The following is a 57,671-nucleotide window of genomic DNA, read 5'->3' as shown; positions in this document are numbered from 1 at the left end:
CATTCGCCTGCGCGGTCGAGGCGTTGTTGCCGTTCGTCTTGTGGTCCCATGAAGCGGGGTCGGGCTCCTCCTCGTAGGCGCGGTCGGCGCGGCGCTTCAGGGTGGCGAGGATCGAGGCGTAGGGCTCGCGATCGACGCGCGAGCGCAGGAGGTCGCGGTGCTCCGGGCGCGCGAGGAGCCGCGGATGGACGCCGGTGTCCCGCGGCTCGCTCGGCCCGGGGGCGTCCGTGCCGCATCCCGCGGCCGCGAGCGCGGCGCACGCGAGCGCCGGAGCGAGAGTGGGAAGGGAGAGAGGAAAGCCGTGAGACCGTGATTTCATGGAAGGGATGGGGCTAGGGCTCAGAGGGACGAGCTGGTGCGTGAGGCGCAGCGTATCAGCTCGCCCGGGCCTGGAGCCGCCCGAGTTCTCGCTGCCGTGGGGCCGATCACCACGTGTCCACGATGGGCAGTCTCGGCAGCCACCGACACGCCGGAAGATCCGACCAGAGCGGAGAGAACAACACTGGCGACATGCGGTCGCGAGCGGAATGCGGGAGAGGAGGAACCTTCTGTGAGCCCGCCAGGATCAGCCCGGCAGGCGCCTCTGAGGAGCGTGTCCTGCGAGCTGAGCCGTGCCTGTTGCGATGGCCTGGCGCGGGCTGCGTCGAGCGCGCTCGCGGCCTTCTCGGCGTGAGGGGGCGCGATCGCGCAGGGTGGTGCGATCCTGCGCGGGCGTCTGCCTGCTCTTAAAGCACGCGACGAGCGGGGTGGAGCGACCGCACCGCTCGCGCGGCCCCCTCGACACAGGGGCTCTCGCTGCGCGGTCTCCCGCTTGCATTGCCCGGCCCCGGTGGGGGGAGTCGAGGAGGTTTGATATGGCGACCGAGCAGAAGCAGGGAATGGGCGCGCAGGGGCAGCAGGGCGCTGGCCTACAGGAGGGCCGCAGCGAGAGCAGCGTGATCCCCGACAAGGACTACAACCTGGTCAGCGTGCTCTACCATACGCTCAAGGGCGCGCAGACCCACTCCCAGTACATCCAGGACGCGAAGCAGCAGGGTGATCAAGAGCTCGCCTCCTTCTTCAGCGAGGTCCGGCAGGAGGAGCTGCAGCGCGCGGAGCGCGCGAAGCAGCTCCTCGGACAGCGGCTGAGCGGAGGGCGCCCGGGCCAGGGAGGGGCCCGAGGGAGCGCGTAGAGCCCACGGGGCTCCGGGCCGCCCTGACGGGCCCTCAATCGGCGATATACTGATTTCGGCCAACGAAATCGAGATACGGATACAACGCCGAGCGCAGGTTATCCACCTGAACACTCGAGTTGACACCGCCGACCTCCCACCCGTTCCACTTGGACGGGTTCCGGGTCGTCGCGTTCAGGAACAGCGGCACCTCCAGCAATGACTCCACGACGCCGGTCGTGGACATCTTGTCGAAATCGACGAGGACCGGAGCGGTATTGTCCGTCAGGTTCTTCACCCAGACGCGCGCGGCGCCGAAGTCACCGCCCGCGATGCCGTCGATGTCGCGGTTCGGGTCGACCTGCACCTGAATTTCGTACCACTTGCCCGAAGCCGGCGCGAAGTTGGTCGCCTTGTACAGCTCGCCGCTGTCCCGCGACCCCCGGAGGCGCAGCTGCCCCTGCTCGAACTGGACAAGGAACCCGACGTAGTTGTTCGGGGTGAGGCCATTGCTCGCGCTGGTGGCCGTGTTGACAGGAGCAAAGTAAACGCCTGTGGTGCCGTACAGCTGGCCGGAATAAACCGTCAGGTCGCTCGCGTCGTGTTCGGTCAGCTCGGTCTCCCACCAGGCGCTGGCCGCGCTTGCCCCCGTCGGACGAACAGCGAGCGTCGAGGTGTTGCCGGTACCGTACGGCGCAGAAGCCGTGAGCTGCCCTGGCCCGCCGGAGGCCGGACCCTTCCACACCAGCTGCGGAACGACCTGGCTGTCCATGGCGACGCCAGACTGATAATGGTCGAAATTGTCATTCATCTGCGGCACGTAGTACCCCATCGAGAGGTCATCCACGGCGTTGCCGTCGCCGTAGGCCGCCACGATGAACCCGTTGAAATTCGAGGGGTTCCTGTTCACGCCCAGGACGAGCGGCACGTACAGCACCCGCTCGGTCACGCCGGTCGTATTGAGATTGTCGAAGACGACGCGCGTGAAACCCTTCTGCCCGTCCGTCACGTTGCGAACGTACAGCGAGCCAAGGCCGGTGCCCACCGTGGGGTTGACGACCATCTTCACCTCCAGCCATTTGCCCATCGTGGCGGGGATGTTGACGGCTTGATAGACATCTCCGCCGTCATAGCCGGAGCGAAGGCGGAGCGCCCCCCAGGCCATGGAAACGGTCGGCCCCTGGTAGGCAGGGAGGGCGTAGCCCGTCGGGCTCCCGCCGGCCACGTTGATCGGCTCGAACGCGACCCCTGAGATGGCATTGTAGAGGAGACCCGAGTAGACGACCTTCTCCGTGCTGCTGAAGCTCGGCCCATCGAACGCGGACCAGGCAACCTTGCCGTTGTAGCCGCCCGTGGAGACGATGCTCTGCTCGGAGACGTTCCCGCTTCCCGGCGGCGAGCCGATCGCGAACTTGTCCGGGTTCGCCCCCGTCCAGCTGTTCGCGCCCTGGTTGTTCATCGCGTTGCCAAAGACGTGCTGCTCGTAGTCCTCGCGATCCATGGTGCAGGCCTCGTACTGAAGGCGCACGTGGTCGTGGTAAGCGACGTCCGGCGACTGGGAGGGCAACGCCGCCACATGAGACCAGTCGACGTGCTGCGTGGTGGTGTTCATGTTGCTCACCAGCACATCGACGCGGCCCCCTCTCTGAACGCCGGACCACTCGATGCCGGCGTTCTTGTTGGTCGCCAGGTTGAGGGTGCGCAGCTCGCCGTCCCGCGCGAACACGTTGTCCAGCGCCTGCCACGCGTCGGCCATGTCGGCGGTGAACGCGAGCGTCGCGGTGACGACGTTGCCATACGTCTGATAGTAGTAGGTGGTCGCCCCCGACTGGTTGACGTTGACCTCCCACGTCCTGAACCCGTCCGCCCCGCGGAGCCGGTAGTGCTGGACCTGCGCGACGTTGTCCGTCGGTAGGAGGACCTGCGACTGAGGCACGCCATAGTTCGGCTTGTTGACGAAGTCGGCGATATAGGGAATCAACTGATGACCGTTCGGAAGGTGCCGAGCCGCCACGTTCACCGTCTCGAGCCCCTGCCAGAAGATCGCGGAGATCTGGGTGGGCGCCGGTCCGCCGACATAGGGCACGCCGTTGATCGAGGAGGCGACGTGCAGCGCCGCTTGGCTCGAGCTGTACGCCACCGGCATCGCGACATTGATGCCTGACGTATAGTAGATATTCTCTCGATCAATCTTGTACTGCTCACCGACGTTCCAGGGCCACGCGCCGGACGTATCGACGCTCATGCCAGGCCAGTAGCCGTAGTTGCCCACATACGCGCCCGAGATATCCGCGTCCGGGTCGGTTCGAACGCGGTCGACGTTGTCGAGGAGCAGATCGTACTGCGTCTGGGTGTCCCCCTCGATGTCCATCAACAGGTAATCGAGCGCATAGCCGTTGCTGCTGATCCAATCGAGCGCAGGGTCCAGCTTCGCCAGGCCCCACCCCCTGGTCTCCAGCCCCGTGGGGACCCCGGCCAGGGTGTTGCTGATGATCACGTCGTCGTAGTCGCCCCGCTCCGCCCACCCCACCGCGGCGATGTCTCCCCCGTTCTGAACAATCTCGGCGTTGGTCGGCTCGAACGCCTGCCAGCTCGTGAAGTAGCCCTCGGCTTGCGCCATCGCGGTCGAGCCGCTCTCGAGCACGCCGAGCAGCGCGCCTCCCGTCACGAGCAACCAATGCAGCGCTGTTCTGTTCTTACCGTGCGTTCGCATCTGAGACACCTTCTTCATGGCGTTCTGGTAACGGCCCCGAGACGCATCTCGGCCATGGGCAGGCGCGGTCGGGCGCAGGGGGTTACTGGAGGGTCGGCGCCGTCCACTTCATCCACCTGGCCAGATCGGCCGTCGCCCCGTCGCCCTTGAGCAGGTTGGTGTCCGCGGTGCCGCCGCCGACAAGGAACTTCCTTACGTACGCCTCGAGGGCCGCCCTCTGCGAGGACGGGAACGCGCAGTGGGAATGGCCGGTGGTCTGCCAGTAGCCCATCTTGTCCTGCACCCCCAGCCCCTTCCAGATCTGCTGGGCGATGGCCCCCGCCGTGAAGGTGCTGTTGATGCCGAGCCAGTCGATCCTGTTGTCGATGACGAGCAGCGCGCGCGGCGCGACGAGGCCCATGACCATGTGATGATCGAAGGGCAAGGACGTCACCCGGTTGCCGAAGGTCGAGCCGAAGTTCGCGCGGAACCACGGCTGCTCGTTGGCCGCGTTCGACAGCGTCTGCACGTTCTCCCCGGCGTTGGCGCCCGCCTGCGAGACGCGCCAGCTCGCCGAGCCCCCGGCGCCCGACTCCTGGGGGATCGTCAGCACGATGCGCTCGTCGAACGCGCCCACCGTGAGCGCGCCCTTGCCGTTGCGCGAGCAACCCGTCACGGCGATGCGCTTCGGGTCGATGTTGGCGCCCGGGGTCTTCTCCAGCGCGTCGATGATCCGGCTCACGCCCCAGGCCCACGCGATCATCGAGCTGGCCGAGTGGTTGCTGCCGTAGAGGTTGTAGAACGTGCCCGTCCCGCGCGAGCCGGCGCCGCTCTGGGCGCCCATCGCGTTGTTGTCGAAGGTCGCCATCGCGACGCCGTTCTGCGTGAACACGCTGGTGTCGAGGTTGTTACCGCCGATGCCGATGACGAGCGGGATCGGAGCAGCGGGCGCGCCGGAGGGCCGGCTGATGTTGATGGAGAAGGAGGCGCTCTTCCCTGCATCGTTGACGTTGACCGTCAGCCTGTTCGCCGAGAACTGCCCCGTGACATTGTCCTTGGACACCACGGGCTTCGATCCGGACTCATACGTCTCGACCTGCGACTTGATCTCCGCGCGCCGGCACGCCCACTCCGACTTCTTCGTGATGCGTGAGCCGCTCAAGCTCAGGAACGGATCGTGATGCGTGTCGAACACCGGGAGAGACGAGGCGGCGGGCAACGTCGGCTTGGGGCAGCTCGCGCCGCTGTCCTCGACCGCGCCCGTGCTCCCGCCCGACCCACCAGAGCCCCCGGAGCCGCCGGAGCCGCCCGCACCGGAGCCGCCCGCACCGCCAGAGCCACCTGCCCCGCCGGCCCCCGAGCTGCTGCTGCTCGACGAGGAGCTGCTGCTCGACGACGAGCTCGCGCTGCTGCTCGACGAGGAGCTGCTGCTCGACGACGAGCTCGCGCTGCTGCTCGACGAGGAGGACGCGCCCGTGCCGACGATCGTGCCTCCGCTGCCGGTGACCGACGCGACGGCGGGCCGCCCGCTGCCGTTTGCGCAGAACCCCCACTCCACCCAACCTTTCTCCTTGATGGCTGCGTTGTGGGTCACGTTCGTGGCGGTGAACTGCCCGTTCGAGGACACCGAGGTCACGTTCCACGCGTTGGCCAGCGTCGAGCCGTTGAGCCGGACGACCACGTTCCAGCCCGTGGTGGCCGGGGAGCGGGACTTGTTCGTCACCCTGACGTTCGCGCAGTAGCCGTTCCCCCAGTCCGACTGAATCGCGACATCCGCCGACATCGAGCCGTCAGCGCTGTCCAGGGCGCCGTCCAGCGTGTCGAGATCCTCTTCCTCGATGGGCTCCACGGCGCACGCAAGCAGACCGAACGCGAACGCAGCGGAGATGCAGCCAAGCAAGCGAGTCATACGCATAAGATGCTCCAGGATCGGAACGACTGAGTCGCGGGCTTCTGCTCAAGGTGGATACGTGCACCAGCGAGACGCCTGCGAACCCTCTCGTTCAATTGGTAGAGCTCAATATTCCCGGCCAGCGTGGGTCTGATCATGAACACCTCGCGGACCTCGCCGATCCCCTGCCTGGCAACCACGGTGTTCGTCGGACAGCTACTCACATGCGGATACCCCACGGTGGGGCGGGGCACCATGAGAGAGCAAGAGCAACCCGGAAACGCAGCTCCAAGGAGCGAGCGCTCCTGGCAGCGATCTCCCCCCGAGTCGGTCCTCCGGATCGTGCCGCCGTCGCTCAGGCCGCCTGGACGCGCGCCATCGTCGCCGCCGTCGAGCTACGCCGCTCCGAGGCCGGGCGTCACGCCGGCTTGCGCCCCGACACCAGATAGAACGTCACCCCGCGCGCCCCGCCGAGCGTGCGCGCGAGCGCGGCCTGCTTCCACGCGCGGGCCTCCTGCATGGCGATCGCCCACAGCCGCTCGAACTGCGCCGGATCGCCGCCGCCGGCCAGATACCAGGCGTGGGCCTGGTCGCGGGTGCCGCCCGTTCCGAGCCAGATGCCGCCGTCGATCCACGCCAGCATCTGGCGCAGCTCCGCGCGCTCCGCGGGCGTCTCATACGGCGGGATCAGCGCGGAGCACTTGTCCGACTGGAACACGTGGAGATCGCCGAGCCCTGCCTCGCAGAAGAGCCCTGGCAGCCGCTCGCCCACGGAGCTGTCCCCCTGTCCCAGCGCGCGCTTGCCGTCCTGGCAGATGGCCTCTAGCTCGAGCAGCGAGAGCCGGTCGGCGCGCGACAGGCCGGGCGCGGTGACCAGGGCGGTGGCCTTCTCGGCGAAGTTGTTCGGCTCGACCGCCAGCAGGAGGCCGCCGGGGCGCAGGACGCGGCGCATCTCGCGCAGCACCCGCAGCGGGTCGGCGACGTGCATCAGGACCGTCTGGCACGTGGCGAGGTCGACGCTCGCGTCGGGCAGCGGGAGCGCCTCGGCAAGGCCCTCCCGATACGACGTGCGCGCCGCCACCCCGCACGCCTCGGCCTCGGCGGCGGCGCGCGCGACGAACGACGGTTCACGATCGACGCCCACCAGGGTGGCGTCGCCGTGGAGCACGGGCAGGAGGGTGCGCCCCCAGTGCCCGACGCCGCAGCCGACATCGACCGCCGCGCGCACCTCGCCGAGCCGGAGCCGGCGGGCGATGAGCTCGACGAAATCACGGTTCCACCAGGTGTCGCGCCAGTCGCCCTCGAAGCCGACGAGCCAGCTGTAGTCGCTGGCCTCGAAGGCGGGCGACGGCGGAGGAGCCGAGGGATCAGCGGCGCTGGACACCGCGATGGCATACCACGGCCGGCCCCCTGTGCCCTGATCTGCAGAGGTGGTGGCGCCGGCTGAGCTCGAGGTTGCGCGTCGGGTCCGTCGCCTCCTCCGCCTGTCGAGTCGTCGCCGCTGCTCACCGCGCACGCAAGGCACCTCGATCACGGTGATTGGCAGCTTCAGTCGGCATTCCTGACGTTTTTTGCTCGGACCCCGCCAGAAATGCAGGAACGCTGAACACTTCGCACACGACCGCACAAGAAGCGACCTCTGACGAGCTGGGCAAGGCATGGCGGAGCCGCGGTGCGTTGCAGTCTTGCACGGCGCGTTTAGCGCTTGACGGGCGTCGAGATCCACCCTCGAGATCCGCGAATCGGTTGGTTCACCCTCTTTCCCAAGCCACCCTCCATGGAAAGGCTGATTCAGATGGCGCCTCCTTCGGAAAACAAGATGCCACGTCGCGCGGGCCGGCCGCCCCCTCGACGGCCTCATTCGATGAAGATCCTGAGGGTACCGCTCCTCGTTGTCGGGCTCTTGAGCGCGGCGCTCGCGGGCGCCTGCTCCTCGAGCGGCACCGATGAGCCGAACGAGGTGACCGGCAGCGGCGGCTCCAGCGCGGCGGGGAGCCCCAGCGGGGCCACCGGCACGGGCGGCGGCGCGAGCAGCGGCGCGAACACCGGCACGGGCGGCGGCGCATCGGTCGGTCAGGGCGGCATGGACACGACAGCATCGACAGGGAGCACGGGCGGGATGTCGGGCTCCGACGAGGAGTACCCCGCGCCGGGCGCCCTGCCGGACGAGACGGGCGCAGACCTCTGGCTCAGGTACCCGAAGGTGCCGATTCCGGGGCGCCTCGCGGAGTATCAGGCGGCCTTCAAGCGCGTGGTCAAGTCGGGGACCGGCGCGAGCCTCGACATCGCCGAGGCCGAGCTCGTCAAAGGGCTGAGCGGGTTGACGGGCGGAACGGTCGGGACCGGCGCGGCCGTCGACGGAGCGGGCGCCGTGGTGATCGGGACGGCCACCGCGGACGTCATCAAGGGCCTGCCGCTCGCGGCGCGCCTCGGCGCCCTGGGCCCCGAGGGCTACCTCGTCGAGGCCGCCGACGTCGGAGGCCAACGGGTGATCGCCGTGGCCGGCAACACCGAGGTGGGCGTGCTCTATGGCGCCTTCGCGCTCCTGCGGCACGTCCAGAGCCACAGCGCCCTCGACAAGCTGTCGCTCACCGGCTCTCCGAAGATCGGCCATCGCATCCTGAACCACTGGGACAACCTCGATCGCACCGTGGAGCGCGGCTACGCGGGCCGCTCCATCTGGGACTGGAGCGCGCTGCCCGGCACGCTCTCTCCCCGTTACAAGGACTACGCGAGGGCCAACGCCTCCATCGGCATCAACGGGACGGTGCTGACCAACGTGAACGCCAACGCGCAGGTCCTGACTCCATCGTACCTTACGAAGGTCAAGGCGCTCGCCGACGTCTTCCGCCCTTATGGCATCAAGGTCTACCTCACGGCGCGGTTCAGCGCGCCGGTCGAGATCGGCAACCTGAGCACGGCCGATCCGACCAACGCCAGCGTCAAGCAATGGTGGACGAACAAGGTCAACGAGATCTACCAGCAGATCCCCGACTTCGGTGGTTTCCTCGTGAAGGCGAACTCCGAGGGGCAGCCAGGGCCGCAGGACTACGGGCGGACCCACGCCGACGGCGCCAACATGCTCGCCGACGCCCTCGCGCCGCACGACGGCATCGTGATATGGCGCGCCTTCGTCTACTCCGACACCAGCCCGCCGGACCGCATCAAGCAGGCCTACGAGGAGTTCAAGCCTCTGGACGGCAAATTCAAGGGCAACGTCCTCGTGCAGGCCAAGAACGGCCCGCTCGATTTCCAGCCCCGGGAGCCGTTCCATCCGCTGTTCGGGGCCATGCCGAAGACGCCCCTCGCCCTCGAGCTCCAGATCACGAAGGAGTACCTCGGCGAGGACACGCACCTCGCCTACCTCGGCCCGCTCTACGAGGAGGTCCTCAAGGCGGACACCTACGCGGGCGGCGAGGGCTCGACCGTGGCGCGGGTCATCGACGGCACCCTCCACAAGTACACGACCACCGCGATCTCGGGCGTCGCCAACGTGGGTGACGACACGAACTGGACCGGATCGCAGATGAACCAGGCGAACTGGTACGTGTTCGGACGCCTGGCGTGGAACCCGGACCTCTCCTCGGAGGCCATCGCAGAGGAGTGGGTCCGGCAGACCTTCTCGAACGACCCCGTCGTCGTCGAGCCGGTCGTCCAGATCATGATGGAGTCACGCGAGGCGCTCGTCGATTACATGACGCCCCTCGGCCTTGTCCACATCATGGGCAACGACCATCACTACGGGCCAGGGCCATGGCTGAACAGCCTGAGCCGCGTCGAGTGGAACCCGGTCTACTATCACAAGGCGGACGCGAACAGCATCGGCTTCAACCGCACCTCGGCGGGCAGCAACGCTGTTGGCCAGTACGCCGCGCAGGTGGGACAGAAGTTCGGGAGCCGGGACACGGTGCCGGACGATCTCGTGCTCTTCTTCCACCGCGTCGGCTGGCAAGACAAGCTGAAGTCGGGGAGGACGGTCTGGGAGGAGCTCGTCCATCGTTACAGCCAGGGCGTCGATGAAGTGGGCGTGATGCGAGAGACATGGAAGTCCGTCGAGGGCCGTATCGATGCCAAGCGCTTCGGTGACGTGAGCGACTTCCTCGAGATCCAGCACTACGAGGCGCGCTGGTGGCGCGACGCGTGCCTCGCCTACTTCGGCTCGGTGTCGAAGCTCCAGGTCCCGAGCGGCTATGCCCCCCTGGCGAACACGCTGAGCTTCTACCAGGGGCTCCGCTGCCCGTCCGACCCAAAGAAGCCCCGCTGCTCGCAGGTCTATACGGGGAATCCGTCCCCGGCCATTCTCCAGTGAGAGCGCAGTGAGAGCGGCGGGCCAGCTCGGTCTGGCCCGCCGCCTGGCGGCGGTCTTCACGCCCCTCCCCCCGTCAAGCGCGCAGCGTCCTCCGGGTCTTGCTGACTCGGCGATCTGGCCAGGTCACAACACCGGAGTCGTCGCATGACCTCGTCGTGGTGCGCGATCGACGTGAACGCTCACACGCTGTTACCGTCCTGCTGGCTCATCCATCGGAGGACGGCGGGGTGCGCGTCGGCTGCCAAGGCCGTCAGGAGGTGCGTCGTGACGCTGACTTCGAGTCAAGCATTGTTGCTGTTGATGGCGGGGTGCGCCTCGGCGTGCAGCGCGCCTGGACCGCAGGCGGCGGGGAATGGCCCTGCCGGGCGCCCCGCGGAGCGCGCGCTCCGGCCGAGCGGCGCCGCGCCGGTCGAGCTCGGGCGGATCGTGAGCAGGGCGCGGGCGAGCTTTCGATCCACGCGACAAGGGCTCTCCGCCGAGGGCGCCGCCCACCGGATCGACCTCGCGGGCGGCGCGGCGCGGATCCGCGCGAAGCCCTCGGCGAGGGCGGCACGCAGGGGGCGGGCGAGGCAGCTCCAGGCGCTCGCCGAGGCGCGCACCGCCGCCGAGCTGACGGCGCGCCGCCGAGCGCTCCGCGGGCCTCTCGTCGAGGGCGCGCCCGGCGAGCTCCAGCCGGGGAGCGCGCTCACGCTGACGACGCGATCGATCGCCCGCGCCGGCCACGAGTGCGTGAACGGCGAGGGCCGCGTGCGCATGGCGGCGGACGGCGGCGCGGAGCGCGCGTTCGGGACCTGCAGCGAGCTGTGGAAGAACCACGAGGCGAACGCCGAGCAGGCGTTCCGGTTCCCCGAGCGGCCCGGGGGGCGCGGCGATCTCGTCGTGCGCGTGAGCGCCCGGCTCGGCGCCGCGGACGCCGCGCCCTCGGTCGCGAGCGACGCCCGCGGCCTCGTCCTCGGCGCCGCGCCGGGGCAGCGGTTCGTGTACGGCCACGGCACGTGGATCGACGCGTCGGGCCGCCGTGTCCCGGTGCCCGCCCGCTGGGCGGACGGCCACATCGAGCTGCGCGTGCCCGCCTCGGTCGTCGAGGAGAGCGGCTATCCGGCGCTGCTCGATCCGGAGGTGGGCCCGGAGATCGGGACGGAGCCGCCCGTGCCCGTCCAGCACGACGTCGGGTTCGATCCGGAGATCGCGACCGACGGGACGAGCTACGTCGTCGTCTTCGAGGATCTGTCGCGCATCCGCGCGGTCCGCGTCGGCGCGCGCGGGGACGTGCTCGATCTCGACTGGCTGGATCTGGGCGAGGAGTCCGCCGGGCAGTACCTGCCCAGCGTGGCGTACGGCGGAGGCCGCTACCTCGTCACCTGGAGCCAGTACGGCGACGACGCCCGGATCACCATCCGCGGCCGCGTGATGCGACCCGACGGCACGCTCGAAGGGCCGGCGAGCTTCGCGATCTCGACGTCGGACGAGGGCGTGTATCCCTCGGTCGAGTGGAACGGGGAGCGCTTCGTGGCCGCCTGGCTCAGCCTCGCCGACGATGGGGCCGACGACGTCCGCGCGACCCTCGTCGAGCCGAGCGGCAGCGCCGTTCCCGGCGCCGAGCGCACCCTCTCCGCGAGCGGCCGCGCGTCGCGCCCGGCGGTCGGCGCCGGGGCGGACGTCTCCGTCGTGGCCTGGGACGAGGACGTCGGCGGCGGCGCGCGCGCCATCCGTGCGACGCGGGTGGCCAGCGATGGGACGGCGCTCGACGCCGGGGGCGTTCCGATCTCGGAGGGCCCGGGCAACGCGCGGCTGGCCGCGCTCGCGTCCGGCGGGGCGAGCTTCCTGGCCACGTGGGTACGGGACGATTCCACCAGCACGATCCGGGGCGCGGTGCTGCGCGCAGACGGCACGATCGCGGCAAGGGACTTCCCGATCTCGCGGCCGAGCCCGGGCACCGGGGCCCCCGCCGCGGCGTTCGACGGCAGCAGCTACCTCGTGGCCTGGGCCGACGAGCGGGACGGTCGCGCGATGTACGGGGCCCGCGTCTCGGCGGAGGGCGTCGTGCAGGGAGATGACGTGAGGCTCGCGGACGGGTCGCCTCGCTCCATCTGGGATTCGGATCGGAGCTCGCTCGCGTGGAACGGCTCGCGCTTCCTGCTCGCGTTCCAGGGCCACGGCATCGAGGGCAGCCTGATTGGCCCGGATCTCGCGCTGGCCGCGGGCCGGCTCGGGCTCAGCCCCCTGCCGAACAAGCAGGGGGCCCCGCGCGTCGCCTGGACCGGCGAGAGCTACCTCGTCGCCTGGACCGACGAGCCGGACCCGGACCGGGAGCGGATGACCGCGCGCGCGGTGCGCGTGAGCGCGGCCGGCGAGGTCGTCGATCCGGTCGGGATCGAGCTCGCGAGCAGCGCCTTCGCGATCGATCTGGCCTCGAACGGCGGCGGCGCGTCGGTGCTCACCTGGAGCGCGCTCGGCGCCGGTGGGGATCACCTGCGGCGGGTGTCGGGCGACGGCGCGCTCGGGCAGAGCGTCGCCGTCTCGTCGCTCCACCTGTCGGCGACGCCGTCGGTCGCCGGCAACGGCGACGGCTATCTGGTGACCTTCGTGGAGAGGACCGCGGAGGAGCCCTTCGTGTACACCGCGTCCGGCCGCCTGCTCGGCGCTTCGGGGAGCGCTGGCCCGGTGTTCCCCATCGTGCCCTCGGTCGGGCCGGAGTCGCACGCGATGCCGCTCCACGCCGGGCGGGACTACCTGGTGGCCTACGTGAAGGCGGGCCTGCATCTCGTCCCCGTGAGCCGCACGGGAGGCGTCGGGGAGGGCTTCCTGCTGTCGAGCGCACCGGCCGCCATCGCCGGGGCGACGGACGGCACGGACACGCTCGTTGTCTGGACGGAGTCCGCAGGTAGCTGGCCGGAGGGCGGTGAGGGGCCGGTGCACGGTCGAATCTACGGCACGGGCGGCTGGCGGGGCGAAGCGTTCCTGATCTCGCCGACGAGCGCCGGTCATGCGGCGGCCGTGGCCTGGGACGGCGCGAGCTACCAGGTGGTGTGGGAAGAGGCGGAGACGCACCGGCTCCGGATCCGCGCCGTGGCCCCCGATGGAACGCCGGGCATGGAGGCGCTGCTCGTCGATGACGAGTGCAATGCGCCGATGCTGGCCCGCGGCGAGGATGGCCGGTTCCTCCTGAGCTATGACAAGCTCGGCCCTGCTGCGCGCACGCGGCGCGTCGTCTCGCGGCTGCTCAGCTGGGAGCCCTCACCCGGGCTGGCCGCAGCCGGCGGCGCGGGCGGAAGCGGCGGCGCAGGGCTTGGCACGGGCGGAGGCGGCGTCGTGGAGCCCGGCGCGGGCGGGAGCGGCGGTGCGGAGCTGGGGGTGGGCGGAAACGGCGGTGCGGAGCCGGGGGTAGGCGGAGACGGCGGTGCGGAGCCGGCCGCGGGCGGCCGAGCAGGGAATGGCGGGGGCGGTGGCACCTCCAGCGTGGCCGCCGGCAGCAGCAGAATGGATGGGACGGACGACACAAGCAACGACGCACAATGCAGCGCTCACGGCGCTGGCAGCAGGTCCGCGTACATCGGGCTCACCGTCGCCCTGTTCGGTCTCGCCCTCATTGCACGACGGCGGGAGGTTCCGGTACCGGAGCAGGCGCGCCGTCGTTCTGCGCCACCTTCTCGAACGCACGCATCAGGTTGTCCTCGGACGCCACCTCTCCATCGTCATCGCCGGCAGGGCGGTTCCCTTCGTGTTTCGAGCCTTCGGCGCCGCGCGCGGCGCAGGCACGGGCCGGCCCGTGTCCACCCCGCCGAAGAGAATCTTCTCTTGGCGTCCTTGGTGTCTTGGCGGTTTATTTCTCGCTTGATCAACGTGATCGCTATTCTAGGGCAAAGCCCCTGGACCCGATGATCCCTTCCGAGGTGCGAGCCGCCTGAGCTATCCCCGGCGAGTATCGCCGCGGACGCGCCCTCGTCGAGGGGGCACCGCCGAGCTTGCCTCGAGCGCCTCGACGGCAAAGCGCCCGAGTTCGGCCACGCGGGCGGCACCCACCCAGGGGAACAGCTACGGATCCACCCAAGTCCACACGACCGAGAAGAGGCACACGTAGATTGTCGCCTCGCCCATCGATACCCCGTCCATGTCCACATCCGGCACCACCTCGTTCCCGAGCTCCGGCGGGATCGGCTGGTAGCCGGGGTACGTGGCCTCGATCTCCCCAGCGATCTCGCGCGCCACCGGCTCCTCCTCCGGGATGCCGGGGAGGTGGATCCCGTAGTATGGCCCGAGCAGGGACACGTGGAAGCTGAGCGCCGCATCATCGGTGAGCCAGATGCGGGCCGAGTACGCCGGTTCGACCCACCCCGCCAACAGGCTGAGCGACTCGTTCTGAAGGCTGCATCGCTCCCCCAGCCTGTCGATCATGACCTTCCACCTTGGGTACTCCGCTTGCCCTCGGTTTGCGGCTTCCACTAGGCGGCGGCGCTCCTCCGTGTCCTCGTAGACGAGCTCGTCGGGGGGCACATGGATGCGCGTGATTTTATGCACACCGCGCGGGTAGAAGCGGTAAACAACGTCGAGGAGCTCGGAGCGAGTTATCATCATGGACTGGTCACCTTGGCGCCGAGTCTCTTGTACTTGGACTTGAACGCAGCGTCCGCCGCGCGGTGAAACCTATCGCAGAAGGATCACATAGAATCACGTAGTGTCGTTCAGAAAGTCCGAAAGCTTATCCGGACACCCATCCCTGGAGCAGATGCTCCCTGCCGAGGAGCGAGCCGCCTGAGCTCCCCACGGCGCATAGCGCCGCCGAGCTCACCTCGAGCGCCTCGCCGTCCGTGCGACCGAATGCGGTCACGTGGACGGCGGCCGCCCGGGGCTGTGGTTACGGATCCACCCAAGTCCAGACGTCCGAGAAGAGGCACACGTAGATCGTCGCCTCGCCCATCATCACCCCGTCCATCGCCACATCCGGCACCACCTCGTTCCCGAGCTCCGGCGGGATCGGCTGGTAACCGGGGTACGTGGCCTCGATCTCTTCTGCGACCGCCGCCGGTATCTCGTCGGGCTCGCCCCTGCTGTGGATTCCATAATAAGGCCCGAGAAGGCTCACGTGGAAGCTGAGCGAAGCCCTGCTGCTGAGCGAAGGAGCGGGCTCGAAGTCCTTGGGGCGATAGATGCGGGCCGAGTACGCCGGGTCGATCCCCCCCGCAAACAGGTTGAGCGACTCGTTTTGAAGGCCGTATCGTTCGTACATACGGTGGATCATCGCTTCCCACCTCGGGTACTCCGCTCGCCCGCGGTTTGCGGCTTCCACCAGGCGGCCGTGCTCCTCCGTGTCCTCGTAGACGGGCTCGCCCGGAGGCACATAGATGCGCATGATTTGTTGCACACCCCGCGGGTAGAATCGGTAGATAACGTCGAGCAGCTCGGAGCGAGTTGTCTTCATGGACTCGTCACCGACGCGCCGAGTAGCGGGTACTTGGACTTGAACGCGGCTTTTGCCTGAGTGGCAAATCTTGTGCAAAAGATCCCTGGCGGCAGGTTGTAGTCCATGACGTTGGCAACATCCTCCGTGATCTCTTCGCTGAGGCTGGCTGCACGAAGTGGATCGATTTTCCCCATAAACTCAGTCCGGATCGGCATTTTGATGGTGACAGCGCAGGACCACTCGGTGGTGCCGCCTGAAAATACGTGCTTGAAATTCAGGCTTGTCTTGGCCTGTTGCCACCCGCCCGCCTTCCCCCGGCCGTCATCCTCGACAATGGTAACAAACGTAAAGAACGACGAATCGAAATCTACCCAGAGAAAGTGGGCCATTCCAGGCTTCGGACACTTCGGGCTGCATGCACCGCTACAGCTCAAGAAGGTCGCTCCGGCTCCCGCTACATCGCCGGCTCCGGGGCACTGGTCTCGCGGGCTCTCCGGGCGGTATGTCGTTGGGGTCTCCGAGCTGTCGCTCGGTCTCTCCTCTTCGTCTTCAAGCTCCCACTCGTTGCACGCGATCTTTCGCTCGCCGCCGCCTTGGGGGTCGGCCCCGAAGTCACCGGATGCGGAGGAGGTGAAGACGGGGCGTGGCTCGGAGCCCGGACCGGCCCCTGCACCCGAAGTTCCTTCCCCGACAGGATAGCAGTCGCCGAACGTCATGCTGCACGCCGCCAGCGCCCAAACCGCGATGACCAAGATCAATAATAGAAGTTTTCTCGCGTTCATTTCTCACTCCATCGAAGCACAGGACCAGCAACAACGACGACGGACACATAGCCCGGGAGCACCAGACTGCCCCGACCGACCCAATCCACGTTGACGCTCACCGACACCCCCAGCGGTCCGGCGACGTACGCGTTGGTCTGCGCGTGGCCGCCTACGGCCAAGCCACCGACCTGGCCGCACAAGGTGACGCCGCACGCCGGCATGAGGTAGAACGCGACAGACGGTCCCGTGCTGACGTTGCCGTCCTTCCACGCGTACCCGATGTCAACCGAGGTCTGGTTGTAGATCCCGAGCCCGTCCTCCTGGATCGGGGGTAGGATCGTGCACAGGTCGTGCACCGTGAACAGGATGTCTCGCTGGATGGGCCAAGATATGCCCGCGTGCGGCCCCACTGCGAGGCGCGGAACGGTACCGGCCTGGAGCCACCCGAGGCTCACACCAGCGCTCAGCTCGGAGGCCTCTCCTTGCGTCGGTACGACGACGAGCAGCGGGATGACCAGGATCGCCCATGGGATCCGCCGCCTTCTTGTGCCCATCGTCCCCTTCCCGTCTTCCGCAACTCGTGAGCAACGTGCCGACGCGGGGCATTCTTCTGATCAGAGGATCGGCGTCAAACGGAATCTAGGCGAGCACACTGCACTGGCCAGGGGTCGTACCGTCCAGAGCGTGCGCCGGCGAGCAGCTACCCGCGCGGCGCCAGCGCGTGTCGACGTGCTGGCGCCAGCTGCCTGGCCGCTCCGCCGCGGGTCCGCGCGACAGGCCACGCGCCCCGCGCTGCACGATGTCGGCTGCAAGCCCGACCCAGCGCGGCACCGTGCCCAGGCAGCAGTGACCGCGCGCCGTGACGCCCACGCGCGTGGCACCATGCGACGTCGCTCGCGCGGCCGCGCTGCCGCGAGCGCGGCGCCTGGCGATGGCCTGCACGGTCAACGATGACGACGCGCTAGCGCTCACGCGCCTGGAGCCGCACGACGTTGCTCGCGCGTCTGCGCCGCCCGCGAGCGCCACGCATCGCGGCGGCATTGGCGGGGAGCCACGAGACCGGCTACGGATGGCCCGATGGGGCTCCGCAGGCACCGCAGCCCGGATGGTCCCGCAGCCCTCGCCACTGCTCGAGGGCGTCGCCGCTGTTGCCCCGGCCGGCGGGTCTCTCGGCGTCGTCGAGTTGCCGAGCCGCGACTACGCCGATCACCTCGCGCAGGCGATGCAGATTGCCCAGGAGCGCCATCACCTCCATCACACCGCACGCGGTACACCGGCGAGCGGGGCCGGAGAACGGACGGATCAAGAGCTCGACCATACCGCTGCGGAGCCGCGGTCTTCGGTCGACGGCGCCCGCGCGACAAGGGCGGGCCGCGCCACGCCTCACGATTCTGCAGTGCCGCGACCACGCGCTGCTTGGACGCCCGCGTTCAACGAGCGACGGCCGGGCCCGAAGCGCTTGACCACGCCGACATCGCTGGCCCCGAACACGCCGGCGTCCACCTCGATCCCCGCGCGTGGAGCGGTCGCGGACCTCGACCCTGCGGCCCGTCTGCTCGAGCGCCATGTAGCGCGCCGTCGGCGGCCCCGCGCACCTGCGCCCGCTCCGGAGTGAGAAACGCAGCCTTCCTGTCTGCTCCGGCGCCATGTACGACGCCAGCGCGATCGCGCGCGCTCGCCGGCGTCCTCCTCGACGCCCGCGGCCGCTCCGCGATCAACCAGGGGCCGCAGCGCCGAGCACGCACTCGAGGAGCTCGCCGGCGACGGCCACGAGCTCACGCGGCGCTTCTATCTGGAAAACAAGCGAGGGCGGTCAACAAGTCGCGAGAAGGGGAAAACCCGGGCGTTTCGCGCGGTGGTCGCGACCGCTCGCGACCACTACCACCGTTTCGGGGGCCCCTGCCGCCGTTTGGGTGACAAGAGAATCGCTGCGATGGAACCGGGATGGAAGGCGGTCGACCCATCCCTGGCGACGCAGGTGCGCAGGCGGTTACGCGGCGGGAGTGTTCGGCGACCTACTGGTTGACGAACACTCCGAGCGCCCATCCGCCGGCGGTCCGGGCGGCCGCGGTGTAAGCGCCCGACCAACGCCATCGTGACCGTCGGCGTGGCGCCGGTTACCTATCCCCATCGCGAAGGAGGAAGCGATGGGCACTGGTAACGGGCCCCGACGGGATGGTCACGATGGCGTTGGTCGGGCGCTTACTTTCGTACGACGATCTCGAGAGGCGCGAGGGCTGGACGGTGTCCACGGTGATTGCAGGGTCGCGGGGTGTGCCGGGACGACGCCGGTCACGGGCCGCTACCCCGCTATCGCGCCGCCAGGCGCAACCCCCGTCGTGTTGCTGGCCCATGAGCTGCAGCAGCCGGACGCTGCCAGATGGCCGCGATCGGTACGGCGCGGCTCCTGGCTGCATGAAATGCTGGCCTCGGTTTCACCGAAGAGCCCATGATCCACAGCTACGTGGCTTATGAACTGTGTGTATTACCGAACACGAGCGATCTTGTTCGGCTTATTTTGGTGACCGCGTTGGCTACTGGGCTCGTGACAATTGGCAGGGTTGCGAATAACTTTGACAAATTCGGCCACAACCTTTCCCTTCAAGGTGCCGACCCTACGAGTCCCCTTTTCCCTGAGGGCGTCATCACCCAACTGAGATACATCCAGGATGGCTTTGACAGATGTGGACCATGCCCTTGCCAAGGCTTTGATGACAGCCCCTTCTGGCGTTTGGAAACGAAATAACCAATCATCTTGTGCCGTTGACGCATGCCAGTCAGGCCACGACTTCGGTCGATAAGCATCGCCCATGAGGACTACAACATCCGATGACGTGGTTGCGATCACGTTTGCGTCGAGACGCACCTTCGTTACGTCGTGCACTGACATACCTATCATGGTATCGACAAGCAGGACTTCGTGAACATCCGTCCACAAGGCAATGTCTTCAGCAGTGAGCCAGCCGTCCCTCCCTCGACCGATCGGTAAATTTGCCGCATCGCCACCACATGTATAAACAACGTGGGTTAAGTGGTATAGGTCTTCATCTTTTTGTGGATGGTTGAGTGCGATGAGGCGCGCTTGGTCTGAGGCCCACTGCGCAATGGTTGAATTCTCAACAATAGGGATCGCGACGCTTCTTGCCGCTGTAACCGGCCTGCCAGTGAGTACACCGATGAGGTTGAGCTCCGTTGCTCTCAGTCCACCGATAGTAACGGCGCCAGCGTGAGAATCGCCAAGTAAGGCACCAGGGCGCGAAAAGAAAACAGCGACTCTTCCGACGATTTCATTAGAACTATTGCGGAGCAGTCGAAGATTGGCCGCATAGAATATGAGGTTGGCTCTAAATTTTGCACTATTGGCATCATCGACACCTGGCTCATAGAGTCTTTCGATGAGCTCGTCTGCTGGTAATGTAACCCAGTCGGACGCAGCAACAACGCGCGTTCGCTTATGTTCGTCTCCTTCCACGATCAGATGGACATCCAACGCCGGACAAAGCCATGCACACAGTCTCTCTAGTGACCACAGCCGCTCCCCCCACTTCTCCAGCAACCCGCCACTCGCCGCCGGATCCGTCTTCAGCCACACTCGGACCTTCGTCCCTCCGTCCTTCAGCCGCTCCTCCTCCTCCGCAGGCCGGAGGATTGGACGCGTTAACAGCCCCGTCGAAAACTCCAGCACCCGCGTGTCCTTCTGCGCCTCCTCCGGCCGGCGCGTCGTGACCCTAACGTGGCTCCCCCACATGAAGACCGAGAAGAACCCGATCCCGAACCGTCCGGTGGGGTTGAACCCTTTTGCGAGAAGGCCGGGCGACTCCTGCCGCATGAGCGCGGACTCCCAGTAGCTTGTCCCGAAATCGAGCAGCGGACCAGTGAGCACGTGAATGGACATGCCCAAACCGCTGTCCTCCACTTCAAGCCAGGGACCGGTCGCGTCAGATCCCAGCCGTACTACAATCTCGCCCCAATCCTTGGAGCGATCCTCGAGCAGCCGGCGCGCCCGCACGGCGTCCGATGCGTTCTGGATCAGCTCGCGCAGAGGTACGGTCGGGTCGTTTCCATAAAGCTGCTCTCCACCGAGACGCTCGACCAACGAGGGCACGTCGCTCACCCGGACGCGCGTGTCCACGGGGACCCACCCCTCGGTTGGAATGTAGTCGGTGAGCCGCAAGGGGTCGTCCACGCCGGCCACGCCCCGCGCTTGCAGTCGGCGCCGGCCCGTGTCGGCGAGGAGCGTGTCAACGTGCCGCAGTTCGCCATCGATCATCTTCAGGGTGTCGAGGCAGAGCCACCAGGCGGGCGCGTCGTTTAGGCGGAAGGGGCTTCCGGTCGTGTAGATCAAGCGATGATCCCGTTGCTGCGGCTGATGCAGTTTCTGCTGGAACTTCCAGTGTTCATCCCCGATCCCGCGAGGCTTCCGAAGGGCACGGAGAAAGCCAGGAGCCCGCCGGGCGTCGATATGGCTCGCGTCGGCGACGCGGAGGACGCAGGCAAGTTTGAGCGCGTCGACGGTCCACTCTTTCGGGCACCAAGTCGGCGCGCCGAGGGTCGCCGAGAACTTCTCCCGGAGCGCCGGGACGGACCACCAGTGGCTGTAGGCGATGCGTCCGATCGTGGCGCCGAAGAGCTCTCGCAACTCGGGACTCTCGATGAGGTGATACGCCGTGCGGCTTGTCGGATCGTGCCAGGAGATCAAGGCGAGGTGGGCGGCATGACGCGCGTGAAGGTTGCGAAGTGTCTCGCCGATGGCTTCTTTCTCGATGTCCGGCGGAGGAAAGGCGATCTCTTCGGGTGTGGGGACGCGGTCGAGCTTGCGTCGCAGGAGAGCCGCGACGGCATCGGACCAGGCCTTGTCCCGATGGAGCGCCGCCACGCCTTCGGGATATGCGGCCAGGCCCATCCCAAGGTCATGGATCAGGAACGCGCCACCGAGCACGAATGCCTCGGTCGGCGTCAGAGGAAAGTCAGCGCCGGCAGTTATCTCGGCCATGGTCCAGAGAGAGTCCAGGTGGGTGACGTCGTGGACGGTGAAGTCCGGTAAGTCACGCGCGATCTCGGCTCCGATCGCTGCGGCTCGCTCCCGAAAGCGGGAAAAGGCGGTGCGTAGCTCCTCGCGCGCCTTCGTGTCGGGGTCCGCGTCAGACCGAAGTGCTAGCGTGGAGGTCCAGAGGCTCGTCCTCTCGAAGGTAGTGATGGTCATCGGCGTGCATCCTACCGCAGAGGCTTCCGAAAGTGTGATGTGGGCGTTTGCGGCGATGCGGGGGACTTGGGGCCTTCATCTCGTCTTGGCAGTTCTTCGGTGCTCTGCGGCGGCTTGCGCTTCTTCCACCCTCATCCCAGCGTCGCACGCACCCAGCGGGGCGATAAGGGCGTCGAGGAGCCTGGTCGACAGCGCTTCGCGCCCATTGCCGAACAAGCTGCTGGCCGTGCTTCGCGCGGCGGCAGAGCCGCAAACCGTTCGGCGGACGGGCGCATCTTTCTAGCTGTTCAGTGGTCCGGCTGTTAGCCAACCCAATTGCTGGCTAACAGCACCCGCCCCCAAATCCGCACCGCCGCGCACGATGGCGCTTGACTTCGCCGAGCGCGCCTTCAGCAGACGGGCGATGGTTCCAAGCTCACCGACGTGCGCCTCGACGAGATCGTGCGCGAGGTCCTCACCGGCCGGCGCTTCTGAGCTCGACCAGGTGGACCTCGATGCGCCGGCGGCGGCCCCGCGCGCCGGCGTGCATCTCGACCCTGCGGCCGCTCCGGAGCGAGGGCCCCGCGCTCGCCGGCCTCGCATCTTTGCTCTCATCAGGTCGCCGGACGTCGTCGCTGCGCGTGAGCATGGCATCGCGGACAGCGCCAGTCTCGACGCCGGCGCGATCCCGAGCTCGCCGGCGTCCTCCTTCACGCCGCAGCCGCTTCGCCTCCTTGAGGACCTCGACCCAGCGGCCGCCCTGTCTGCTCCGGCGCCATGTGGCGCGACGCCGACGGGCCCGAGCTCGCCGGGCGTGCGCCTCGGCTCCGCGGCGCTCCGCGCGCGTACCTCGACACCGCGGCCGCGCTGCCTGCCCGACGCGCCGAGCTCACGCGAAGGCCTCGCCGCGACAGCTTCCGCGATCGACCACGTGGACCTCGATGCCCAGGTCATGGCGCCCTACTGCGGCCAGACCTCGATGCCGACGAAGAGGACCTGGCCCATCGCCTGATCGTCGACCTTCACCGGGTAGACGCGGCGAGCTTGCAGCGCCTCGACCAGGTGGCCGTAGTTGATCACGAAGTTGCCGATCGCATCGGGGTACGCGAGGTCCCGATCGAGGATCTGCCCGCTGATGTGGACCGCCGGCGAGAGCGGGACTCGGTCCCACACCGCACCGTCCCACATGGGGGTGCAGGTGTCGCGCTGCCCTTGCCGATCGAGCGGCCGTTGACCCCACGGCTGCCCGCCGACGAAGAGATCGGCGACGCCGTAGGGCTCCGGGGCCTCCACGCCGGAGTTCGCGAGCTGTCCAACGAACATCGCCACGTTCGTCGCGATGGCGACAGGCTGGCCGCTGCGCATCATCGACCCGAGCTTGCTGAGCTGTTCCTGCGGAACCGAGCCCACGCCGTCCCAGACCCGCCCATCGCTCTTGCTTGGGGAGATCACGGCGTCCCTGATGATGACCTGTACGAAGGCGGGCAACGGCTGTGGCGGTGGAAAGCGGACCCGTGGCCGCCGCGGGCGACTATGGGAACAGCCCAGCGCGACCGCGGTCACCAACGCGACCGCCCCAAGATGACGCATCCCCATCGGGGCGAGCGTACCGAAGTACCGCGGCTGACAAAGCGGAAACCTCTATGACCGCGGCCCCTCGGGCGGGCCGGAGAGGTCTGCTCCGGGGCCATGTAGCGCGACGCCGACGACAGCCCCGCGCTCGCCGACGCCCTCCTCAACCCCGCGGCGCGCGCGGATCGGCTCGCCGCTCGAAGACGTGAGCTCCTGGCTCCAGGTCCTTGGCTACTGGGAGGAGGCGAAGCGTCGCCACGACACGTTGCTCGCTGGATACCTCTCAGCGCGCGGCTTCGCTCCCGTGCTGACCCGGCCGTTGCGGGAGGCCTATTGGCTCGCAGCTGCGTCCAACGCGCTCGCGGGCGCCTTAAGGCACCACCTCTCGGTATCGAGCCTGGCCACTGCTGCGCCCACGGCGCGTGTGGCAGCGGCTAGGAACGCAGCGGACTGGCTGCGCGTTATCCGCCGGGCCGATGCGTGCCGGAGCTGACGTGCTTGGGGCCTGTCCCGCACGCGCGGCCTCCTCCTGAAGCAGCTCGGCCGCAGCACCGGCGTGGAGGACGACGCCGACGAGCTCGGGGCCTTCAATGTCCACCAGGCCGAGCGCGGACACACCGTTGGCGGGCGCGAACGCGGGATGGCGCCGGCGTCCGGGTACATGGCCCCGAAGCAGGCATCTAGGCCGCAGCGTAGAGGTTATCGAGCGCGGAGCGCCGCGAGGCCGACGTGGACGTCAGGCGAGCTCGGGTCCCTTGATATCCACCCAGCCGATGCGGAGCTCCGCCGAATCGAGGCGGACGCCGGCGCGCGGGGTCGTCGCCGGCGTCGAGGTCCACCAAGTCGAGCTCTGGATCTTGACCTCGTGCGAGCTTGGCGCGGCGCCTGTCGTCTGCGTGGTGGCGCACATGGCGCCCGAGCAGGCAGGGCGGCCGCGGCGTCTGCGAGCGTGGAGCCCTTTCACCCGAGCACGTGCTTGCGCCAGGTGTCCACGATGAGGAAAAAGGCTTCCCGGCTCAGTCCTGAATCCAGACGGTGTCCGACGAGTTCCTCGCGCGGCTCACGCGGCCCGCTGTAACGCACCTCGCCGACCGTGATCTCGTCGCTGAGCCTGATCACGTCGCACCTGAACCACCACTGCGAATCGTCGACCGGTCGGAACTCGTACTGGTCGTCGTCGCACTCCACCACATCGTTACACGGACCGCTCTCGCTTCCGTCGTCCACGGCGCGGCTGAGGAGGTCCTGGTTACTCAGACCGTTGGCGGCGCGGCTGAGGAGGTCCTGGTTGCTCCGGCCGTTGGCGGCGCGGCTGAGGAAGTCCTGGTTGCTCCGGCCGTTGGCAGCGCGGCTGAGGAAGTCCTGGTTGCTCCGGCCCATGCGAAGAGAGGCCTTCTTCTTCTCGTTCATGGATGGACGCTCGACTTTGCTGAGGATAAGTCAAACGAAAAAGACGCTACGGCGACGTTGAGAGCGTGGTCGCTGTTCATCGACCAGTTGGATGGTGAACGACCACAGCCCCGAGCACGTGCCCCAGGCGCAGCGACCCGAAGCCGCGCTCTTGACGACCCGCGACCGCCAGCACCGGCACGGGTGCGCCCCCATGGCCCCGTACAGCCCCCCGGCCTCCCCGCGTTTGCCGCCACACCTGCCAGTCACAGCAGCCAACATTTCGGAATCATTCATGATTATTTTTGCGTATTGGAATTGTTTCCCCCTTGCAGAACACCTCGCCGAACAGGCTCGCCGCTCGGAGGACCCGCCGCGCCTCGGGCGCGAGCGCCGAGAGGCGCGCCTCCACAATGCCCAGCACGGTGTCGGGCAGCGCCGCCCCCCGTCCCTCGGCAACCGCGCGGATCAGCTCCTCGATGTAAAACGCGTTCCCTCCGGACCGCTCGACGATCGCCGCGGCCTGGGAGGGCTCCACGGCCGCACCGAGCGTGCTCTGCACGAGCTCCGTCGCTGCGCGCCGCGAGAGCTCGGTGAGGCGGATCTGGTGGGCATTGCGCGTCGCCCACAGACGCGGGAAGACATCGTGCACGGAAGGCCGCGCGAGGGCGATCACCGCGAATGGCCGGTCATCAAGGTCGCGCAGCGCCGCGTCGACGATCTTGATCGAGGGCGCGTCTCCCCAGTGGAGATCCTCGAGGATCAGGAGGACCGGCGTGGAGCAGGAAGCGGCCCGCCTCCTCGACGACCTGGAAGCGCGCGTCCAGCAGCGCCCGGGTCACGTCGTCGATCCGCACCAGCGCGCCTCGCCCATGGAGCCCGCGCGTCTCGTCGAGCAACGCCGCCGCCCGCTCCGAGCAGGCGCGGCGGCTCTTCCAAGAGGAGCTTTGCGAGCAGCGCCACGAGGTGCTCCCCCTGGAATGCGGGCTCGCCGGTCAAGCACTCGAACAGCACGCAACCGAGCGCGAACACGTCCGTCGGCGGGCCCACCTCGCGCTCCGCGCGAGCCTGCTCCGGGGCCATGTACCCGGGGGTCCCCAGGATCGATCCCGTCTGCGTCAGGCGGCTCGTCGCCCCGGATTGCCACGCTATCCCGAAATCAAGCACCTTCACCTGGTCGACCTCGCCGTTGACCAGCAGCAGGTTGCTCGGCTTGATGTCCCGGTGAACGACACCGCGGGCGTGGGCCTCTGCGTGGTGCCTCCAAACGGCTCGCCCGGTTTTGCTCGGACGCGCCTCGTTCTCGCTGCTATGTCAGGTTCGTGAGCGGCCCGGTGCAATGCTCCGGGGTGCCGAACGTGGTCCGGGGGTCGCCGAACAGGTTCAAGATCGACACGAGCAGGTTGTTGTGCGGGAGGTTCTTGTACCGGAGCCAGCGCCCCGTACGCAGACCGCCGCCGCCGCCGGCCAGGAGGAACGGCATGTTCGTCTTCTTGTGGCTCGGCGGATCCGAGATCTCGGAGTGGAAGAAGACGACGCTCTCGTCGAGCAGCGAGTGTCCGCCCATGTCGACCTTCTCCATCTCCTGCAGGAGATAGAGGTGCTGCTTCGAATACCAGTTGCAGATGAGCTCGCACTCGGCCGCCCTGAAGCCGCCGTCGTGCTGGTAGTAATGGTGGTGCTCGCTCAGGTTCAGCCAGGGGAAGGTGTGCTTCGCCTCGGTGTCGCTCCACTGAAGGGTGCCGACCGCGGTGATGTCGCAGGCGAGCGCCATCACCAGCATGTCTGTCATGAGCTTGCCGACCTTGGGGATCGCCGCGTCGGTCGACGTGTCCTTGATCGAGCCGTTGTCGGCGGAGTTGCGCCCCGTGCGCGGGTTGTAGTCGGACGTGTCGACCTTCGCCGGCGCCTGGCAGGCGCCCGCCGCGGTCGGCGCCTTGCTGAGGCTCTCCTCGATCTCGCGGATCTTGGTCAGGTGCTGATCGATCTTCTGCCTGTCAGCGGCGCCGAGCCGCGAGGACACGGCGGAGTAGCGCCGGTCGAGGAAGTCGAGGATCGACTGCTTCCGCGCGAGACGACGAGCAGCGTCGTTGTCGGCGCCGGGGTTCAGCGTGCCGAAGAGATCGGTGAAGATCTCCACCGGATCGATGCGCGGCGGGATCGGGCTGTAGGGCGCGTCGTTCTCGAAATTCGCGATGTTCATCGGAGACAGCAGGCCGTGCGATTTCCCGGTCGCCCAGCGCACCGCGATTTCGAGGCTCGCCTTCGCCTTTTGCCCCCCCGAGATCCGGGAGGCGATCACCTGATCGATCGACGGCCCGCTCCCGTAGGCGCGGCCCGCGGCGCCGTCCTGCGGCGTGCCCGTGAGCCAGGCGATGATCCCGGCCTGGTGCTGCTCGCCGAGCCCGCTCTTCATGTCGAGGCCGTCGACGACGAGCAGCCGGCTCTGCACCGGCGCGAGCGGCGCCAGGAGGGGGCTCAGCGTGAAGCTCGTCTCGGAGCCCGTCGGCCGCCAGCGGTCCATCACGGTCCCGCCGGGCGTGTAGACGGCGAGGAAGCGCTTCGCGGGGGCGGCCTGCGCGCGCGCCGTGGGCTCGGCGCCCATGATCTCCAGCCACGGGAGCGCGATGGCGATGCCGCCAGCACCTCGCAGCAAGGCACGCCGGTTCAAGCGAAACGTCGAGCGAAACGTCGACATAGCGGTCACTCCTCCCGGGGAGCCATGGTGTGGAATGCGTCCGTCTGCGTGAGCTCGATGAGGAGCTGTCTCACGTTGTATCCGGACGTCTTGAAGGCGGCCGTGACGGCCTCTCGTGTGCACTTGTCCTCGGCGCGCAGCGTGAGGCCGTAGGCGTATTCGATCCAGTGCGTCGCGAAGCAGCTCTGCACGTCTTCCGCCTCGGCGAGCTTGCGCACCAGCTCGATCGGCCCGCTCGCCGTCCCCTCCGTGCGCGGCACCGAGCCGCTCGCGTCGATCGCGACGTCGTTCTCGGTCGCGCGGAACAGCCCGACCGCGTCGTAGTTCTCGAACGAGAAGCCGACAGGATCCATGAACTGGTGGCACGTCGCGCAGACCTGATCCTCGCTGTGCTGACTGAAGCGCTCCCGCGCCGTCTTGCCGGTGTACGGGTCCGGCGGCTTCACCTTCTCCAGGATGTCGCCCGTGGGGAGCGGGATGACATGGCACATCAGCTTCTGGACCACGAAGGAGCCGCGGACCACGGGGTTCGTCATGTTCGAGTGCGTCGTCCCGGCCATCACCCCCGCCTGGGTGAGGAGCCCGAGCCGCTGGGTCGTATCGAGCTCCACGCGCTGGAACGCGTCCCCCGTCACGCCGGAGACGCCGTAGAACGCCGCGAGCGGGCCGTTCATGTACGAGTACGGGGCGGTCAAGATGGATGGCCAGGTGCCGGCCTCCTCGAAGATCTCCTGCTCGAGGAACCGCTGCGTCTCCTCGCGCATCAGCGAGCCGATCGTGCGAGAGAAGGTCGGGATGGATTGGGCTCCAGATCCGTGATGCGCGTCGTCGCGTTTACCGGGCGAGCGCGACGGCGAACGGCGCGAGCCCTCGCCTTCGCAGCACGGACGGGACGAGCAAGGCGACCGCCTCGGGGCCGCGAGCGGTCTCGATGTCTCCGAGATCTTCGATCCAGTCGGCCGGCCAGCCCAGATCGCCGAGCAACCGCCCGACGACCGCCTTCGCGCCCTCGTCGTTGCCGGAGAGGAACGCGGTCGGGGCGGCGCGCAGGCTCGTGGGATCCGCCATGACGGTGAACAGCATGGTATTCAGCGTCTTGACGACGGCCGTCTCGGGCAGCGCAGCCTGCAGGCGCTCGGCGACGCTGTCGTTCGGGTAAAGCAGGCTGCCGGGAAGGCCGTCGCGGCCGCGCACCGTCGCGTTGGAGACGTCGACGAGGATCTTCCCCTTCAGCGCGTCGCGGAGGGCGCCGAGCCGCTCCACGCTCGTGTCCCCGGGGGTGGCGTTGATGACGATCGCGGCCAGGCGCGCGGTCTCCGCGTGATCCCTGAAGTCGACGCGCCCTCCCGACCATTTCAGCGCCGCCTGCGCCGGGTCCCTGGTGCCGATCGTGACGGCGCGCCCGGCGCCCGCGAGCTTGTTGGCGAGGACCGTGGCGACACGACCCGAGCCGAGGATTCCAATGTTTCCCATGAGTTGATCCATGTTCAGCCTCCTCCTCTCATCGGATGGTCGACAGGACGCCTACCGCGCCGGCGTGGAGCCCGGGCGCTGCAGCCAGGAAGTCCTCGCTGGCGAGGCTCCACCGCTCCCCGCGTGTGTCCGTGACCGCGCCCCCGGCCTCCGCGACGAGCAGCGCCCCGGCGACGAGCCCGGAGCGGATCTGGCTGTACTGCCAGAAGACGTCCATCCGGCCGGCCGCGACCTGAACGAGCTGGAGAGTAGCCGGGACCGAGACGCGCAGGACGAGCGCGCTCCCGAGCATCGCGGTGACGGACATGCCGATCCGCCGGTAGGTCTCCGCGTCCTCACCCGGCATCGCCTGGCCGGTCCCGACGAAGGCGGCGCCGAGCTCCGTCTTCGCCGACGCGCGGATCCTCCTCGTCCCGAGGTACGCCCCGGCGCCCTTCCGGGCGGTGTACGTGTCGCCGGTCAAGGGCAGGTGCACCGCCGTCAGGACCGGCTCGTTGTCGCGGACGAGGGTCGCCGTGACGCACCAGTCCGCCATCCCGTGAACATGGTTGATGTTCCCCTCGACGGTGTCGGTGACCCACCACTCCCCCGGCGGGAGGGGCCCGCACTCGAGCTCGTCCTCGACCCACCGGGCCTCCGGGCGAGCGCGCGACAAGGGCTCGCGGAGCGCCTCGAGGGAGACCGCATCGTTTTCGCCGAGCGCGGCGAAGATGTCCTCTCGGCTCCTCGGGCGCGGCTCTGTCGAGAAGCGACCGACGAGCCGCTCGCCCGCCGCGGAGAGCGCCGCGACGACCGCGGGCAGCAGGAGCTCGTCCTCCGCGCGGCCCGGGCCTCGGTCGCGCCACATCACATCGTTGTTCATCTGCTCGGAATGCTCGGAATGAATCGACATGAATCCTCCTCGGACGAGCGGCGCGCGCGTGGTCGCAAACCGCTGAGCCACCGTGCGGAGGAATAAACCCTGGACGACTCATACCGTCCAATGCATAGTTGCTATGAGGAAGAATTACCGCCATGCATGTGGACCTGAACCTGTTGCCGGCGCTGGACGCGTTGCTCGAGGAGAGGAGCGTCAGCGCCGCGGCGGCCCGCTTGCACCTGTCCCAGCCCGCGATGAGCCGGACGCTGGGGCGCATCCGGGACGCCACGGGGGACCCGATCCTCGTGCGCGCCGGCCGGACGATGGCGCTCACGCCCCGCGCGCTGGCCCTGCGACAGGAGGTCCAGGCCATCGTCCAGCGAGCGCACGCGGTGTTCGCGCCCGAGCGGGAGCTCGACCTGGCGAGGCTCGATCGGACCTTCACCGTCCGCTGCCACGACGCGCTCACGACGGCGCTCGGTACGCGGCTCTTGCGAGCGGTGCAGGAGCAGGCGCCTCTCGCGAAGGTCCGGCTCCTGGCCGAGCCCGCGGGAGATACGGACGACCTGCGCCAAGGGCGCGTGGATCTCGAGATCGGCTCGACGGAGCCCGCGCTGCCCGAGATCCGTGGGGAGCTGGTCGGCGAAGATCGCGTCGTCGTCGCCCTCCGCCGGGCCCACCCGCTCGCGCGCGGCCGGCTCACCGCCAGGCGCTACGCCGAGGCGCTCCACGTCATCGTCTCACGCCGTGGCCGTCTGCGCGATCCGATCGACGAGGCGCTCGAGGCGCTGGGGCTGCGGCGGCGCGTCGTCGCGGCGGCGCCCACGTGCTCGGCGGCCATCCATTTCGCCCACGAGAGCGACCTCGTCGTCGCGCTGCCGGCGCGCGTCTGCGGGCCCATCGTGCGGGCGCTGGGCCTCAGCACCCGTCCGCTGCCGCTCGACGCGCCGGAGCTCAGGATCGTCCAGCTGTGGCACCAGCGCTGCGAGGGCGACAAGGCGCACGCATGGCTGCGCGGACACACGCGCGAGATCCTCCGGGCGATCTGCCGTGGAGAGGCGTGACCCAGCAGCAGCGTGCCGGTCGGCCGGCGCTCGCGGGCATGGCGTCGACCCGCCTGGCGAGCGCGCTCCGCCGCCGGAGGTCGGGCCAGCGCGGCCCTCAACCCCTCTTCCGGCGGCGCGGGGCCTTCGCGGCCGCCGCGGGTGCCCCGGCGCCGTGGCCGCAGCGCAGCAGCGCGTCCCAGAGCGCCTGCGCGACGACGCCGTGCGGGCGGTCGCGGCGGCGGATCACGAAGAGCTCCATGGTGTCGGCCACGAACTCGGGGACCTGCAGCGCCACGAGCTCGCCCGCCTCCAGCGCGCCGGCGGCCACGTGCTCGGGCAGCCCGCCCCAGCCCATGCCCGCGAGGAGGACCTCCTTCTTCGCCGCGACGTCGGTGACCGTCCAGCGCAGGCCGCCCTCCAGCACGTTCAGGGACGGCGAGGAGCTCCCCCTCGCGCTGTCGCGCAGGATGATCTGCGCGTGCGCCCGCAGCAGCGCGGGCGGGATCGGCGCGCCGCAGGTCGCCAGGGGGTGATCGAAGCGCGCCACCGGGATCACCCGCACGTCGCAGAAGCGGGCCGTCTCCACCGCTGAGCCGTCGATCCCGAGCTTCGTGGCGACGGCGAGATCGGCGCGGTCCTCGCGCAGCGCGTCGGCGGTGCCCGCCAGCCGCTCGGTGCCGAGCTCGATGCGCACCAGGGGATAACGCGCCAGGAGCCCCCGGAAGATGCCCATGATGGGGCCGAGCGGCGTCACCGCGTCGACGGCGAGCCGCACGATCGGCTCCACCTTCCCCGAGAGGCGCATGCCGAAGCTGCGCAGCGCCTCGGTGCCCTCGATGACGGCCGCGGCGCGCTCGTGGAACAGGCGGCCGGCGTCGGTGAGCGTGGCGCGGTACTCCCGGCGATCGAACAGCTCGATCCCCAGCTCGCGCTCGAGGTTGCGCACCAGCTTGCTCACGGCCGGCTGGGACTTGTGCAGCCGCGCGGACGCGGCGCTGAACGTGCCCTCGCCCGCGACGGCGAGGAAGGCGACGAGCTGATCGTAGGTCATGGCGGGGCCCGCAGGATCAAAACCTGGAGTTATGAAGTCGATAGAAACATACCACTTTCTCGGTTCGAGGGACGGTCCTAGGTTGTCGGCGCGAAAGGAACGACACTCCATGTCCACCAGGATCGATCGCGTCATCATCACAGGCGCCAGCAGCGGTATCGGCCTCGACCTCGCCAGGAGCTTCCTTGCCGAGGGATCGAGCGTCGTCATGAACGGCCGCGACCCGGAGAAGCTCGAGCAGGCGCGGCGGAGCCTCGACGGCGGGGCGCGCGTCGTCGCCGTGCCGGGCCACGTGGGGGATCGGGCCACGGCGCGGGCCGTCGCCGCGGCCGCGCGCGAGCGCTTCGGCGGGGTCGACGTGCTGATCAACAACGCCGGGATCTTCGGCGTGAAGCCGTTCCTCGAGAGCACGGAGGAGGACCTGGAGCGGTTCTTCACCACCAACGTGAAGGGGACGTTCCTGATGACGCAGGCGGCGGTGCCGCTGATGATCGAGGGCGGCGGGGGCTCGATCATCAACATCGGCACCGTGCTCGTCCAGCAGGCCATGGCGCGGATGCCGGCCTCGGCCGCCATGGCCAGCAAGGGCGGCGTCCACGCGCTCACCGTCTCGCTGGCCGCCGAGCTCGCCGCCCACAACATCCGCGTGAACACGCTGGCGCCCGGCATCATCCGCACGCCGCTCATCGGCGAAGGGGCCGATTCGATGGCCTCGATCCACCCGCTGGGGCGCGTCGGCGAGGTGCGGGACACGACGGAAGCGGCGCTGTTCCTGGCCAGGGCCGGCTTCGTGACCGGCACGACGCTCGACGTGGATGGAGGTTACTCCCATGGCCGCTGAGGGCCGACAGCACGTGCTCCTGGTGGGGCTCCAGATGGCGGACGAGACGTCCTACGCCCGCTACCGCGCCGGGATGATGCCGATCCTCTCCTCCTATGGCGGCGCGTTCGGCCACGATTTCGTCGTGGCGCGCGTGCTGAAGGGGGATGAGCGGATCAACCGCGTCTTCACCCTCCTGTTCCCCGACCGCGCGACGCGGGAGCGGTTCTTCGCCGACGCGCAGTACCGCGCCGTGCGCGCCGAGTTCTTCGAGCCCGCGGTCGCGGCGACCTTCATCCTCGGCGAGTTCGAAGCGACGGCGGAGTGAGCTGCCTCCTCAAGGCGTGTAGACGATATCGCCGTCATCGAAGAGGCCGCCGGGGATCGAGACGCCGACCGCGCCGTAGTAGTTCACGTCGACGGCGTCGACGCCCGCGCCTGGGCTGCCCAGGTCAGAGAAGGTGAAGCGGTTCGCCGCAGCGAACGCGCCGCCCGAGGTCCAGCACGTGCCATGTCCATCGAAGCTCCAGCTTCCGCCGCTCACGGTATGGGGACGGAAGCGCAGGTAGCGGCAGGTGACGGGGTCTTCGCCGGGATTGTGGATGATGATCGTGAAATGCCCCCTGAGCGAGCCGTCGACCTGCTGGCTCACCGAGCCCATGAAGCTGGCATGGCCGCGCACGCCCCATCCGGAGAGCGTCGGCAGCGGCCCGGCCGCCGCAGGGGACGAGAACGCGGTGACGGCCAGGCCGGCGGCCATCGTGAGGGACATGACGAGGGAGCGTGTCTTCTGGGTCGTGTTCGTGGGCAGCATCGGTTCTCCTTGGTCATTGCAGCGTCGTCGCAGCGTCGTCGCAGCGAGCCTCGCGGGAGGCTTCCTACGTGCGGAGAGCAGGCGGACACTGGCATGAGGCGTACCAGGGCCCACGAGGCGAGCGGGTCGCGCGGGGGCGGCTAATTCAGCCGAGATCCTGGGACGGGCGCGGCGCGAGGAACGCGGGATGGAGGGACGCGCCTCCATGTCCGGTGGTGGCTCGCGGCACCACCGGGGCGCGGGCCGCCGTGCGCAGGATTGACCTTGCGGACGCCATGTTCCTATCATGCCTATCCCCCGCGCTCATGCAGGTGGAGCCGCGACGGCGGCTCCGCCCCGGCAAGCGGCGGGCCCCACCAAGCTCTCCGAGGTCCCGATGAGGTTTTCGCGCTTCGTTTCCATCCTCGCCACCGCGGTCGCGCTCGGTCTCTCGCACGCCCCCGCGGCGCTGGCCGACGACGCCGCCGACACGGCCCTGGCGGCGACCGAAGCGGCCATGAACAAGGCCAAGACGCTCTACTTCGACTACGAGGCCAAGACGGCGGAGAGCGGCAGACCCGACAAGACCGTCGGCATCAACGTGTGGATGAAGGGCGAGAAGCGCCTCGCCGAGTTCACCGCTCCCGCGGACCTCAAAGGCACCAAGGTCCTCATCCTCTCCCCTACCGAGATGTACGTCTATCTGCCGTCCTTCGGCAAAGTCCGCCGTATCGCCAGCCACACCAGCGATCAGAGCGCCTTCGGCATGGCCTTCAGCCAGGAAGACCTGGCCACCCAGAAGTACGGCAGCTACACGCCGGCCGTCAGCTCCTCCAGCGGCAAGGAGGTCAAGCTCACGCTCACCCCCAGGAGCGGCCAGACGACCTCCTACGCCAAGATCGAGATGACGATCACGAAGGACAAGAACGTCCCCAGCGAGCTCAAGTATTACAACACCGAGGGCAAGCTGGTGAAGACCGAGACCCGCACCGGCTACTCCTGCGACGGCGACGTCTGCACCCCCGGCACCCTCAAGATGGTGGACCACACAAGGAACCTCACCACCACGCTCACGCGCAAGAAGGTGAAGGTGAACGAGGCCATCAACGACGACACCTTCTCCAAGCGCAACCTGGAGAAGTGAGCGACACGGCTGTCGAAAGCCACCATCTCCCCCGCCCGCCTCTCCGCTTCAAAAGACTCATTCCCGGGTTCTGAAACCCCTGGAAGTGTAGTATTCGCCGCTCATAGCGATTCGATCTCGGGCGATGCGCGCAGCGGGCTTCGCCCTCGCGCCGGCCCGCTCCGCGCTCCCCTTCGCCGCTCCCGCGTCGGCGGACGACGAGCTCTCCATCAACATCGGTGGCTCCGTCCAGTCCGACCTGCGCTTCCGCCTCGAGCGCAGGGCTTCGGCGAGTATTACGACCGCGTCGAGTTGCCCAAGGGCCCCGAGCGTAACTGGGACACACTCTCGGTCAAGGCCGACGCCTCCTACGGCCGCTTTAACACCACTGTGTCACAGCCGGAGGGACTGGAGCCTGGGGACATCGGCGTGTCGACGGTGGCAGCTGGGGCACCGGGGCAGCCAGCGGGTCAGCACGCGGGCGATGGCGAGACGACAGGTAGCGTGGCTGTACGGTGGGACCGGTGATGCCGCAAGGGCTCGCCCTGCGCGGCGGTTCTACCGGGGGTGGCTGAGGGCCTCGCGCTGCGCCGCGGTGAGCCGGTCGAGCCTGGCGGTGATGGTGAAGGTGCCAGGCCCGACGCGCTGGAGGGCGACCGGATCGGTCACGTCCGGGTGTTGCTCGGCGTCGCGCAGGGCGCTCGCGACGCGGTCCGTGGACCAGCCCAGCGCGGTGGCCAGTTGCTGGACGGTGAGCGGCGCGCTCGCGTGCACGAGCGCGGCGAGCACCGTCAGCGCGTCACCGACGGCGCCTGCCGTAGGGCCGCCGGCCATGTCGTCGCTGAGGCGCGCGAAGAATCGGCCCATCTGGTCCAACCGGGCGCCGGCGGGGGTGGCAGCCCTGAAGATCTCGACTCCCTCACGGGCGGCATCCGCCCACATCGCGTTCGCGCGAGCGCTCGACATCCACGACCGGACCCAGACATCGTCGTCGAAAACGTAGCGCTCGCCCCGCCGCGGGCCGCGCTCGCGCCGGACCAGCTCGAGCCCTTCCAGATAACCGATGGCCTTGGACACCGACGCGGGGCTCACCCGCAATCGCACGACCAGCTCGACGGCAGTCAGGGCGCCCGCGTCGGTGGTGAACAGGGAGGCGAGCACCCGGGCCGCCATCCGTGGAAGCCCTGTCTGGACCATCAGCGTCGAGAAGCGCTCGATATACCCGCGCACCGCCTCGGGGTTCCGCCCGTCGGCGCCGGCGGCGCCCCGTTGCTCCGGGGACGGGGCCGGCCTGCGCCGGCGGGCGCGCCGCCCGGTGGCCTCGTGGGCGTGCTCCGCCCGGTAACCGGCGGGCCCGCCGTTGCGGGCCACCTCCCGGCTGATGGTCGACGTCGGCCTGCCCAGCCGCCTGGCGATCTCGGCGTACCCGAGCCCCTCGGCCAGCCCTGACGCGATGTCCCGGCGCTCCTGGTTGCTCAACCGGCCTCCCGGCATCCTCGCCCGCCTCCTGTGGGTCGATGGTCCAGCCCAGTGTGCGTTCACCCTCAGTACATTGCAACGCCGATCGCCCGATCGTTGCATTCATCGACAAGGCCATTGCAATATTCACCACGAATTCGCTGCGCAACGCGACAAGTCCATGGGTCGTCCATTGACGATCAATGAAACGCGACGTAGCGTTCGCGACTGTTCAAAGGGCCACGGCGAGGTGCCGGCGTGTTCTGCCCGCTTCCCGGGGCGGCGCAGCCGGGCTCCGGCCTGTGGGTGACATTCATGGACCTTGCCATCAACACCCAGGCTCCCACCGACGTGACCAGTCGGTCGCTGGCGCCGGACATCGCCCGTGGCTTCATGCTGCTGCTGGTCGCCCTGTCCCACGCACCGACGTTCGTCAGCCGCTGGGATCTCGGGCCGGCCGCGCTCAACACGATCGCCGCGTTCATCCGATCCCTCGTCGCCGAGAACCAGGCGCGCGTCATGTTCGTGTTCCTCTTCGGCTACGCGCTGGGACAGCTGACCGAGCGGTGGCGCGCGCGGGGCAGCGACTGGGCCTCGATCCGCAAGCTGCTGCGGCGCCGGAGTCTCTGGCTGATCGTCATCGGCTTCGCGCACTCGACCCTGCTCGTGCCGTTTGACATCATCGCGGTCTACGGCCTGACGCTGCTCCTGCTCGCGCCGCTGGTCCGGGCCCGGGACTCGGTCCTGTGCTGGACCAGCGCCCTCATGCTCGTCCCCGCGACGCTGCTGCTCTCATGGCAGAGCGTGACAGCGCAGAGCGCCGCTGCCATGGGCGCGCCCATGACCATGGCGCAGCTCATGGCCCCCGATTACTGTGCTCACGTCCTCGCGAGCGTCCCGTTCTGGCCGCTGAAGACGGCTGTCTCCACCATCGTGGTGGTGCCGGACATGCTGCTGGGCATCTGGGCCGCCAGGCGCCGGATGCTCGACGAACCGGAGCGCCATGCGTGGTTCCTGCTGCGCGCCACCGCGATCTTGATGGCCGTGTCCGTCATCGGCAGGCTTCCCATGGCCCTGCAGCTGGCGGGCGTGTGGACGACATCGAACCGCTGGACGGTCGCCGGCGCGCACGCCCTGACCGGATACGCCGGCGGTCTCGGCATGGCCGCCGCCTCTGGGCTCGTCGCGATCAGGCTCGGACGTGACCATGGACGCCTCACCGCGGCCCTCGCCGCGCTGGGCCAGCGGTCGATGACGTTCTACCTGTTCCAGTCGGTGGTGTGGGTGGCGCTATTCTACCCGTTCACGCTCGACCTGAGGGACGACATGAGCTTCGCCGCCAGCTGCGCGGTCGCCGTCGCCCTGTGGATCGCCTCGATCCTGCTGGCCGACTGGATGCGCCGCACAGGCTACCGCGGCCCGGCGGAGGCGCTGCTGCGACGGCTGTCCTACAGCCGCACCGGGCCTGTCAGCGCGTGATCGAGCCCCACGACGGCGCATGCCGTCTTCTTCCTCTTGTTCGTCAGCTTGCACATTGGCGCAAATGGAATCACATCACACTTCGCCACGATCAACGCAGATACATTCAAATGCACTCCCATAGAGGAACAGTATCTCAAGCTCGGGAGCGAGCTGACCTCAATCCAACGCCGACAGTTTTCAGCTGAGCCTGGTACGAGCGTCGCAGAGCGGCGGTCACCCGCACAGGAGACGGGTCCAGATCGGCGTTTTCGGCGCGGAAGCGCACTCCAGTGCGCTGAGCACCGAAAACGTCGAGATGGGCCCGTATCCGAAGCGGGTGACCGCCGCTCTAGCTCCTTCCGGTCTTGAGGCGCGACTCAGGCGCCGAAGACTTCGCGCGCCCGGCGTTCGGCCGAGTCGGCCAGGTCCTGCGAGATCAGGAGCAGGAAGGTGCTCACCTTGTCCAGTCGGGCACCCGCGGGCGTGGTGCGACCGAGGATTCCGGCCCCCTGGCGGCTGAGCTCGGCCAGCAGCTCATTGGAGCGGACACTGGCGAGACAGGAACGGTACCCGACCTTTCTCTCTAATGTGTACCTCTGCTTGCCCCGGGCTCCGCGTTCGCGGACGATCAGGCCCTGCTCCTCGGCCCATCGGGTGGCTGTGGAGACGGCGGCCGGGCTGACATGGAGCCGCCGCACCAGCTCGGCGGACGTGAGATCGCCGGAGTCGGTGGTGAACAGGCACGACAGGATCCTCGCCACCATGCGCGGGCATCTGGTGGCGATCATCAGCTCAGCGAGTTGCTGCTCGAACGCGAACACCGCCTTGGGGTCGCGTCCGTAGGCGGCGGCGGTGGCCGGGGTCGCGGGGAGCGGTATCGGCTTGCGGCGGCGGGCACGCAGCCGCGTCAGCTGGTGCGCATGGTCGGCGCGGTAGTCCTCGGGCCCGCCGTTACGGGCCACCTCTCGGGTGATCGTTGACTTGGGACGGTTCAGCCGCCCGGCGATCTCGGTATACGTCAGGCCCTCGGTGAGCCACGCGGCGATGCGCCGACGATCCTCCTGGGTGAGTCGGTCTCCTGGCACGGCGGGCGCCTCCAATGTGGTGCGAGCGTCGAGCAGTATGCATTCGTTGGCATGTCATTGCAACCGTTGGATGGTCCGCGTTGCATTCGTCTCCATGCTCATTGCAACACTCCCCCAATAGTTGCACAATTTTTGCTGAATTTTGGCCCAACAATCTTGACGATTTTACGAATGCAACGTAGCCTTTGATTCCTCGCTAACGCTTCGCTGTTTCAACACGACGCAATTCGGCGAAGAAGAGAGGAATGAACATGACGGAGCCCGTACACACCGTCGGCCTGCTGCCGGCGGCGCGTGAGCCTGGCTGTCCCTTCGACCCGCCGAAGGAGCTGCGTCAGGCGCGTGAGCGCGGCCCCATCAGCCGGTACCCCTTCCCCGGCGGATACGAGGGTTGGCTGATCACCGGCTACGACCTGGTCCGGTCGGTGCTGGCCGACTCACGCTTCAGCTCCCGCAAGGAGCTCATGCGCCACCCGTTGATCGACCTGGGCGACATGAAAATCCCTCCGGCGCCGCCCGGCGAGTTCCTCCTGATGGACGAGCCGGAGCACGGCCGCTACCGGAAGCTGCTGACGGGCAAGTTCACCGTCCGGCGGATGCAACGGCTCACCGAGCGCGTCGAGCAGGTCACCGCCGAACACCTGGATGCCATGGGAAAGGCCGGCCCGCCGGTGGACCTGGTGACCGCGTTCGCCAAGCCCATCCCCACGATCATGATCTGCGATCTACTCGGGGTGCCGTACGAGACCCGAGACTCTTTCCAGGAGCATGTCGACGCGATCGTCTCCGGGGTGAGCAAGCAGGACCAGCTGGCCGGCTACGTCGCGACCCAGCAGTACATCGCACAGTTGGTGGCGGCTAAGCGCGCCAATCCCACCGACGACGTGCTCAGCGACCTCACCGACACCGACCTGACCGACGAAGAACTGATGGGTGTCGGCCTCCTGCTGCTGGCAGCCGGGCTCGACACCACCGCGAACATGCTGGCGCTGGGCACCTTCGCCCTGCTGAGCAATCCCGCGCAGTGGGCCACGCTGCGTGCTCGCCCCGAGATCGCCGACCAGGCCGTGGAGGAACTGCTGCGGTACCTGTCTGTCGCCAAGACCTTCCAGCGGACGGCGCTGGAGGACGTCGAGCTGGGCGGCCAGACCATCAAGGCCGGCGCGACGGTCATCCTGTCGTACCACACCGCCAACCGCGACCCGGAGCGCTTCGCCGATCCCGACACGCTCGACATCCAGCGGCAGGCCATCGGGCACCTGGCCTTCGGCCACGGCATCCACGTGTGCCTTGGCCAGCAACTGGCCCGTATCGAGATGCGGGTCGCCTTGCCCGCGCTGGTAAAGCGCTTCCCGACCCTCCGCCTGGACGTAGCGGCCGAGGACGTCGACCTGCGCCCCGAAACCGCGGACATCTTCGGCGTGAAGAGCCTCCCGGTCACCTGGAACGCGTGACCCATGAGAGTCACTGGGCCACATGCCCCGTTACCGGTGGCGGCCAGGCTCCCGCAGGCTGTGCAGCGAACGCGGCCTCCTCGATGCGTGGGAATGCACCCGCTGCCGTTCAAGATCGCCAGAGCGTTCGAGCGATGAGGCTGCCGATCGCGGACCAGGACGTTCGGTAAGGAGGGACTCGGGGAGGGAGCGGCGCAGGAGGGGAAGCGGCCGAGGAGAGGGGGAAGGGCCAGCGCAGGTCACGCTCGATGCGGTTCGCTCGGGGCGGGCGCTGGCCTTGGGGAGGTCTCGTCGTGCCGGCCGATCACCGGCTATCGGCCGAGCGTCGGTCAGTCACGGTGCGGCGCGCAGAGGAGGCCGTTGTTGTAGTTGTCGAGCTTCGTGGCGAGCGGCTCGCCGGTCGACCAGGGCGAGTTCTTGCCGCCCTCCTTCACGTTGCTGGCGAGCGGGTACTTCTTGAGCCAGGCGTCGGCCGCGGCGATGGTGTCCTCGATGCAGCTCGACTGGTTGCCGATACCGACGTTGAGCTTGGCGACGATGAGGTGCTTCGCGATGATGTACGTGACGTCACCCTTGGTCGGACGGCTGATGATGTCGAGGAGCTGGGACTTCGTGTACGTCTTGCCGCCGATGGTCAGCTGCGAGACCTTCCAGGCGCCCTCGTGGTTCTTCCAGTAGCCGGGGGTGCCGGTGCCGGGGGAGGCGCACTGGCAGGCGCCGCAGTCGGCCGCGCAGCTCGAGCAGTCCTCGGAGCCGGCCTTGCAGACGCCGTCGCCGCAGACCGGCGGGCACTCGCCGCAGTCGGCCGCGCAGCTCGAGCAGGTCTCACCGGCCTCGCAGACGCCGCTGCCGCAGACCGGCGGGCAGATGCCGACGTCGCTCGGGCACTCGAGGCAGTTCTCGCCGGCCTCGATGACGCCGTTGCCGCAGACCGCGGGGCAAGCGCCGCAGTCGCCGGTGCAGGTCGAGCAGTCCTCGCCGTTCTCGCAGACGTTGTTGCCGCAGACCGCGGGGCAGGCGCCGCAGTCGTCCGAGCAGCTGCCGCAGTCCTCGCCGGCCTCGCAGGTGCCGTTGCCGCAGACCGGCGGGCAGGTGCCGCAGTCGTCCGCGCAGGTGCCGCAGCTCTCGCTGCCGTTGCAGGTGCCGTCGCCGCAGGCGGGCGGGCACACGTCGCAGTCGGCGCTGCAGCTGCCGCAGTCCTCGCCGGCCTCGCAGGTGCCGTTGCCGCACTGGGGCGGGCAGACGCCGCAGTCGACGGCGCAGGTGGAACAGCTCTCATCGCCGCCGCAGACGCCGTTGCCGCAGGAGAGCTGGTAGCCGAAGTCCGCGTCGAGCAGGTCCTGTGCCCAGCCGAGCGAGACAACGCCCACGTTGTCGAGCCCGCCATCGGGGTCGGCCGTCGGCTCCTGTCCAGCGAGCGGACCGCTCGTCATGAAGTTGTCGGGCGTGATGACCACCGAGTAGGTGCCCGCCGGGAGCGTGTCGAAGAGGTAGAAGCCGGGCTGGCCGGTGTAGGGGCTCGTGCCGGTGATGGTGAAGTCGACGAGCTGGGCCCCCTGGAACAGCTCGACACGGACGCCGTTGACGCCGAGCTCGCCGGTCTCCGGCTCGTAGAGCCCGTCGGCGTCGCTGTCGAGCCACACCGTGTCGCCGATCGACGAGTACGTCACGTAGCCGAAGTCGGCGTTGGCCACGTTCTCACCCACGCCGAGGGACACGCCGAGCGGCTCGTCATCGCTGGTCAGGATATGGCCGAGCGGGAGCGTCGTGTCGTCGACGTCGACGACGTAACAGCCCGCATTGAGCTCGGTGAAGCGGTAGACGCCGTTTGCGCCGGTCACCGCCGTCTGGAGCATGGCGCCGTCGGCGACGCCGTCGCAGTTCGCGTCGCCGAAGAGGTCGACGACGACGCCGGAGATGCCGAGCTCGGAGGCGTCCTCGATGCCGTCCGCGTTGGCGTCGAACCACACCTTGTCGCCGATCGAGCCCTTCGGCACCGTGTAACAGACCTCGAGGAGAGGGCGGTAACCCATTTCGGTGTGGGCGCTGCCCTTGTACGACGTCTTGCCGCTGGCGCCCTCCTCGAGGAGGATCCCGTAGCTCGGCGCCGTCCCGCTCACCCACTGCTGCACCATCGCGGTGAGGTCGACGGTGGTCCACCCGGTGACGTTGGGCACGAACGTGGTGAACGCGGCGGGGTCCATGCCGCCGAAGTTGTTCCACGTGACGAGCGACTCGCTCCAGGGGGCGAGCACCTGGTGGACGTACACGGTCTTCGCGGTGCTCGTGTACGTCAGGGCGTAGAACTTGGCCGACGTGACGAGAGAGCCGGCGGGGATGGGGCTGAGATCGAAGCGGAACAGGGCGCGCTTCTCTCCGACCGAGCTGGAGTACCCGGTGTTGACCTCGAACGGGGACGGGACATGGTAGCTCGGGGCGAGGCTCCAGATCTCCGCGTTGTAGATGTCGCCCAGGACACCCCGCTTGATCACGGTGCACGTGGGAGACGGAGCGGTCGTGTTGGCGAGGCTGGTGGCGGTGATGAACAGCGTGGCGAGCGCGGCGGAAGATGCGATTGCGATCTGCTTCATTGGTAGCTCCTCGAGGTCCTCACGGGTGAACCATTGCTGGAGCGTCATCCGAATAGCAGGCGCCATGACACACGGGTCAGGCGAGGTCGGTTTCGCGGGCTCCGGTCGGAATGAGCCCCCGCGTGCTGATCAGGATCGGATCAAGTACGCGGGTGCTTGTGCTTCAATCGGAGGGCGGATGCGCAAGGTGACAGTGTTCAAGATAGCAACTCGACCACGAAGGTGTCCAGATCTTTTTGAAGACAGACCAGAAAAATATATCGAGTTGCGCAGTGACAATTTTGGGTCGTGTGGTGACGTTTTTCGGCGTCTCGCGTCGTCTCGAGATCTGTGGGGAGGAACGCAGAGACGAGCGTGGTCTGTCGCATCGATGTCTTACCGACATCGATGGCCAGTGCGCAGCTCGCGGTCCGCGGGTCGCGGCGTGCCCCGGGCGGCGCGTGCGGCGGCGGCACGCTTTCACGCTCAGCACGCTCAGCCGGATCAGCAGCCCTCGCCGACCCTTCGCGGAGGCCGAGGGACGAACAGGATCGGATCAGGTACGCGGGAGTGTCTGACGAGATTTGATGCAGAATGCGCACGGGACCATTTTTCAAGATACCGAGTCTTCGCTTCGCCTGTCTAGATCCTTTTTTCGCCGCGTGAGCTTTTTCTTTTTATCTGGCTTGGTCTCGCGTGCGGGCTCGTGTTCTCGCGTGCGGGCTCGCGTGCGGGTGGGTGTCAGGCGGCGGGCGCAGCTCATCGCGCACCGTTGATCACATGCCCGCAAGCTGCTGCGCGCTGCCGCTGCTGTGGGGCGAGCTTGATGGTCCGCCGCCGCTGGTACGGCTGCACACCAAAGCCGGCTCACCGAGGCGCCCGGCCCAGGATGGTGGGCCCGGCCACGCGCTTACCCCGGATCGAGACGCTGAGCGGGACCGCGGCCGGGCGGGCGCTGCTGGCGGCCGATTGGCGCGACGCCGGGCGGCCATCGAGCGGCTGGAGCGGCTGGAGCGGGACGGGCTGCTAGCGTAGGCGTAACCGCGTCCGCCGGGTCCGGCGAGCGCCGAATAATCGGCATGGGCTTGACGACCATCCCCCCGACGGAACGACAATACGCCACAATGATAACGGTCCGTCCTCCTCCGATGACGGCCGAGCTACTCGAGCGCACGGACGGGTACGTGGTCGCGGTGTGGCGGCGGCTCATGCTGCTGATCTGGCGGGGCGAGGCCACCGCGGTCGGGATCGATCGCTCGCGAGAGCTCTTCGCTCGCTGGTCGGCGGGCCAGCCGGGCGGCGCGGTCTTCGTCGTCGTCCTCCCCCTTCAGAGCACCCTGCCGCCGGACGAGGAGAGCCGGGCCGCGATGCGGCGGGCGGCGAAGTCCCCTGGCCGGAGCCTCAGGGGCACGGCCACGCTCGTCGAGTCGGAGGGGTTCATCGCCGCCTCGGTCCGCTCCATCATGATGCTGCTGCACACGGGGCGGGCGCCGAACGTCTTCCGGACGACCGGCGAGCTCGCGACCTGGGCGGCGACGCTCCTGAAGGACCCCGAGCTCACCTCCGCCGGACTCGCGGAGGCGATCCGCGTGGCGCGCGAGGGTTGAGTCAGCCCGCGCACGGGCGGTTCTCCGGCCTCGCGCACCACGTCCTCTCCCGTGGGCGGGTCCCGCCCGACCAGCAACCCCGGCTCAGCCCCTGGCGGGTCCGGGTCCAGGGGTGAACAGCCCCTCGTCGGGTCTGGAGCGAAGCCCCAGCGAGGCGGTCACCCCGCGGGCCCTGCCTCCGGGATGGGCGCGCGCCCAATCGCGTAAGGCAGGATACGCGCGATGTTGCGCGCGTCGTCGATCCCGCGGTGGTGTGTCCCGTGGAGCGGGAGTCCGAGTCGCTCGAGCGCGCTCGCCATGCCGTAGCGCTGGGTCACCCCGAGCGCCGCGGAGAAGCGCTTCTTGATGTTCATGTGCCCCTGCAGCGGCAGGGGCACGCCCCAGCGGGCCGCGTCGATCTCGAACTGCTTGCGGTCGTAATCGCCCCACGAGCAGAAGAGCGCCTCCCGCTGGCCGACGAAGCGCCCGAGCGCCGCGATGGCTTCGGGGAACGTGGGCGCGGCGTCGACGTCTGCTTGCGTGATCGTGGTGAGCTTCGTGCAGAACTCCGTGAGCTTCGGCCGGATGACCGGGCGCACGAAGGTGGCGAGCTCGCTCACGGGCTCGAGCGTCGCGCCGTCCACGAGGACCGCGCCGATCTCGATGATCTCCATGATGCGCTCGGGGATGCGGCCCTCCTCGTCGCACGTCGCCTCCAGATCGATCACCAGGAAAAACGCCGGTTCCTTTCCCATGTCCGTCCTCCTCTCTGCTGGACCTTGATAGGATCGACGCGAAGACAATGCCCGGACACGAAACCGGACAGGCCGCTCCCGCGGGCTTTTCCTGGGAGGATTACGTCGCCTGGCTCGTCGCGCAGCACGGCTCCTTGACCGCGGTCGCCGAGCGGCTCTCCTCCCTGCGTGGCTACGAGGACGACGTGACCTCGATCGAGCGCGCCCTGCGCCGGCTGCGGACGCGCGGCCAGCGGGACGGCGGGACGTGGGGGGCGCGCGCGCTCGCGGCCTTCGGCTTGCCGGACGCGCTCACCGAGCGCGCGCGCTGGATGGGCGCCTATCACTCGCGGTTCACCGATCTGCCCCTGCCCCTCGCCCAGGACCTCTTGCGCCTCTGGGATCGACCGCCGGTGAGCGAGGATTTGACCTCCCACGTCTTCCTCGCCCTCGCCCACGCCACCTGCGTGCTGCGCGGCGACGACCGCGAGGCCGGAAAGACGCACCTCGCCCGCATCCGGCCGCTGCTCGGAAAGGCCCCGCCCGAGGCGCGGGTGGAGGCCCTGCTCACGGAGGCCTTCGTGGCGAGCCGCGATGACGTCGCGCGCGTGCCCGGCCTGCTCGACGAGATCGAGCCGCTCTTCGAGCTGCCGATGCCCACCTGCGACCGAGCCTGCCTGTTCGCGCGGTGGATCGATCAACGCGCCTTCGAGCGGAACCGCTCCTGGGGCGGCAAGCAGCCGGATCCGGCGGCCGCGGAGGCGCTGTACCGGCGCATCCCGGAGGACGGCCCGGCCTTCGCGCGGTCGCGGCGGGCAAACGGGCTGGCGTATGCGCGGTGGAAGCAGGGGTTTCCCGAGGAAGGCGCGGCGCTCGCGCGCGAGGCGTGCCGGCACGCGGGGGACGGCGGGCACCTGCGGATGCGCGCGATGGCGCTGAACATGCTGGCGCGGATCGTGGGCGGCGACGAGGGCGCGGAGGCGAGGCGGCGAGCGATGGCGATCGCGAACGAGCTCGAGGACGAGGTGCTCAGGCTGCGGTTCGAGCGGCGGGCGGAAGCGGGAAACAAGCGCTGAGGCGGATCAAGCCGCCTTCTCGACCTCCTCCTTTTCCTTCCGGGAGACGGGCCGCACCCCGGCGAGGGAAGCGTCGGAATCGTGCCAGATGGCCCGCGACGCCCGGACGGCGCGCTCGTGCTCTCCGAGAGGCCTTTACGCAGGGCGCGACTTCGCCGATCCTGGTGGAATGAATTTACGTCTTGTTTCAGCTTTGGCTTTTGCTGTCGCGCTTCATGCATCCGGGTGTTCGGACGCCGGCACCGATCCTGGCGATTCCGGCGCCGGCGGCGGCGGCGGCGGTAACGGGGGCGCGGGCGGGGAGGACGACAACGGTCTCGGTGAGATCGCCGGCGTTGGCGGAGGGACCGGGCTCTCGACCGCGGTGAGCGTGATCATCACGGCCGACAATGCGTACGGCTTCGGCTACGGAACCGGCGACGGGCTCCTGAACTATTTCGGGGGCATCGAGAACACCCTCGCCGGCAAGATCTTCTCCTGTCCCATCGGCAACGGGCCGGAGTCGTACACCGTGCCAGCGGCGTCCGCGAACGCGGGGGACTATCTTTACATCATCACGTACGCCGACAAGTCCACGACACAGGGCGTGCTCGGCCAGTTCTTCCGCGAGGGGGCCGAGCCCGTCTTCACCGGCGACGGCGCGTGGGAGGTCTGCGCGACGGGCGAGGACTACGACCTCGGCTCGAACGGGCCGACGCTGGAGACCATCAACCAGTATATCGCGCGCTGCAACAGCGGTGATCTCGACCCGCAGACGACCAGCGCCGGCTGGGTGACCACCGAGGCGTCTGCGCACGGCCATGTGGCGTTCGGAGAGACGAACGACACGGAGCGCTCGGTCCCGGAGCCCGGCAATGAGTTCTCCATCGTCTGCGACATCGACGAGGAGGCTCGGTGGATGTGGTACGAGTGGGATCCGGACCGCACCGGCGGCAGCCCCTTCATGTGGCCTGGCAGCAGCGGCGGCAACCTCACCAAGGACTTCTTGATCTTCCGCCTGGGCGCCGAGTTCATCCCCGAGGTCCCGCGCTAGGCCGCCCTGAAGACGCAAGACCGGCAGTTCGAGCAGACCGCGCGCCTCGAGCTCGGCAACCTGCTGGGCCCGGGGAGGACTCGGGGGAGTCCTCCGCGGCATGTTCCATCGTGGTGGACCGCCCACGCTGTCCGAGTTACCGCGGCGCCTTCTTGACAATCTTGAATTCGACGCGCCGGTTCATCCGCCGGCCTTCCTCGGTCTCGTTGTCGCCGAGAGGCATGTCCGACCCGCAGCCCCTAGCGGTCAGACGATCTCCCGAAATTCCTCGTGCCATGAGTGCGGCCCTCACCACGTTGGCGCGCCTCGTGGACAGCGGCCCGTTCAACACCTGACCACCGATATCATCGGTATGACCCTGGACCTCGAGCTCGACGATCTCCGGGTGCGCACGAAGAAAACTGGCGATCTCGTCGAGCAACTCGTTCTCGCCGTTAGCCTGGTTGATGGTAGCCGTGCCGTAGTCAAACTGCATCCGCTTGAGCCGAAAGGGCAGCTTCGGGTTCGCAACATCTCTAGCAGCGTGGCTGGAGTGTCCCGCGTCTGTTAACACGGGCGCAGCGCCTTTAGCGGTGTCGCCGGGCTGTGGCCGCGACGCTGACAGCGCCGTGGTTTTCAACGCGGTACCGGTACCTTTGGCGGAGGGACGAGACTGCACCCGCTCCGCTTGCTGCCGCGCAGTTATCAGTATTTCTATCGCCGACTCCGTCCCGCCTACATCGGCCCGCGACGGATCTTGCGCAACCTCCCCCGCGCCGCGCTTCGGTGCCGCTGCGTGACGGAGTGCTTCGCAGAACGCGCCGACCCCAAGGAACCGCTCCGATGCATTGAATTGAGTGGCTCGCCGCAAGACGCTCCGAACCGCCTCGCTGCATGGGAGCTTCTTGAGCACCTGCTCTGGATCTCGGCCGCTGATCGCCGGCAATTCCGCCCCGTGGATGCAGAATATCGCCGTCATGCCGAGCCCATACACGTCCGCGCGTGCATCCGCGACCTGCGGCTGGTCGATGAGTTCCGGCGCCCCGTACAGGAACGAGCCAAGCGCGCCGGTCCTCGTACCCCCTGTGGTGTCGCGCGCCCGCACGAGGTCGAAGTCTGTGAGCCGCGGCATCCACTCCGTGTCCAGGAGGATGTTCGCTGGCTTCACGTCGCGGTGTACTAGGCCCCGCCCGTGCGCATGGGCGAGTGCTCCTCCGGCTCCCAACAGCACCGGTATCAACCGCTCCGCCGGAAGTCTCTTACCGAGCACCGCCCGGTTCAGATCCTGTCCGGCAACAAGCTCCATTACGAAATAGTACCAGCCGCCGTCAACGCCCCCCGTGTCGAGGATACGCACCACCCCGGGATGCTCGAGCTTTGCCATCGCACGCGCTCCTCGGAAGAATCTGTCTCGCCGACTTTCGTCTCCCGCAATGTCCGAGCGCAGGACCTTGATAGCGACCAGGTCGCCGCGCTCCTGATCGCGGGCCCGCCACACCGTCGCGAAGCCCCCACGGCCAATGGCTTCCAACAGCAAATATCGCCCGTCCCCGAGGTCGTCGCCGGGCCGGAGCTGGCCCCCCTCCCGCAGCTTCCGCTTGAGCTCGAGGATCTCCTCCTTCACCCCCAAGGTGCTCTCGCCCGCCTCCGCTAGCCTCGTGAGCCGCACCCGTGCCGCTGCCAGCTGCTCGCTCATCGCGCGCGTCGCCCTATCGGCATAACACGGGCTCGCCGTGCGAGCCCCTGAGGTCTTCGCCGCAACGCGCGCGGGCTTCACGTCGCCTGCCCCACGCTGCTCGACCGCCGCGCGGATTCCCTCGGCGACGTTCTTCCAGGCTTCATCCTTGTCGGACCAACGCGCGACCTCTGTTCCGCCCTCCGGCAGCGCTTTGAGCCCAGCGATGGGGTGGCCTTGCAAGTCACACGGGCGCACAAGGATCGGCACGACGCGCGCGCTTCCCGCCTCACTTCGTTCCATGGCGCGCTCCCACTCCTGTCTGCAAACGTCGGAGTGAACGAAATCGGCGCTCACGAGCAGCAGGATCACCTCCGCGGCCTCGAGCTGCGCCGCGATAGCCTCCTGCGGCAACTCATCTAAGTCGACGCAGCCGCGATGCCAGGCGCTCAATAGCTGCTGCTGCTTCAGCACAGCGATGTGCGTCTCAAGCTGCTTCAAGTGTAACTGATCTTCAGGCGCATAGGAGATGAAGATGTGCGTGGCCATCGCGCAGGGCACCCCCGCGATCAGCGACGTGGAATCCCCACCGTGATCGCTCCGCATCCGCCAGGCTAGCAGGGTCGCGCCTGTTCGGACGCGATAATCTCGACCCATGCCGGAGGTGGCCAGAAGCTGAGCCCAGCGCTCCCGACGTGGTACGAGGTGCGGATAAGTGGTCGCGCGGTGAGCTAACGCTGCCCTCACGGGTCCGCCCCATCGCCACGGTCATGGAGCTACCCGTCGCCAGGGTCCTACCGCCACCAGCCTGCGTACCGCCGTCTCGACCGGCTGGTCCGTGACGTCGCCCAGCGCCACGCGCACCACGCCCATCATCTCCTCGCGCGCCGGCCACGCGCGGGACTTCATCCCCGCCGCGACCCGCCCGCCGGCGAGCGCCCGCGGCGATGCCGGCGCGTCGCCGCGCTCTCACAGCCGCTTCAGAAAGGCCACCAGGTCGCTCTTCTGATCGGCGGTCAACGCTTCCGGAGGGCCGATATCCCCATCATCGTCCGGCTCCTTCTCCCCAGGCAGGGTGAGGGATGGGAATCTGGAGAGCAGGTGGTCGCTGTAGACCTCGACAACCCTCTCCAGGGTGTCCGCGGCGTTGTCGTGGAAGTAGGGGGCAGTCTTCCCTATTCCACGCAATGTTGGCACATCGAACGCCTCGAAGTCGTTGGGGCTCCCGGTGACCATGGAGCGACCCGGATCGGCAGAAAAAAGTTGTAGCCCGAAGTTCGGCCCCGCGACGGGGTTGCCATCGCTGTCCAGATCGTCATTGAGGCCCGCGGGGTCGCCATCGCCGCCCGAACCGTCATCGAAGCCCGGCGGGGGAGTCGGAGGCAGGTCCGCGGCTATCTCTCTTCGAGAATCGTCCGTGTAGAACCGATACCGGTAACGTGGAAAGCTCACATCTCTTGTAAAGACATGCGAATCAGGGTCCAGCTGACCCATGAATGTTTCGTATGCCGACCCGATATTCAAAAATTCGTTCTCGGGTTGAGCGGCGAGCACCGGGGTCGGAGGTGCTGTAGCTGGCACTTCATAAAGCACGGTCCCGTCGGGCTTGATAACCGGGAAGGCCAGATCGTGAATCTCCCGATCCACGATGGTCGCCTGGTTGCCGCCCCCATGGCACGCCGCGCAGATGGCCTTATAAACCTCTCGTCCCCGCTCCTCCGACTGAGTGAGATCGAGCTCGTCCTCCACGTCGGGCGCGCTCTCCGCGGCACCGCCGCCGGCGAGAACCTCCGCGACGTTTCGCGCCCGGTCCGAGGAGAAGACTTCGCGCTCGAACGCGGCGATGCGCTCGAGCTCGCTCCGGGGAGCCTCGCCGCCTTCGCTGTGCCCGGTGATGGCCCCTTGGGCTTGTTCTTCGAGCGTCTCCACGCGTCCATCCAGTTGAAAAGGCGCGGTCAACGCGGAGTCAGCGATGGAGGGCACCCCGCGCCACACGAAGAGCTTGCGATCGCCGGGTGTGATCACGTTGCCATCCTCGTCTATCAGGTCCACGTTGTCGGGCAACGTGAGCCACACACGGACGAGGCCCTTTTTGAGGTGTTCGAAGGTGAGCTTTTCGGCCGTGGGGTCGTCGGCGTCGATCGCGTTGAACAGCGGGTCGTCCGGGTTCGTCTCCAGCAGCCGCGTCACGTGGGCGGGTGTCAGCGTGAAGCTGTCCTCCGGTACGTGGCAGGTGGCGCACGAGCGGCCGTTGGAGCGCGGAAAGGGCGTGCTGAAGAGCTGCTCTCCCGTGAGGTCCTCTCTGCTCGTGCTGCTCGCGCCACAGGCGCTCGTCGCCATCAGCACGACTGCGGCCCAAGGCCAAGGGCGGGTCACGAGCCGGCCTGGACGCGAGCCGCCGGACGGCTCGCGCTCTCTGCGGAATGTGTGTTGGGTCATGGTTCGTCCGTCTGAGCGAGTGGGATTGATGAGCTGGCTGGGTTTCTCAGCTCTCCCATCTGGCGCGCGGCTCTGCCGTGCACTTCCGACGAGCCGGGTGCTGGTTCCGACGAACCGTCGCTCCGCGCGCACGAGCCGGTGAGCGCTCGTTTGCGGCCCTTCTTCGCTTGGTCGTGCGAGCGGCGAATGTTGTGGACCGTCTCCGCGAATGGTAGCTTTCCCTCATGGAAGGCTCTGCTCCGCGCGCGCCGCTGACCCTCCATACCCGGCGACGTTGGCTCCTCGGCATGGCCTCGGCCATCGGCGTCGGGGTGCTCCAGACCGCCCCAGATCTCGGCGGCGAGGAGCACATCGCGAGCATCGTCATCAGCTTCTCGCTCTGGCTGGTCGCGGCGCCGGTGGTGCTGCTCGCCCTCGCCGCCGCCTTCGAGCGCTGCGTCGAGCGCCATTTCAGCCCGACGAGGTTGCTGGTCGTGAGCCTCCTCGTGGCCGTCGTGATCGGGGCCCTGTTCGCGCTCGCGTTCGTGCTCGTCTTCGAGGGGCTCCTCGGCTTCGAGCTCGACGAGAAGGGGCCGCTCTCCCCACCGCTCGTCGCGGGGTTCGGCGCCATGATGGGGCTCGTGCTCGCCGGCATATGGGGCCTCGTCTTCGTGTCCCCGCACGTGACCGAGCAAGCCCAGCGCCGCGCGCTCGAGACGGAGAAGCTCCGCCTCGAGGCGGAGCAACTCCGGGTCTCGGCGGAGCTCGCGCGCTTGCGCTCACAGCTCGAGCCGCACTTCCTCCTCAACACGCTCAACACGATCGCGGGGCTCGTCGTGCAGGATCCGCGCGAGGCGCGGCGCTTGATCGGGTCACTCGGAGACCTGCTCCGGGGCTCGCTGCAAGGGGAGGACGAGATGCAGCCGCTGGACCAGGAGATCACGTGGCTCAGGCGTTATGCGGAGATCCTCGAGTCACGCCACCGTGACGCCCTGCGCTTCGACTGGGACATTCCGGCCGGCGTCGGCGGCGTGCTGCTGCCGCGGCTCTTGCTGCAACCCCTGGTGGAGAACGCGGTCCAGCACGGCGCGCTGTGCCGCGCGGGCGGCGGGCGGGTGACCGTGCGGGCGGCGCTCCATGAGGCCGGCACGTCATCGAAGCTCGTATGTACCGTGACGGACAACGGGCCCGGTCTCCCGGCGACCGAGCCGCGCTCGGGCGCGCTCGGCCTCCACACCGTGCGCCGACGACTCCAGCTGAGATGCCCCGGATCACAGCTGCGCCTGTCGTCGTCGAGCGAAGGAACCGCTGCGGTCGTCGAGGTGCTGATGACTCGAGGAGCGACGGCATGAGCACGGAGAGCGGCGCGAAGCTACGTGCGCTCGTCGTCGAGGATGAGTGGGCGGCGCGCGACTACCTCGTCGAGCTCCTCGAAGGCTCGAACCTCGCGCAGGTCGCGGGCGCCGTGTCGTCCGCGGGAGAAGCACGGGAGCTCCTCCTCGGAGAAGGGCGCCGCGCCTTCGATGTGGTGTTCCTCGACGTCCGCCTCTCCGGCGGTCGCAACGAGGGTCTCGACGTCGCGCGCGAGCTCGCGGCGCTGCCGGGCGCTCCGTTGCTCGTGCTCGCGACCGCGTTCCACACGCATGCGCTCGAGGCCTACGATCTCGGCGTCTCCGACTACCTCCTGAAGCCCTTCACCGAGCAACGTGTCGAGCAATGTATGAAGAGGCTGCGGGCGCGCGACCCGCGGCCGGAGCGCGCGAGTCCGCTGCGGATCGCCGCGCGGCGGAACAAGGGTCTCGTGCTGTTCGACCGAGACGAGGTCTGGGCGTTCGAGGCGGCGGAGCGCTTGACGCAGGTGCACACCTTGCACGGCGCCTTCGACATCGACCTCTCGCTCGCGGCGATCGAGTCGTCCTTCGGGCGGTCCTTCGCGCGAGTGCATCGCAACTGGCTGATCAACGTGGCGCACGTCAAGGAGCTCACGCGGGAGGGCGAGACCCGCGTCTGGGTGGGCGACGGCCTCGCCGCGCACGGTCGCGGTGTCCACGTGCCGGTCGCGCGTGAGCGCGCGCAGCAGGTGCTCGACCTGCTGCTCGCAAACACCGCTGGGTTGCGCCGCGGAAACGAGCCCACGCGATCGAGACAATGCGAGGAGGTCACCCCGGGTACGCGGGGAGCACGAGGTCGCTGGCGGCGCTCGTGACCATCTTCTCGAACCAGCGGGCGAGCGGGCGCGAGGTGAGCGCCCGGTACATCGCGTTGCGCAGCGCGAGCTGCACGCGGGTCGGCGGGGCGAAGAACGAGCCGACGTGCTTCGCCCCCTGCTGGCAGCGCCGGGCATATCGACGGATCCGCGCTTCGTAGCGCTGGAACGCGGCGCGATGGTCTCCCTTCGCAACGGCGAGCTCACCCGCGAGCACATACGCGCAGACCACGGCGAGGCCGGTCCCCTGCCCTCCGATGGTGCCGCCGTAGCCGGCGTCGCCCAGGAGCACGACGCGACCCCGCGAAGTGCGATCCATGTCGATCCACCCCACGGCGTCGAAATACAGACTCGGACTCTGCCTCATCGCCTCGAGCAGACGCGGCACCTCCCACCCCATCCCCGCGAACCGCTCGGCGAGGATCGCCTTGTGCTGCGCCACGTCGCGCGGATCGTGGTCGAGCGGCCTGGAGGCGAACATCAGGAGCGCCGTCGCCTCCTCGGGGCGGCGGGCGCTCGCGACGCTGGCGGCCCGCCCCGGCTCGCTGAAGATGAGGCCCTGGTGATCGAGGCCGAGGTGGTTCGGCGCGGCGAACGTCGCCACGTAATGGCCGTGGAAGCGCAGGAACCTCGACTCGTCGCCGAACGCGAGCGCGCGCACGCGGGAGTGCAGCCCGTCGGCGCCCACGACAAGGTCGAAGCGCCTCGGCCGGCCGCGTTCGAACGTGACGTCGACGCCGTCGGGCGTGTCGGTGAGCGAGGCGATGCTGTCGCCGAACACGAACTCGGCCGCGTCCTTCGCGGCCTCGTGGAGGATGCGGCTGAGGTCGCCGCGCTCGATCTCCACGTCGCCGCTCGCGAACGCCGCGGGGAGCGTGACGAGGCGCCGGCCGGCCTCGTCCACCATCGCGAGATCCCGCATGTGGGTCTGATGCTGTCGAATCGCGTCGAGCACCCCCATCTCGCCGAGGACGCGCAGGTGCGTCGGCCCGCGGAAGTCCACGGCGTTGCCTCCTGCCCGCAGGGCGGGGGCGCGCTCGACCACGGTGGGGGTGAACCCGCGACGCGAGAGCCAGTAGGCGAGCGCGGGGCCTGCGATGCCTGCGCCGGAGACGAGAACGGTGCCATTCGACATGGGGACCTCGGGGGGAAGCTTGCGTACGACGTACGCAACCGACCGCGTACGGCGTACGCACCAGCATGGCGACGACGGCGGCGCTCGGCACCCCGCGAACGGCGCATTGGCCGAAATTCTAGGCTAGAACAGCTGCGGTCGCGGACTGCGTCCCGGCAACCATCCCGCGCGCTTTCAACCGACCATCTGTGCTAGTACAGTCACCATGGCTCCGGTGAAGCGCGGCACGTCGACGAACCGCCGCAAGTCGGCCGACGGACCGCCCTACCTGCAGATCGCGAACGACTTGCGCGCGCGCATCGCGTCCGGGCGCCTCCGTGCGGGCGATCGCGTCCCTTCGACGCGCCAGATCGTTCGCTCCTTCGGCGTCGCGCTCGCCACCGCCACCAAGGCGCTGTCGATCCTGCGCCACGAGGGGCTCATCCGATCGGTCCCGCGCTCGGGCCACGTGGTGGTCGAGGGCGATCGCGCGGCACGTGACCCGTCCGAGCGAGGCGGCGCCTTGACGCGCGAGCGGATCGTGCAGGTCGCCATCCGGCTCGCGGACGACGAGGGGCTCGACGCCCTCTCCATGCGCGGTGTCGCCGCGAAGCTCGGCGTGCCGACGATGTCGCTTTACCGTTACGTGGAGGGGAAAGAGGCGCTCGTGCTCCTCATGATCGACGCGGTGTTCGGCGAGCACCCGCTGCCTGGATCGCCTCCTCGCGATCTGCGCGAGGCCCTGATCCGCGCGGCCCGCGCGCAGTGGGCGCTGTACCGGCGGCACGGATGGCTCGCGCACGTGCTGCCGCTCGCGCGGCCGGTCGCGCTGCGCAACGTGATCGCGCACGCCGAGTGGATCCTGCGTGCCATGGAGGCCCCCGGGATCGACGCGGCGACCCGGCTCGAGGCGCACATGACGCTCTACAGCTACGTTCGCGGCGTCGCCGTGAACCTCGAGTCGGAGCGAGAGGCCGAGGCCACCACGGGGATGACCGAAGCGCAGTGGCACGAATCGCAGGGGGCCGCGTTCCTGGCGATCGCGACGTCGGGGCCGTATCCGAGCTTCGCCAGGCTGCTGGACGAGCTCTCGGGCGGGTACGATTTCAACCTCGATCGCGTGTTCGAGTTCGGCCTCCAGCCGATGATCGACGGCCTCATGAAGACATTGCGGCCGCGCGAATGAACGGGCCCGCGGCGCAAAGCGCGCGATGAGCGAGCGGGCCGCCGCCGTGAAGGCGTAGCGCCGAGGCCTCGACCCGGCAGCCGAGGCGTTCACCAGGGCGAGGGGGGCAGTAACTACCCCCGTGTCGGTGCGTGCATTTTTGCACGGGCCTGGGCGCACATTGCGAATCGACGGTTCGTCCGCCGGCGGGTACCAAAGCATTGCAACGACAGCAGGGCAGGCCCCGCGCCCCCCGCCCCTTCGCGGGGGCGCGCGCCGCCCCGACCCGTTCAGGGCGCCGTCCTCCCACGTACAACAAGGTATATAACGCGTCGGCTGGCTGGTGGCCCTCCCAGACGGGCTGGCAGGGCCTCGGCGGCAAGCAGTTCGCCGAAACCCCGGTCGTCGATTCGTGGGGCGCCGGCCACCTCGACATCGTCGGCCGCGGCGCCGACGGTCGCGCGTACAACAAGGCCTGGGACGCGTCGGGTTGGTCGCCCAGCCAGACCGAGTGGTATGACATGGGCGGCAACCTCGCGGGGCCCCCGTCGGTGGTCTCGTCGGACGTCGGCCACCTCGAGGTCGTCGCCCGGAGCACTGACGGTCGATTGCTTTACAAAGAGTGGAGCGCGGGCAGCTGGTGGCCCGGGCAGACCGAGTGGGCGACGCTCGCCGTCGACGCCGGCGGCGATCCCATCATCGTGAGCTCGGCCCCGGGCAGGCTCGATGTCTTCGTCGTGAGCTCCGACGGCACCCTCTGGCACCGTTCGCGGGACCTTTAACCCCGAATGGCCCCGGGCAGGGCGCCGCTCGTCAGCGGCGCCCTGGGGTCCCGAGGTGCCCGCGCAACGCCTCGGTGACGAGCTCGATGACCGCCCGCACCGGCTCGGCGAGGGGCGCCTCTTTGCGGTACACGATCGAGAGCCGGCTCTTCCCGAGGCTCTCGCCCGTGAGCCGCCGGAGCGAAGGCTCGAGCGAGGCGAGCAGGCAAGGCAAGATGGCGATGCCCATGCCCGCGACGCAGGCGGCCAGAAGGTCGCTCACCTCGCGGTACCGCATCAGCACGCGGGCGCCTTCGCTGCGCTCTTCGAGCCACCGGGCCAGAGGGGCGTTGCTGACGCCCGCCTCGAAACCCAGCAGATCGTGCCCCCGGAGGTCGCACGAGCCGGCCGAAGCCGGGTGCCGCGCCAGGTAGGCTTCCGAGGCATACAGCGACCAATCCAGCTCGCCGACCTTCCTGGCGATCAGATCGTCGCCGTCGACCGTGCCCGAACGCAGCGCGACGTCGGCCTCTCCCTTTCTGAGGTCGGCCGGGCGGCTACCGCTGAGGATCTCCAGGACGATTTCGGGGCGGGCGGCCTGGAAGGCGCCGATGTGCGGGGCGAGCAAGCGGCCGAAGGCCGAGGGGGTGGCCAGCTTGACCCGGACGGTTTGCGAACGCACGGCCGCTTGCACCGCGAGCGCCGCCTGCTCCATTTGCTCGAGCAGCGGCGCGACCGTCTGGCCTATCGCCGTGAGCGAGAGCCCCTCGGGGCCGCGCGTGAGCAGCGGGGCGCCCAGCGCCGTCTCGAGCGCCACGAGCCTGCGGCCTACCGTCGAGTGCTCGACGCCCAGCGAGCGCGCCGCGCCAGCCAGCGTTTTGGCCCTCACCGCGGCGAGGGCGTAGCGAAGGTCGTTCCAGTCGAGGTCTGACGGCTTGGTCACGAGAGGTAGAGCTTAGCCCAGTGTGCCTCCAGGTGGAACGCCATGAGGCTGGCCGGCGCGGACAGCGCCCCGCCCATCGCCAGCCGAGGGTGCAGGAGGGTCATGACGACATCGACGAAAGGGAGCCTACGACCGTGAGGTGGCCCGATCCGAGGAGACGGAGGCTAGCTTCACGAAGGCGCGTACAGCGCCGGCGGTCTCGTCAGCGCGGCCGATCAGGTGCAGCTCGGCGAAGACGTTCTTCGGCGCGACGAACGGACGATAGACGACGCGGGGAACCTTCACCTGAATCAGCGGTTTTGGAGCCAGCGCCACGCCCAGGCCTGCGCCGGCCAACGACAGCATGCTCAGGGTGGTGTCGGCGCGGTGGACCCGGCGCGGCTCGCGTCCTATCAAGAGGATCAATCTCTTCAGCACGTCGCCACCGGCCTCTTCCGATGGGAACATGATGAGCGGCTCTCCGGCGAGCATCTTCGGCGTCACGCGCCTGTGCGCCGCGAGCGTGTGCTCCTCTGCCATCGCGACCACCAGCGGCCAGGCGCCGATCGGTTGGACGCTCAACCGCGGATCTACCTTGAGGGCGAACGCCGAGCAGTAGCCGACGTCAACCTCGCCGGTCAACACGGCCTCCGCCTGCCTCGAAGGTGGCATCTCGCGCAGCTCGATCTCCGCGGCAGGATGGGCTTTGCGGAACGCTCGCAGGTGGTCCGTCATCTTGCCAGTGAGGATCGCGTTGCCC

Annotated in this window: 45 protein-coding genes and 1 pseudogene (2 of these 46 running past the window's edge); 16 read left to right on the top strand and 30 right to left on the bottom strand. The window is 68.6% G+C overall.

The window, feature by feature from the left end; genetic code table 11:
- Window positions 1-319, bottom strand: partial view of a heparinase II/III domain-containing protein gene (locus WMF11_RS05835; RefSeq protein WP_437976728.1) — the 5' end (the start) only. The gene continues 1,934 nt to the left of window position 1, outside the view; 319 of the gene's 2,253 nt are visible here — the first part of the coding sequence; it begins with the start codon at window positions 317-319; the stop codon falls past the left edge of the window.
- Window positions 320-854: 535 nt separating this feature from the next.
- Here WMF11_RS05835 and WMF11_RS05830 point away from each other — a divergent pair.
- Window positions 855-1,172: a hypothetical protein gene (locus WMF11_RS05830; RefSeq protein ID WP_437907432.1), complete on the top strand. Its 318-nt coding sequence runs from the start codon at window positions 855-857 to the stop codon at window positions 1,170-1,172.
- A gap of 34 nt (window positions 1,173-1,206) precedes the next feature.
- On the opposite strand, the gene WMF11_RS05825 is transcribed toward WMF11_RS05830, so the two are convergent.
- The 4 genes and pseudogenes from WMF11_RS05825 to WMF11_RS05810 all read right to left on the bottom strand — a co-directional run bounded on the left by WMF11_RS05825 (window position 1,207) and on the right by WMF11_RS05810 (window position 7,118).
- Window positions 1,207-3,864: a hypothetical protein gene (locus WMF11_RS05825; RefSeq protein ID WP_437976727.1), complete on the bottom strand. Its 2,658-nt coding sequence runs from the start codon at window positions 3,862-3,864 to the stop codon at window positions 1,207-1,209.
- Between the two features lie 82 nt (window positions 3,865-3,946).
- On the bottom strand, window positions 3,947-5,038 hold the full coding sequence (locus WMF11_RS05820; protein ID WP_437979280.1) for a glucuronyl esterase domain-containing protein: 1,092 nt from the start codon (window positions 5,036-5,038) through the stop codon (window positions 3,947-3,949).
- Window positions 5,039-5,401: 363 nt separating this feature from the next.
- Window positions 5,402-5,626: pseudogene (locus WMF11_RS05815) on the bottom strand (cellulose binding domain-containing protein); the annotation flags it as partial.
- 526 nt (window positions 5,627-6,152) lie between these two features.
- On the bottom strand, window positions 6,153-7,118 hold the full coding sequence (locus tag WMF11_RS05810; protein ID WP_437976726.1) for a class I SAM-dependent methyltransferase: 966 nt from the start codon (window positions 7,116-7,118) through the stop codon (window positions 6,153-6,155).
- A gap of 480 nt (window positions 7,119-7,598) precedes the next feature.
- Between WMF11_RS05810 and WMF11_RS05805 the strand changes: the two genes are divergently transcribed.
- Window positions 7,599-10,043, top strand: a complete 2,445-nt coding sequence (locus tag WMF11_RS05805) for an alpha-glucuronidase family glycosyl hydrolase (RefSeq protein WP_437976725.1) — start codon at window positions 7,599-7,601, stop codon at window positions 10,041-10,043.
- A 264-nt stretch (window positions 10,044-10,307) separates the two neighbouring features.
- On the top strand, window positions 10,308-13,925 hold the full coding sequence (locus tag WMF11_RS05800; RefSeq protein ID WP_437976724.1) for a hypothetical protein: 3,618 nt from the start codon (window positions 10,308-10,310) through the stop codon (window positions 13,923-13,925).
- A gap of 153 nt (window positions 13,926-14,078) precedes the next feature.
- On the opposite strand, the gene WMF11_RS05795 is transcribed toward WMF11_RS05800, so the two are convergent.
- The 14 genes from WMF11_RS05795 to WMF11_RS05730 form a co-directional block, all read right to left on the bottom strand.
- Window positions 14,079-14,618, bottom strand: coding sequence for a hypothetical protein (locus WMF11_RS05795; protein ID WP_437976723.1), 540 nt, complete (start codon window positions 14,616-14,618; stop codon window positions 14,079-14,081).
- A gap of 280 nt (window positions 14,619-14,898) precedes the next feature.
- Window positions 14,899-15,462, bottom strand: a complete 564-nt coding sequence (locus WMF11_RS05790) for a hypothetical protein (RefSeq protein ID WP_437893571.1) — start codon at window positions 15,460-15,462, stop codon at window positions 14,899-14,901.
- Entirely contained in the window at window positions 15,459-16,226 is a 768-nt protein-coding gene (locus WMF11_RS05785; protein WP_437976722.1) for a hypothetical protein, read from the bottom strand. The genes WMF11_RS05790 and WMF11_RS05785 overlap by 4 nt, the downstream gene beginning before the upstream one ends.
- Complete coding sequence (locus WMF11_RS05780; RefSeq protein WP_437907425.1) at window positions 16,223-16,762, bottom strand: hypothetical protein; 540 nt, start codon at window positions 16,760-16,762, stop codon at window positions 16,223-16,225. Before WMF11_RS05780 ends, WMF11_RS05785 begins: the two co-directional genes overlap by 4 nt.
- Window positions 16,763-18,693: 1,931 nt before the next feature.
- Window positions 18,694-21,411, bottom strand: a complete 2,718-nt coding sequence (locus WMF11_RS05775; protein WP_437976721.1) for an HD domain-containing protein — start codon at window positions 21,409-21,411, stop codon at window positions 18,694-18,696.
- Window positions 21,412-22,350: 939 nt separating this feature from the next.
- Window positions 22,351-22,842 carry a hypothetical protein gene (locus WMF11_RS05770; RefSeq protein ID WP_437976720.1) on the bottom strand — a complete coding sequence of 164 codons (492 nt, stop codon included), beginning with the start codon at window positions 22,840-22,842 and terminating at the stop codon, window positions 22,351-22,353.
- An 856-nt stretch (window positions 22,843-23,698) separates the two neighbouring features.
- Window positions 23,699-23,872, bottom strand: a complete 174-nt coding sequence (locus WMF11_RS05765) for a hypothetical protein (RefSeq protein WP_437976719.1) — start codon at window positions 23,870-23,872, stop codon at window positions 23,699-23,701.
- Window positions 23,873-23,922: 50 nt separating this feature from the next.
- Entirely contained in the window at window positions 23,923-24,372 is a 450-nt protein-coding gene (locus WMF11_RS05760; RefSeq protein WP_437976718.1) for a hypothetical protein, read from the bottom strand.
- A gap of 268 nt (window positions 24,373-24,640) precedes the next feature.
- Window positions 24,641-25,027, bottom strand: a complete 387-nt coding sequence (locus WMF11_RS05755) for a hypothetical protein (RefSeq protein WP_437976717.1) — start codon at window positions 25,025-25,027, stop codon at window positions 24,641-24,643.
- A gap of 86 nt (window positions 25,028-25,113) precedes the next feature.
- Complete coding sequence (locus tag WMF11_RS05750) at window positions 25,114-25,548, bottom strand: protein kinase domain-containing protein (protein ID WP_437979279.1); 435 nt, start codon at window positions 25,546-25,548, stop codon at window positions 25,114-25,116.
- A gap of 112 nt (window positions 25,549-25,660) precedes the next feature.
- Window positions 25,661-27,049 (bottom strand): DUF1552 domain-containing protein, encoded by a 1,389-nt coding sequence (locus WMF11_RS05745; RefSeq protein ID WP_437976716.1) that lies wholly within the window; start codon window positions 27,047-27,049, stop codon window positions 25,661-25,663.
- 5 nt (window positions 27,050-27,054) lie between these two features.
- The gene (locus WMF11_RS05740; protein ID WP_437979278.1) at window positions 27,055-27,846 is read right to left on the bottom strand and encodes a DUF1588 domain-containing protein; all 792 of its coding nucleotides are present in this window, start codon (window positions 27,844-27,846) and stop codon (window positions 27,055-27,057) included.
- Window positions 27,847-27,883: 37 nt separating this feature from the next.
- On the bottom strand, window positions 27,884-28,522 hold the full coding sequence (locus WMF11_RS05735) for an NADPH-dependent F420 reductase (protein WP_437976715.1): 639 nt from the start codon (window positions 28,520-28,522) through the stop codon (window positions 27,884-27,886).
- A gap of 28 nt (window positions 28,523-28,550) precedes the next feature.
- On the bottom strand, window positions 28,551-29,414 hold the full coding sequence (locus WMF11_RS05730) for an inositol monophosphatase family protein (protein ID WP_437976714.1): 864 nt from the start codon (window positions 29,412-29,414) through the stop codon (window positions 28,551-28,553).
- A gap of 122 nt (window positions 29,415-29,536) precedes the next feature.
- Here WMF11_RS05730 and WMF11_RS05725 point away from each other — a divergent pair, with 122 nt between their 5' ends.
- Window positions 29,537-30,445 (top strand): LysR family transcriptional regulator, encoded by a 909-nt coding sequence (locus WMF11_RS05725; RefSeq protein ID WP_437907415.1) that lies wholly within the window; start codon window positions 29,537-29,539, stop codon window positions 30,443-30,445.
- A 97-nt stretch (window positions 30,446-30,542) separates the two neighbouring features.
- On the opposite strand, the gene WMF11_RS05720 is transcribed toward WMF11_RS05725, so the two are convergent.
- Window positions 30,543-31,478, bottom strand: a complete 936-nt coding sequence (locus WMF11_RS05720; RefSeq protein WP_437976713.1) for a LysR family transcriptional regulator — start codon at window positions 31,476-31,478, stop codon at window positions 30,543-30,545.
- Between the two features lie 109 nt (window positions 31,479-31,587).
- On the opposite strand from WMF11_RS05720, the gene WMF11_RS05715 reads away from it, so the two are divergent.
- Entirely contained in the window at window positions 31,588-32,319 is a 732-nt protein-coding gene (locus WMF11_RS05715; protein WP_437549929.1) for an SDR family NAD(P)-dependent oxidoreductase, read from the top strand.
- Complete coding sequence (locus tag WMF11_RS05710; RefSeq protein WP_437976712.1) at window positions 32,309-32,626, top strand: DUF1330 domain-containing protein; 318 nt, start codon at window positions 32,309-32,311, stop codon at window positions 32,624-32,626. Before WMF11_RS05715 ends, WMF11_RS05710 begins: the two co-directional genes overlap by 11 nt.
- 9 nt (window positions 32,627-32,635) lie before the next feature.
- Here the strand turns inward: WMF11_RS05710 and WMF11_RS05705 are convergent, their stop codons facing one another.
- Window positions 32,636-33,112 (bottom strand): hypothetical protein, encoded by a 477-nt coding sequence (locus WMF11_RS05705; protein ID WP_437549925.1) that lies wholly within the window; start codon window positions 33,110-33,112, stop codon window positions 32,636-32,638.
- A 376-nt stretch (window positions 33,113-33,488) separates the two neighbouring features.
- On the opposite strand from WMF11_RS05705, the gene WMF11_RS05700 reads away from it, so the two are divergent.
- Entirely contained in the window at window positions 33,489-34,235 is a 747-nt protein-coding gene (locus WMF11_RS05700) for an outer membrane lipoprotein-sorting protein (protein ID WP_437976711.1), read from the top strand.
- A 537-nt stretch (window positions 34,236-34,772) separates the two neighbouring features.
- On the opposite strand, the gene WMF11_RS05695 is transcribed toward WMF11_RS05700, so the two are convergent.
- Window positions 34,773-35,708: a helix-turn-helix domain-containing protein gene (locus WMF11_RS05695; RefSeq protein ID WP_437976710.1), complete on the bottom strand. Its 936-nt coding sequence runs from the start codon at window positions 35,706-35,708 to the stop codon at window positions 34,773-34,775.
- Between the two features lie 279 nt (window positions 35,709-35,987).
- Between WMF11_RS05695 and WMF11_RS05690 the strand changes: the two genes are divergently transcribed.
- Complete coding sequence (locus WMF11_RS05690) at window positions 35,988-37,151, top strand: DUF418 domain-containing protein (RefSeq protein ID WP_437976709.1); 1,164 nt, start codon at window positions 35,988-35,990, stop codon at window positions 37,149-37,151.
- Between the two features lie 359 nt (window positions 37,152-37,510).
- On the opposite strand, the gene WMF11_RS05685 is transcribed toward WMF11_RS05690, so the two are convergent.
- A complete protein-coding gene (locus tag WMF11_RS05685) occupies window positions 37,511-38,218 on the bottom strand; it encodes a helix-turn-helix domain-containing protein (RefSeq protein WP_437976708.1) in 708 nt (235 codons plus the stop codon).
- A gap of 251 nt (window positions 38,219-38,469) precedes the next feature.
- Here WMF11_RS05685 and WMF11_RS05680 point away from each other — a divergent pair, with 251 nt between their 5' ends.
- Entirely contained in the window at window positions 38,470-39,672 is a 1,203-nt protein-coding gene (locus WMF11_RS05680; protein ID WP_437910952.1) for a cytochrome P450, read from the top strand.
- Window positions 39,673-40,001: 329 nt separating this feature from the next.
- Here WMF11_RS05680 and WMF11_RS05675 read toward each other — a convergent pair whose 3' ends face one another.
- Entirely contained in the window at window positions 40,002-42,263 is a 2,262-nt protein-coding gene (locus WMF11_RS05675; protein ID WP_437976707.1) for an SdrD B-like domain-containing protein, read from the bottom strand.
- 1,127 nt (window positions 42,264-43,390) lie between these two features.
- On the opposite strand from WMF11_RS05675, the gene WMF11_RS05670 reads away from it, so the two are divergent.
- Window positions 43,391-43,849 (top strand): hypothetical protein, encoded by a 459-nt coding sequence (locus WMF11_RS05670; protein WP_437976706.1) that lies wholly within the window; start codon window positions 43,391-43,393, stop codon window positions 43,847-43,849.
- 158 nt (window positions 43,850-44,007) lie between these two features.
- Here WMF11_RS05670 and WMF11_RS05665 read toward each other — a convergent pair whose 3' ends face one another.
- Window positions 44,008-44,583, bottom strand: coding sequence for an exonuclease domain-containing protein (locus tag WMF11_RS05665; protein ID WP_437907404.1), 576 nt, complete (start codon window positions 44,581-44,583; stop codon window positions 44,008-44,010).
- A gap of 47 nt (window positions 44,584-44,630) precedes the next feature.
- On the opposite strand from WMF11_RS05665, the gene WMF11_RS05660 reads away from it, so the two are divergent.
- The gene (locus WMF11_RS05660) at window positions 44,631-45,638 is read left to right on the top strand and encodes a hypothetical protein (protein ID WP_437976705.1); all 1,008 of its coding nucleotides are present in this window, start codon (window positions 44,631-44,633) and stop codon (window positions 45,636-45,638) included.
- Between the two features lie 193 nt (window positions 45,639-45,831).
- Entirely contained in the window at window positions 45,832-46,671 is an 840-nt protein-coding gene (locus WMF11_RS05655; protein ID WP_437976704.1) for a hypothetical protein, read from the top strand.
- Between the two features lie 136 nt (window positions 46,672-46,807).
- Here the strand turns inward: WMF11_RS05655 and WMF11_RS05650 are convergent, their stop codons facing one another.
- Both WMF11_RS05650 and WMF11_RS05645 read right to left on the bottom strand, forming a co-directional pair.
- On the bottom strand, window positions 46,808-48,874 hold the full coding sequence (locus tag WMF11_RS05650) for a protein kinase domain-containing protein (protein WP_437976703.1): 2,067 nt from the start codon (window positions 48,872-48,874) through the stop codon (window positions 46,808-46,810).
- Window positions 48,875-49,294: 420 nt separating this feature from the next.
- Window positions 49,295-50,764 carry a cytochrome c peroxidase gene (locus WMF11_RS05645; protein ID WP_437976702.1) on the bottom strand — a complete coding sequence of 490 codons (1,470 nt, stop codon included), beginning with the start codon at window positions 50,762-50,764 and terminating at the stop codon, window positions 49,295-49,297.
- Between the two features lie 287 nt (window positions 50,765-51,051).
- Between WMF11_RS05645 and WMF11_RS05640 the strand changes: the two genes are divergently transcribed.
- Both WMF11_RS05640 and WMF11_RS05635 read left to right on the top strand, forming a co-directional pair.
- Complete coding sequence (locus WMF11_RS05640) at window positions 51,052-52,095, top strand: sensor histidine kinase (RefSeq protein ID WP_437976701.1); 1,044 nt, start codon at window positions 51,052-51,054, stop codon at window positions 52,093-52,095.
- The gene (locus WMF11_RS05635) at window positions 52,092-52,949 is read left to right on the top strand and encodes a LytR/AlgR family response regulator transcription factor (protein ID WP_437976700.1); all 858 of its coding nucleotides are present in this window, start codon (window positions 52,092-52,094) and stop codon (window positions 52,947-52,949) included. The genes WMF11_RS05640 and WMF11_RS05635 overlap by 4 nt, the downstream gene beginning before the upstream one ends.
- On the opposite strand, the gene WMF11_RS05630 is transcribed toward WMF11_RS05635, so the two are convergent.
- The gene (locus tag WMF11_RS05630) at window positions 52,903-54,084 is read right to left on the bottom strand and encodes an FAD-dependent monooxygenase (protein ID WP_437976699.1); all 1,182 of its coding nucleotides are present in this window, start codon (window positions 54,082-54,084) and stop codon (window positions 52,903-52,905) included. The two genes, WMF11_RS05635 and WMF11_RS05630, sit on opposite strands and share 47 nt — an antisense overlap.
- A 205-nt stretch (window positions 54,085-54,289) precedes the next feature.
- Between WMF11_RS05630 and WMF11_RS05625 the strand changes: the two genes are divergently transcribed.
- Window positions 54,290-55,249, top strand: coding sequence for a TetR/AcrR family transcriptional regulator C-terminal domain-containing protein (locus WMF11_RS05625; protein ID WP_437976698.1), 960 nt, complete (start codon window positions 54,290-54,292; stop codon window positions 55,247-55,249).
- Between the two features lie 200 nt (window positions 55,250-55,449).
- Window positions 55,450-56,010, top strand: a complete 561-nt coding sequence (locus tag WMF11_RS05620) for a hypothetical protein (protein ID WP_437976697.1) — start codon at window positions 55,450-55,452, stop codon at window positions 56,008-56,010.
- A 31-nt stretch (window positions 56,011-56,041) separates the two neighbouring features.
- On the opposite strand, the gene WMF11_RS05615 is transcribed toward WMF11_RS05620, so the two are convergent.
- Both WMF11_RS05615 and WMF11_RS05610 read right to left on the bottom strand, forming a co-directional pair.
- A complete protein-coding gene (locus tag WMF11_RS05615) occupies window positions 56,042-56,932 on the bottom strand; it encodes a LysR family transcriptional regulator (RefSeq protein ID WP_437976696.1) in 891 nt (296 codons plus the stop codon).
- A 126-nt stretch (window positions 56,933-57,058) separates the two neighbouring features.
- On the bottom strand, window positions 57,059-57,671 hold the 3' portion of the coding sequence (locus tag WMF11_RS05610; protein ID WP_437976695.1) for a LysR substrate-binding domain-containing protein. Its footprint extends 293 nt past the window's final position; 613 of the gene's 906 nt are visible here — the last part of the coding sequence; its start codon lies off the right edge, out of view; the stop codon is at window positions 57,059-57,061.

It is taken from the genome of Sorangium sp. So ce295 (assembly GCF_051527405.1).
GTDB lineage: Bacteria > Myxococcota_A > Polyangia > Polyangiales > Polyangiaceae > Sorangium > Sorangium cellulosum_B.
Note: the sequence above shows the minus strand (reverse complement) of the source record. Positions and strands in the feature narration are given on the sequence as shown.

Bases quoted from the DNA above. Each gene is read 5' to 3' on its own strand.
- WMF11_RS05830 (WP_437907432.1), top strand. From the start codon at position 855: ATGGCGACCGAGCAGAAGCAGGGAATGGGCGCGCAGGGGCAGCAGGGC.
- WMF11_RS05825 (WP_437976727.1), bottom strand. From the start codon at position 3,864: ATGCGAACGCACGGTAAGAACAGAACAGCGCTGCATTGGTTGCTCGTG.
- WMF11_RS05805 (WP_437976725.1), top strand. From the start codon at position 7,599: ATGAAGATCCTGAGGGTACCGCTCCTCGTTGTCGGGCTCTTGAGCGCG.
- WMF11_RS05795 (WP_437976723.1), bottom strand. From the start codon at position 14,618: ATGATGATAACTCGCTCCGAGCTCCTCGACGTTGTTTACCGCTTCTAC.
- WMF11_RS05790 (WP_437893571.1), bottom strand. From the start codon at position 15,462: ATGAAGACAACTCGCTCCGAGCTGCTCGACGTTATCTACCGATTCTAC.
- WMF11_RS05785 (WP_437976722.1), bottom strand. From the start codon at position 16,226: ATGAACGCGAGAAAACTTCTATTATTGATCTTGGTCATCGCGGTTTGG.
- WMF11_RS05780 (WP_437907425.1), bottom strand. From the start codon at position 16,762: ATGGGCACAAGAAGGCGGCGGATCCCATGGGCGATCCTGGTCATCCCG.
- WMF11_RS05775 (WP_437976721.1), bottom strand. From the start codon at position 21,411: ATGACCATCACTACCTTCGAGAGGACGAGCCTCTGGACCTCCACGCTA.
- WMF11_RS05765 (WP_437976719.1), bottom strand. From the start codon at position 23,872: ATGTGCGCCACCACGCAGACGACAGGCGCCGCGCCAAGCTCGCACGAG.
- WMF11_RS05760 (WP_437976718.1), bottom strand. From the start codon at position 24,372: ATGAACGAGAAGAAGAAGGCCTCTCTTCGCATGGGCCGGAGCAACCAG.
- WMF11_RS05745 (WP_437976716.1), bottom strand. From the start codon at position 27,049: ATGTCGACGTTTCGCTCGACGTTTCGCTTGAACCGGCGTGCCTTGCTG.
- WMF11_RS05735 (WP_437976715.1), bottom strand. From the start codon at position 28,522: ATGGGAAACATTGGAATCCTCGGCTCGGGTCGTGTCGCCACGGTCCTC.
- WMF11_RS05730 (WP_437976714.1), bottom strand. From the start codon at position 29,414: ATGTCGATTCATTCCGAGCATTCCGAGCAGATGAACAACGATGTGATG.
- WMF11_RS05725 (WP_437907415.1), top strand. From the start codon at position 29,537: ATGCATGTGGACCTGAACCTGTTGCCGGCGCTGGACGCGTTGCTCGAG.
- WMF11_RS05720 (WP_437976713.1), bottom strand. From the start codon at position 31,478: ATGACCTACGATCAGCTCGTCGCCTTCCTCGCCGTCGCGGGCGAGGGC.
- WMF11_RS05715 (WP_437549929.1), top strand. From the start codon at position 31,588: ATGTCCACCAGGATCGATCGCGTCATCATCACAGGCGCCAGCAGCGGT.
- WMF11_RS05710 (WP_437976712.1), top strand. From the start codon at position 32,309: ATGGCCGCTGAGGGCCGACAGCACGTGCTCCTGGTGGGGCTCCAGATG.
- WMF11_RS05705 (WP_437549925.1), bottom strand. From the start codon at position 33,112: ATGCTGCCCACGAACACGACCCAGAAGACACGCTCCCTCGTCATGTCC.
- WMF11_RS05700 (WP_437976711.1), top strand. From the start codon at position 33,489: ATGAGGTTTTCGCGCTTCGTTTCCATCCTCGCCACCGCGGTCGCGCTC.
- WMF11_RS05695 (WP_437976710.1), bottom strand. From the start codon at position 35,708: ATGCCGGGAGGCCGGTTGAGCAACCAGGAGCGCCGGGACATCGCGTCA.
- WMF11_RS05690 (WP_437976709.1), top strand. From the start codon at position 35,988: ATGGACCTTGCCATCAACACCCAGGCTCCCACCGACGTGACCAGTCGG.
- WMF11_RS05680 (WP_437910952.1), top strand. From the start codon at position 38,470: ATGACGGAGCCCGTACACACCGTCGGCCTGCTGCCGGCGGCGCGTGAG.
- WMF11_RS05675 (WP_437976707.1), bottom strand. From the start codon at position 42,263: ATGAAGCAGATCGCAATCGCATCTTCCGCCGCGCTCGCCACGCTGTTC.
- WMF11_RS05670 (WP_437976706.1), top strand. From the start codon at position 43,391: ATGACGGCCGAGCTACTCGAGCGCACGGACGGGTACGTGGTCGCGGTG.
- WMF11_RS05665 (WP_437907404.1), bottom strand. From the start codon at position 44,583: ATGGGAAAGGAACCGGCGTTTTTCCTGGTGATCGATCTGGAGGCGACG.
- WMF11_RS05660 (WP_437976705.1), top strand. From the start codon at position 44,631: ATGCCCGGACACGAAACCGGACAGGCCGCTCCCGCGGGCTTTTCCTGG.
- WMF11_RS05650 (WP_437976703.1), bottom strand. From the start codon at position 48,874: ATGGCCACGCACATCTTCATCTCCTATGCGCCTGAAGATCAGTTACAC.
- WMF11_RS05645 (WP_437976702.1), bottom strand. From the start codon at position 50,764: ATGACCCAACACACATTCCGCAGAGAGCGCGAGCCGTCCGGCGGCTCG.
- WMF11_RS05640 (WP_437976701.1), top strand. From the start codon at position 51,052: ATGGCCTCGGCCATCGGCGTCGGGGTGCTCCAGACCGCCCCAGATCTC.
- WMF11_RS05635 (WP_437976700.1), top strand. From the start codon at position 52,092: ATGAGCACGGAGAGCGGCGCGAAGCTACGTGCGCTCGTCGTCGAGGAT.
- WMF11_RS05630 (WP_437976699.1), bottom strand. From the start codon at position 54,084: ATGTCGAATGGCACCGTTCTCGTCTCCGGCGCAGGCATCGCAGGCCCC.
- WMF11_RS05625 (WP_437976698.1), top strand. From the start codon at position 54,290: ATGGCTCCGGTGAAGCGCGGCACGTCGACGAACCGCCGCAAGTCGGCC.